The organism is Streptomyces sp. NPDC001941, assembly GCF_040296945.1.
GTDB lineage: Bacteria > Actinomycetota > Actinomycetes > Streptomycetales > Streptomycetaceae > Streptomyces.
Genome location: NZ_JBEOYE010000028.1, coordinates 55,723 through 103,243, shown reverse-complemented (window position 1 = coordinate 103,243; position 47,521 = coordinate 55,723). Strand labels below are relative to the sequence as shown.

The 47,521-nt window shown below is 72.7% G+C and carries 47 protein-coding genes and 1 riboswitch (1 of these 48 cut by a window edge); of the genes, 18 read left to right on the top strand and 29 right to left on the bottom strand.

Translation table 11 applies throughout. The features are described from left to right. Window positions 1-79: 79 nt before the first annotated feature. The gene (gene metE, locus ABT160_RS20365) at window positions 80-2,404 is read right to left on the bottom strand and encodes a 5-methyltetrahydropteroyltriglutamate--homocysteine S-methyltransferase (protein ID WP_351649078.1); all 2,325 of its coding nucleotides are present in this window, start codon (window positions 2,402-2,404) and stop codon (window positions 80-82) included. Between the two features lie 163 nt (window positions 2,405-2,567). Continuing rightward, window positions 2,568-2,787: riboswitch (cobalamin riboswitch) on the bottom strand. A gap of 170 nt (window positions 2,788-2,957) precedes the next feature. On the opposite strand from metE, the gene ABT160_RS20360 reads away from it, so the two are divergent. The 3 genes from ABT160_RS20360 to ABT160_RS20350 all read left to right on the top strand — a co-directional run bounded on the left by ABT160_RS20360 (window position 2,958) and on the right by ABT160_RS20350 (window position 5,643). Then, window positions 2,958-4,415, top strand: coding sequence for an MFS transporter (locus tag ABT160_RS20360; protein ID WP_351649077.1), 1,458 nt, complete (start codon window positions 2,958-2,960; stop codon window positions 4,413-4,415). Between the two features lie 69 nt (window positions 4,416-4,484). Further along, window positions 4,485-5,012, top strand: a complete 528-nt coding sequence (locus ABT160_RS20355; RefSeq protein WP_351649076.1) for a MarR family winged helix-turn-helix transcriptional regulator — start codon at window positions 4,485-4,487, stop codon at window positions 5,010-5,012. Between the two features lie 103 nt (window positions 5,013-5,115). Continuing rightward, window positions 5,116-5,643: a GNAT family N-acetyltransferase gene (locus ABT160_RS20350; protein ID WP_351649075.1), complete on the top strand. Its 528-nt coding sequence runs from the start codon at window positions 5,116-5,118 to the stop codon at window positions 5,641-5,643. Between the two features lie 68 nt (window positions 5,644-5,711). Here the strand turns inward: ABT160_RS20350 and ABT160_RS20345 are convergent, their stop codons facing one another. Further along, window positions 5,712-6,185, bottom strand: a complete 474-nt coding sequence (locus tag ABT160_RS20345; protein ID WP_351649074.1) for an ATP-binding protein — start codon at window positions 6,183-6,185, stop codon at window positions 5,712-5,714. 144 nt (window positions 6,186-6,329) lie between these two features. Next, the gene (locus ABT160_RS20340) at window positions 6,330-7,724 is read right to left on the bottom strand and encodes a DUF4331 domain-containing protein (RefSeq protein ID WP_351649073.1); all 1,395 of its coding nucleotides are present in this window, start codon (window positions 7,722-7,724) and stop codon (window positions 6,330-6,332) included. A 288-nt stretch (window positions 7,725-8,012) separates the two neighbouring features. On the opposite strand from ABT160_RS20340, the gene ABT160_RS20335 reads away from it, so the two are divergent. From ABT160_RS20335 to ABT160_RS20320, 4 genes are all read left to right on the top strand, one after another. Beyond that, on the top strand, window positions 8,013-9,584 hold the full coding sequence (locus ABT160_RS20335; RefSeq protein ID WP_351649072.1) for an amino acid adenylation domain-containing protein: 1,572 nt from the start codon (window positions 8,013-8,015) through the stop codon (window positions 9,582-9,584). After that, window positions 9,584-10,912, top strand: coding sequence for an FNR domain-containing protein (locus ABT160_RS20330; RefSeq protein ID WP_502984270.1), 1,329 nt, complete (start codon window positions 9,584-9,586; stop codon window positions 10,910-10,912). The genes ABT160_RS20335 and ABT160_RS20330 overlap by 1 nt, the downstream gene beginning before the upstream one ends. Next, entirely contained in the window at window positions 10,900-11,667 is a 768-nt protein-coding gene (locus ABT160_RS20325; protein ID WP_351649070.1) for an enoyl-CoA hydratase-related protein, read from the top strand. Before ABT160_RS20330 ends, ABT160_RS20325 begins: the two co-directional genes overlap by 13 nt. 132 nt (window positions 11,668-11,799) lie before the next feature. After that, complete coding sequence (locus ABT160_RS20320; RefSeq protein ID WP_351649069.1) at window positions 11,800-12,177, top strand: ASCH domain-containing protein; 378 nt, start codon at window positions 11,800-11,802, stop codon at window positions 12,175-12,177. Between the two features lie 125 nt (window positions 12,178-12,302). On the opposite strand, the gene ABT160_RS20315 is transcribed toward ABT160_RS20320, so the two are convergent. The 6 genes from ABT160_RS20315 to ABT160_RS20290 form a co-directional block, all read right to left on the bottom strand. Then, window positions 12,303-14,000, bottom strand: a complete 1,698-nt coding sequence (locus ABT160_RS20315) for an RICIN domain-containing protein (RefSeq protein WP_351649068.1) — start codon at window positions 13,998-14,000, stop codon at window positions 12,303-12,305. Between the two features lie 36 nt (window positions 14,001-14,036). Then, window positions 14,037-14,513 carry a GNAT family N-acetyltransferase gene (locus ABT160_RS20310; protein ID WP_351649067.1) on the bottom strand — a complete coding sequence of 159 codons (477 nt, stop codon included), beginning with the start codon at window positions 14,511-14,513 and terminating at the stop codon, window positions 14,037-14,039. An 86-nt stretch (window positions 14,514-14,599) separates the two neighbouring features. Continuing rightward, window positions 14,600-15,670 carry an iron-siderophore ABC transporter substrate-binding protein gene (locus ABT160_RS20305; RefSeq protein WP_351649066.1) on the bottom strand — a complete coding sequence of 357 codons (1,071 nt, stop codon included), beginning with the start codon at window positions 15,668-15,670 and terminating at the stop codon, window positions 14,600-14,602. A 59-nt stretch (window positions 15,671-15,729) separates the two neighbouring features. Then, complete coding sequence (locus ABT160_RS20300; protein WP_351649085.1) at window positions 15,730-16,545, bottom strand: ABC transporter ATP-binding protein; 816 nt, start codon at window positions 16,543-16,545, stop codon at window positions 15,730-15,732. A gap of 56 nt (window positions 16,546-16,601) precedes the next feature. Further along, on the bottom strand, window positions 16,602-17,702 hold the full coding sequence (locus tag ABT160_RS20295; protein WP_502984269.1) for a FecCD family ABC transporter permease: 1,101 nt from the start codon (window positions 17,700-17,702) through the stop codon (window positions 16,602-16,604). Beyond that, window positions 17,699-18,793, bottom strand: coding sequence for a FecCD family ABC transporter permease (locus ABT160_RS20290; protein WP_351649065.1), 1,095 nt, complete (start codon window positions 18,791-18,793; stop codon window positions 17,699-17,701). Before ABT160_RS20290 ends, ABT160_RS20295 begins: the two co-directional genes overlap by 4 nt. 144 nt (window positions 18,794-18,937) lie before the next feature. Between ABT160_RS20290 and ABT160_RS20285 the strand changes: the two genes are divergently transcribed. After that, window positions 18,938-19,558 (top strand): MSMEG_1061 family FMN-dependent PPOX-type flavoprotein, encoded by a 621-nt coding sequence (locus ABT160_RS20285; protein WP_351649064.1) that lies wholly within the window; start codon window positions 18,938-18,940, stop codon window positions 19,556-19,558. 86 nt (window positions 19,559-19,644) lie between these two features. On the opposite strand, the gene ABT160_RS20280 is transcribed toward ABT160_RS20285, so the two are convergent. After that, window positions 19,645-20,274 (bottom strand): TetR/AcrR family transcriptional regulator, encoded by a 630-nt coding sequence (locus ABT160_RS20280; protein WP_351649063.1) that lies wholly within the window; start codon window positions 20,272-20,274, stop codon window positions 19,645-19,647. Between the two features lie 110 nt (window positions 20,275-20,384). Between ABT160_RS20280 and ABT160_RS20275 the strand changes: the two genes are divergently transcribed. Further along, the gene (locus ABT160_RS20275; protein ID WP_351649062.1) at window positions 20,385-20,801 is read left to right on the top strand and encodes a DUF4345 domain-containing protein; all 417 of its coding nucleotides are present in this window, start codon (window positions 20,385-20,387) and stop codon (window positions 20,799-20,801) included. A 114-nt stretch (window positions 20,802-20,915) separates the two neighbouring features. On the opposite strand, the gene ABT160_RS20270 is transcribed toward ABT160_RS20275, so the two are convergent. Beyond that, on the bottom strand, window positions 20,916-21,296 hold the full coding sequence (locus ABT160_RS20270; protein WP_351649061.1) for a winged helix-turn-helix transcriptional regulator: 381 nt from the start codon (window positions 21,294-21,296) through the stop codon (window positions 20,916-20,918). A 143-nt stretch (window positions 21,297-21,439) separates the two neighbouring features. Between ABT160_RS20270 and ABT160_RS20265 the strand changes: the two genes are divergently transcribed. From ABT160_RS20265 to ABT160_RS20255, 3 genes are all read left to right on the top strand, one after another. Next, on the top strand, window positions 21,440-22,279 hold the full coding sequence (locus tag ABT160_RS20265; RefSeq protein WP_351649060.1) for an NAD(P)H-binding protein: 840 nt from the start codon (window positions 21,440-21,442) through the stop codon (window positions 22,277-22,279). Between the two features lie 130 nt (window positions 22,280-22,409). Then, a complete protein-coding gene (locus ABT160_RS20260; RefSeq protein ID WP_351649059.1) occupies window positions 22,410-24,371 on the top strand; it encodes a HEAT repeat domain-containing protein in 1,962 nt (653 codons plus the stop codon). 74 nt (window positions 24,372-24,445) lie between these two features. Then, window positions 24,446-24,949 (top strand): GNAT family N-acetyltransferase, encoded by a 504-nt coding sequence (locus ABT160_RS20255; RefSeq protein ID WP_351649058.1) that lies wholly within the window; start codon window positions 24,446-24,448, stop codon window positions 24,947-24,949. Here the strand turns inward: ABT160_RS20255 and ABT160_RS20250 are convergent. The 7 genes from ABT160_RS20250 to ABT160_RS20220 form a co-directional block, all read right to left on the bottom strand. Further along, window positions 24,930-25,256, bottom strand: coding sequence for a hypothetical protein (locus ABT160_RS20250; protein ID WP_351649057.1), 327 nt, complete (start codon window positions 25,254-25,256; stop codon window positions 24,930-24,932). The genes ABT160_RS20255 and ABT160_RS20250 overlap by 20 nt on opposite strands. A gap of 38 nt (window positions 25,257-25,294) precedes the next feature. Continuing rightward, on the bottom strand, window positions 25,295-25,768 hold the full coding sequence (locus tag ABT160_RS20245; RefSeq protein WP_351649056.1) for a hypothetical protein: 474 nt from the start codon (window positions 25,766-25,768) through the stop codon (window positions 25,295-25,297). 6 nt (window positions 25,769-25,774) lie between these two features. Beyond that, entirely contained in the window at window positions 25,775-27,172 is a 1,398-nt protein-coding gene (locus ABT160_RS20240; RefSeq protein WP_351649055.1) for a Hint domain-containing protein, read from the bottom strand. A gap of 195 nt (window positions 27,173-27,367) precedes the next feature. Further along, window positions 27,368-27,871, bottom strand: coding sequence for a hypothetical protein (locus ABT160_RS20235; RefSeq protein ID WP_351649054.1), 504 nt, complete (start codon window positions 27,869-27,871; stop codon window positions 27,368-27,370). 217 nt (window positions 27,872-28,088) lie between these two features. After that, entirely contained in the window at window positions 28,089-28,859 is a 771-nt protein-coding gene (locus tag ABT160_RS20230) for a hypothetical protein (RefSeq protein ID WP_351649053.1), read from the bottom strand. Between the two features lie 82 nt (window positions 28,860-28,941). Continuing rightward, entirely contained in the window at window positions 28,942-29,847 is a 906-nt protein-coding gene (locus ABT160_RS20225) for an NAD-dependent protein deacetylase (protein ID WP_351649052.1), read from the bottom strand. Window positions 29,848-30,000: 153 nt separating this feature from the next. After that, window positions 30,001-31,215 (bottom strand): FAD-dependent monooxygenase, encoded by a 1,215-nt coding sequence (locus ABT160_RS20220; protein ID WP_351649051.1) that lies wholly within the window; start codon window positions 31,213-31,215, stop codon window positions 30,001-30,003. 204 nt (window positions 31,216-31,419) lie between these two features. Between ABT160_RS20220 and ABT160_RS20215 the strand changes: the two genes are divergently transcribed. The 3 genes from ABT160_RS20215 to ABT160_RS20205 all read left to right on the top strand — a co-directional run bounded on the left by ABT160_RS20215 (window position 31,420) and on the right by ABT160_RS20205 (window position 34,788). Continuing rightward, window positions 31,420-32,088: a TetR/AcrR family transcriptional regulator gene (locus ABT160_RS20215; protein ID WP_351649050.1), complete on the top strand. Its 669-nt coding sequence runs from the start codon at window positions 31,420-31,422 to the stop codon at window positions 32,086-32,088. A 73-nt stretch (window positions 32,089-32,161) separates the two neighbouring features. Beyond that, on the top strand, window positions 32,162-32,533 hold the full coding sequence (locus tag ABT160_RS20210) for a DUF6234 family protein (RefSeq protein ID WP_351649049.1): 372 nt from the start codon (window positions 32,162-32,164) through the stop codon (window positions 32,531-32,533). Between the two features lie 173 nt (window positions 32,534-32,706). Next, complete coding sequence (locus tag ABT160_RS20205) at window positions 32,707-34,788, top strand: glycosyl hydrolase family 28-related protein (RefSeq protein WP_351649048.1); 2,082 nt, start codon at window positions 32,707-32,709, stop codon at window positions 34,786-34,788. A gap of 108 nt (window positions 34,789-34,896) precedes the next feature. Here the strand turns inward: ABT160_RS20205 and ABT160_RS20200 are convergent, their stop codons facing one another. From ABT160_RS20200 to ABT160_RS20180, 5 genes are all read right to left on the bottom strand, one after another. After that, complete coding sequence (locus tag ABT160_RS20200; RefSeq protein WP_351649047.1) at window positions 34,897-35,934, bottom strand: hypothetical protein; 1,038 nt, start codon at window positions 35,932-35,934, stop codon at window positions 34,897-34,899. Further along, window positions 35,931-37,397 (bottom strand): phenylacetate--CoA ligase family protein, encoded by a 1,467-nt coding sequence (locus ABT160_RS20195; protein ID WP_351649046.1) that lies wholly within the window; start codon window positions 37,395-37,397, stop codon window positions 35,931-35,933. Before ABT160_RS20195 ends, ABT160_RS20200 begins: the two co-directional genes overlap by 4 nt. 311 nt (window positions 37,398-37,708) lie before the next feature. Then, the gene (locus tag ABT160_RS20190; RefSeq protein WP_351649045.1) at window positions 37,709-39,166 is read right to left on the bottom strand and encodes an insecticidal delta-endotoxin domain-containing protein; all 1,458 of its coding nucleotides are present in this window, start codon (window positions 39,164-39,166) and stop codon (window positions 37,709-37,711) included. A gap of 297 nt (window positions 39,167-39,463) precedes the next feature. Continuing rightward, complete coding sequence (locus ABT160_RS20185) at window positions 39,464-40,483, bottom strand: trypsin-like serine peptidase (protein ID WP_351649044.1); 1,020 nt, start codon at window positions 40,481-40,483, stop codon at window positions 39,464-39,466. A gap of 118 nt (window positions 40,484-40,601) precedes the next feature. Further along, window positions 40,602-41,258: a pyridoxamine 5'-phosphate oxidase family protein gene (locus tag ABT160_RS20180; protein WP_351649043.1), complete on the bottom strand. Its 657-nt coding sequence runs from the start codon at window positions 41,256-41,258 to the stop codon at window positions 40,602-40,604. A 189-nt stretch (window positions 41,259-41,447) separates the two neighbouring features. Here ABT160_RS20180 and ABT160_RS20175 point away from each other — a divergent pair, with 189 nt between their 5' ends. Continuing rightward, complete coding sequence (locus tag ABT160_RS20175; RefSeq protein ID WP_351649042.1) at window positions 41,448-42,077, top strand: TetR/AcrR family transcriptional regulator; 630 nt, start codon at window positions 41,448-41,450, stop codon at window positions 42,075-42,077. Window positions 42,078-42,257: 180 nt separating this feature from the next. Next, window positions 42,258-43,805 carry an MDR family MFS transporter gene (locus tag ABT160_RS20170; RefSeq protein ID WP_502984271.1) on the top strand — a complete coding sequence of 516 codons (1,548 nt, stop codon included), beginning with the start codon at window positions 42,258-42,260 and terminating at the stop codon, window positions 43,803-43,805. 222 nt (window positions 43,806-44,027) lie between these two features. On the opposite strand, the gene ABT160_RS20165 is transcribed toward ABT160_RS20170, so the two are convergent. After that, window positions 44,028-44,444 (bottom strand): VOC family protein, encoded by a 417-nt coding sequence (locus ABT160_RS20165; protein WP_351649040.1) that lies wholly within the window; start codon window positions 44,442-44,444, stop codon window positions 44,028-44,030. Window positions 44,445-44,537: 93 nt separating this feature from the next. Between ABT160_RS20165 and ABT160_RS20160 the strand changes: the two genes are divergently transcribed. After that, window positions 44,538-45,110: a GNAT family N-acetyltransferase gene (locus ABT160_RS20160; protein WP_351649039.1), complete on the top strand. Its 573-nt coding sequence runs from the start codon at window positions 44,538-44,540 to the stop codon at window positions 45,108-45,110. Window positions 45,111-45,138: 28 nt separating this feature from the next. Here the strand turns inward: ABT160_RS20160 and ABT160_RS20155 are convergent, their stop codons facing one another. The 5 genes from ABT160_RS20155 to ABT160_RS20135 form a co-directional block, all read right to left on the bottom strand. Further along, complete coding sequence (locus ABT160_RS20155; protein WP_351649038.1) at window positions 45,139-45,396, bottom strand: SGM_3592 family protein; 258 nt, start codon at window positions 45,394-45,396, stop codon at window positions 45,139-45,141. A 117-nt stretch (window positions 45,397-45,513) separates the two neighbouring features. After that, window positions 45,514-46,521 carry an SDR family NAD(P)-dependent oxidoreductase gene (locus ABT160_RS20150; RefSeq protein WP_502984268.1) on the bottom strand — a complete coding sequence of 336 codons (1,008 nt, stop codon included), beginning with the start codon at window positions 46,519-46,521 and terminating at the stop codon, window positions 45,514-45,516. Between the two features lie 59 nt (window positions 46,522-46,580). Beyond that, entirely contained in the window at window positions 46,581-46,802 is a 222-nt protein-coding gene (locus ABT160_RS20145) for a helix-turn-helix domain-containing protein (protein WP_351649037.1), read from the bottom strand. Next, window positions 46,802-47,293, bottom strand: a complete 492-nt coding sequence (locus ABT160_RS20140; RefSeq protein ID WP_351649036.1) for a DUF2975 domain-containing protein — start codon at window positions 47,291-47,293, stop codon at window positions 46,802-46,804. Before ABT160_RS20140 ends, ABT160_RS20145 begins: the two co-directional genes overlap by 1 nt. Window positions 47,294-47,442: 149 nt before the next feature. Beyond that, a protein-coding gene (locus tag ABT160_RS20135) for a methyltransferase (RefSeq protein ID WP_351649035.1) crosses the window boundary here: on the bottom strand, window positions 47,443-47,521 show its 3' end. It continues 923 nt past the right edge of the window; 79 of the gene's 1,002 nt are visible here — the last part of the coding sequence; the start codon falls outside the window, past its right edge; the stop codon is at window positions 47,443-47,445.

Sequence of the window (47,521 nt, the reverse complement as noted above, 5' to 3'; positions counted from 1 at the left end):
CGGGGGGGGGGGGGGTGGGCGCCGGCGGCGGGGCGCCCGCCCCCCCCCCCCCCCCGCGCCGCTCACCGGACCGGCCGGGTCAGGCCGTCGCCCCGCCGAGCTCGCCGCGCACCGTACGGGCGGCCGTGACCAGGTTCTCCAGCGAGGCCCGCGTCTCGGGCCAGCCGCGGGTCTTCAGGCCGCAGTCCGGGTTGACCCAGAGCCGCTCGGCGGGGATCGCCTCAAGGCCGGTGCGCAGCAGCGCGGCGGCCTCCTCGGCGCCGGGGACGCGCGGCGAGTGGATGTCGTACACGCCGGGGCCCGCCTCACGCGGGTAGCCGTGCGCCGCCAGCTCCCGGGCCACCTGCATGTGCGAGCGCGCCGCCTCCAGGCTGATCACGTCCGCGTCCAGGTCGTCGATGGCCTGCACGACGTCCCCGAACTCGGCGTAGCACATGTGGGTGTGGACCTGGGTCTCCGGCCGCACCCCGCTGGTGCTCAGGCGGAACGCCTCGGTGGCCCAGGCCAGGTACGCGGGGTGGTCGGCGGCGCGCAGCGGCAGGGTTTCGCGCAGCGCGGGCTCGTCTACCTGGATCACCGAAGTGCCGCTCTCCTCCAGGTCGTTCACCTCGTCGCGCAGCGCGAGCGCGACCTGGCGCGCCGTCTCGGCGAGCGGCTGGTCGTCGCGGACGAAGGACCAGGCGAGCATGGTGACCGGACCGGTCAGCATGCCCTTGACCGGCCGGTCGGAGAGGGACTGGGCGTACGAGGTCCAGCGCACCGTCATCGGCTCGGGGCGGGAGATGTCCCCGGCCAGCACCGGCGGGCGCACGTAGCGGGTGCCGTAGGACTGGACCCAGCCGTGCTGGGTGGCCAGGTAGCCGGTCAGCCGCTCGGCGAAGTACTGCACCATGTCGTTGCGTTCGGGCTCGCCGTGCACCAGGACGTCGATGCCGGTCTTCTCCTGGAAGGCGATGACCTCCTTGATCTCCGCCTCGATGCGCTCCTCGTACCCGGCCGTGTCGATCCGCCCGGCGCGCAGGTCGGCCCGGGCGACGCGCAGTTCGTCGGTCTGCGGGAAGGAGCCGATCGTCGTGGTGGGCAGCAGCGGCAGGCCCAGGTGGGCGCGCTGGGCGGCGGCCCGCTCGGGGTACGGCTGCGGTCGGCGGGCGTCCGCGTCGGTGACGGCGGCGGCGCGGGCCCGCACGGCCGGGTCGCGGGTGATGGGCGAGCCCGCGCGGGAGGCCAGGTCGGCCCGGTTGGAGGCCAGTTCGGGGGCGATCGCGTCGGTGCCGCTGCGCAGGCCCTTGGCGAGCGTGACGATCTCGTCCGTCTTCTGCCGGGCGAAGGACAGCCACCGCACGATCTGCGGGTCGATGTCCCGCTCCAGCGCCGCGTCCAGCGGCACGTGCAGCAGGGAGCAGGAGGCGGAGACGTCGACCCGGTCGGCGAGGCCGAGCAGCGTGCCGAGGGTGGCCAGGGACTTCTCCAGGTCGTTGACCCAGATGTTGCGGCCGTTGACCACGCCGGCGACCAGGCGCTTGCCGGGCAGGCCGCCGGCGGCCGCGAGCGCCGCGAGGTTGGCGCGCGCGGCGCCGGTGAAGTCCAGGGCCAGGCCCTCCACCGGAGCCTTGGCGAGGACCGGCAGAGCCTCCCCGAGCCGGTCGAAGTACGACGCCACGAGCAGCTTCGGCCGGTCGGTGGCGGCGGACAGGTCCCGCAACGCCCGCTCGGCGAAGCCCAGTTCGGCGCGGGTGCGGTCCTGGACGAGCGCGGGCTCGTCGAGCTGGACCCACTCCGCGCCCGCCGCGCGCAGATCGGCGAGCACCTCCGCGTACACCGGCAGCAGCCGGTCCAGGAGGGTCAGCGGCTCGAAGTCGGCCGGGACGCCGGGGGCGGGCTTGGCGAGCAGCAGGTAGGTGACCGGCCCGACCAGGACGGGCCGTGCCGCGAGCCCGAGAGCGAGCGCTTCCTTGAGCTCGGCGACCTGCTTCGAGGAGTCGGCCGTGAAGACGGTGTCGGGCCCCAGCTCCGGCACCAGGTAGTGGTAGTTGGTGTCGAACCACTTGGTCATCTCCAGCGGCGCGACGTCCTGGGTGCCGCGGGCCATCGCGAAGTAGCCGTCTAGCGCGTCGGCTTCGACGGCGGCGCGGTGCCGGTCCGGGACCGCGCCGACCATCACGGTGGTGTCGAGCACGTGGTCGTAGTACGAGAAGTCCCCGGTCGGGACCTCGCCGATGCCGGCCTCGGCGAGCCTGGTCCAGTTCGCGCGGCGCAGCCCGGCGGCGGTCGCGCGCAGCGCGTCGGCGGTGACGCGGCCCTTCCAGTAGCCCTCGATCGCCTTCTTGAGCTCGCGGTCGGCGCCCTGGCGGGGGTAGCCGTACACGGTGGCGCGTGCTGCCGCGGCTGCGGTCCTGCTGGTCACGGAGATCTCCTTCGAGAGACGTATCCCTGGGATCCCGGGGACGGCCGCGGGTGCGAAGGAGTGACGAGAGGGGGGCGGTACGGCGCGCGTCGAGGCGCTGTCGTCCACCCGCTCTTCACGCCGACCCGCCCACGAGGTCACCGGGATGTCCGCACGCGCGGGGAGCGCGTCCGGGCAGGTGGCAGGTCTTCGGACTCGCGGGCACGCCCTCAAGGAGGACACCTACTGGCCGTCGCTTCCCAGGCCCCTGTCTCGGGGTCCAGTGCGTATGACGGCGGTCGTTCCCGCTCACCGCTGCGGGGCAGTCCCGGATTCCCACCGGGTTCCCTCTTGCGACGCATCCCGCCTGGCGGACGGGGCGAACCAGCTGCGTGGATCACCCTACGTGCCCGCGCTCAAGGAACGCCAGAGCGTCCGGGCGCCCGAGCGCCCGTACGAGCTCCGACGTTTCGTTTGACATTCGAGATATCTGCCCACAGTCTTGAAGTAGCTCGACTGTCAAGTAAGCCGAAAGTCGAGCTGTATGGAAACCGAGAGACATCCGGGAGATCACATGTCCACGTCCAGCAGAACCGCCGCAGGGGCGCCGTCCCCCACCGCCCCCGCGCCAGGGGCCCACCCCAAGCGCTGGGCCGCCGCGGTCGTCATGATCATCGCCGCGCTGATGGACATGATCGACGGCTCGATCGTCAACACCGCGCTGCCCTCGATCGGCCGCGGCCTGGGTGCCGGTGCCGCCCAGCTGCAGTGGACCGTCTCGGCCTACATGCTCGGCTTCGCCTCCGCGCTGATCATCGCCGGGCACCTGGGGGACCGGTACGGCCGCAAGCCCGTGTTCCTGACCGGCGTCGGTCTCTTCGCCCTGGCCAGCCTCGCCAGCGCCACGGCCCCCGGCCCCGGGACGCTGATCGCGGCCCGCGCCCTCCAGGGCGTCGCCGCGGCCGTGCTGCTGCCGCAGGTCCTGGCCTCGTTCCGGACGCTGTTCGACGAGAAGGAGCGCGGCAAGGTCTTCGCCGTCTACGGGGCCATGGCGGGCCTCGCGGTCGCGGCGGGCGTGCTCCTGGGCGGCGTGCTGACCGACTGGAACCTGTTCGGCTGGGGGTGGCGCACCATCTTCGCCGTCAACGTCCCGGTCGCTCTCGTCGTCCTCGCGCTCGGCACCGCCTGGATCCCCGGCGGACAGGAGCGCGCCCGCGGCCGGATCGACCTGGTCGGCAACCTCGTCCTGGCCGCCTCGCTCGTCGCCATCGTCCTGCCGCTCGTCCAGGGGCGCGACAACGGATGGCCGCTGTGGGGCTGGCTGCTGCTCGCCGCCGGCGTCCTGGCGCTCGTCGCCCTGAGCGTCCTGGAGGCCCGGCGCGGCGTCGCGCACCCGCTGCTGCCCGTGGCCCTGTTCCGCAAGGCCGCCTTCAGCGCCGGACTCCTGGTCCAACTGGTCTTCTACGGCGGCATGTCCGGCTTCATGCTCGCCTTCACCATCTGGCTCCAGAACGGCCAGGGGTACACCCCCGTCCAGGCCGGCGTCCTCATGGTCGCCTTCTCCGGCGGCACGATCCTGTCCGCCCCGATGGTCGACGACCTGGTGGGCAGGCTCGGGCGTACGGTCCTGGTGCTCGGCGGCCTGGTCATGGCGGGCGGCTTCGCCTGGGTCCACCACGCCACCCAGCACGCCGGCGCGCAGCACACCGGCGCCTGGCCCCTGGTGCCCGGCCTCGTGGTCGCGGGCATCGGCCTGGGCCTGCTGATCATCCCGCTGGTCAACATCGTGCTCTCCGCCGTCCCCGACGGCCTGGCCGGCGGCGCGTCGGGCATCTTCTCCACCGCCCAGCAGTTCGGCGGAGCGCTCGGCGTCGCCGTCATCGGCAACGTCTTCTTCTCCCGCGCGGGCCACGGCCTGACCGACGCCATCAGCCACGCCGCGCTCTGGGCGATCGGCGCCTACCTGCTCTGCGCCGTGCTGTGCTTCGCGCTGCCCCGCAGGGCAGTCGGGGACCGCACCTCCGGAGCGTGACCGGACGTCCCACCCCTCTGGGGTAACTTGATGGTCGAGCCACAGGACTGTGAAGGGACCACGGGAGCCATGACCGCCGCCAGCCAGCAACCGCCCCAGCACCGGCTCGGCGAGGCCACCCGCGCCTACCAGGCCGCCGTCGACGACTTCGACCGCGAGCTCGCCCGTCACCTCGGCGTCAACGAGACGGACCTGCGCTGCCTGGAGATCCTCCTCCAGGAACTGCCCGAGGCCAGCCCCAGCCAGCTCGCCGACCGCCTCGGCCTGACCACCGGAAGCACCACGGCCCTCCTGGACCGCCTGGAGAAGGCCGGCTACCTGGCCCGCCAGGCGCACCCCACGGACCGGCGCAAGAGCGTCATCCGCGCCACCCCCGAGTTCCAGAAGACCGCGTACGCGCTGATGGCCCCGCTGGTCGACGAGGGCCAGCAGATGATCGCCGCGGAGTTCACCCCGGACCAGGTCGCCGTCATCGCCGACTTCATGGACCGGGCCGCGGGGCTCCAGCGGCGCCACATCGAACAGCTCAGGGCGATGCCCCGGGCGCGCACGGGCGGCAAGGCCGGCGGCAAGGTCGCCGGCCAGACCGCTCCGTAGGGCACCCCCCGCTCAGACCGCGCGCCCCGTCAGTCAGTACGCGGCGTCCCGGTACACCTAGGCTGGCACGTCCCGACCGCTCCACCACGACGAGGACCAGCACATGCAGCACAGCACCAGGATCCGCCTGATAGAGCCCGCCGACGCCGCCGTGATCGCCGCGCACCGGGTGCGGGACGCCGAGGCGTTCCGGCGGTGGGAGGCGGCCCAGCCCGAGGCGTTCTTCACCCCGGAGGGCCAGGAGGAGCGGATCGAGGGCCTGCTGGCAGGGCACAAGGCCGGCACGGTCTGGCCGGGCGTGGTGCTCGCCGACGACCAGGTGGTCGGGCAGGTCACCGTCGGCGGGATCCTGCCCCAGCCGCACCTGCGCCGGGCCTCGGTCGGCTACTGGGTCGCGACCACGGTCCAGGGCCGGGGTCACGCCGGGCGCGCCGTCGGCCTCGTCCTCCGGCTCATGGAGGAGGAGCTCGGCCTCCACCGCGCCGAGGCGGCCACCGACCTGGAGAACCTGGCGTCGCAACACGTGCTGCGGCGCAACGGGTTCAGCCCGTACGGCGTCTCGCACTCCTCGATCGTGCTCGACGGGAGCTGGCGGGACGCGCTGCTGTGGGAGCGGATCCTCGGCGACTGACCGGCGGCGCGATCCCCGTCACTCCGTACTCCTGATGGCTCGTCACCCCGGCGGCGAAGGGCGGGTGTTCAGGCCGCCGAGGGCCCGGCCGTGAGCGGGAACTCGCACCAGGCGGTGACGCCGCCGTCGTAGTGGCCCCAGGCGCCGCCCAGTTCGCGTACGAAGGCGTTGACCAGGAACAGGCCGCGGCCGGACTCGGCGAGCAGGGGTGCGGTGCGCGCCCGCGGGACGCGCTCCCGGGTGGGGTCGTCGATCTCGATGCGCAGCAGCCCGGCGCCGGTGCTCCAGGCGCGGCAGGCGAGCGTGGGGCCGGTGCCGTGGCGGACGGTGTTCCCGGCGAGCTCGGAGATGAGCAGCAGCACCGCGTCCGCCCGGTCCTCCGGCATCAGGCAGACGCGGTGCAGCCAGACCCGGACCGTGGTGCGCAGGGTGCGGACGTGTTCGGGGAGGCGTTCGGCGGACATGGCGAGTGCGGACCACGCGGGACCGCAGGGGCCGTCGTCGCCGTCGTCGGGCGGGGGGTTCGCGGGGAAAGGGCGCATGGCTGCTCCGTCGGGGGAGAGGGGGAGGGGCCGTGGCGGGGGAGGGGCCGGTTCACCGGGAGAGAGTCTTCACAGGGTGGCAGCGGGCCCGCAAAGGGCGCGTAAAGACCAGAACGCATCAAAGCGGCCAAGGCGTGTGGCTGGTCAGTGGGGCAGGGCGCGGTACGGGAACGTGCGCGTCGGCGCCTTGGCGGGCTTGTTGACCAGGCTCGGCGGGGTCAGCTTCTCGGTGGGGACGCCCCGCAGGCCGCCCATGATGATCCGCAGGTTGACCGCCTCGATGTCGTCTTCGAAGCGCCGGCCGTTGGGGAACCCCTGGGGGTCGCCGGCGAACATCGTGTACGGCGCGGGCTTCGCGGCGACCGGTGTCGACATGTTCAGCCGCAGCATCTCGGCCGGCCTGAGCCCCGCCGGTGCCGCGTCCTTGTTGAGGCTGTGGGCGTTGACCCCGGCCACGCCCCTGAAGACGTACGCGAAGAGGTCGTCGCGCGGTTCGGCCGGGGCCTTCGTGCCCGTCGACAGCTGTACGTTGCGCGCGGCGAAGGGCCTGCGGACCAGGTCGGTCAGGGTCGCCCAGTCCCCGTCGTCGTACGGCACGCGCGCCTGGTACTGGTCGGCAGTGCCCCCGGGGACGCCGATGACCGGGAGGCTGTCGGGCGCCATCGTCTCGACGAAGTGCGGCATGCCCATCCGGGACACCTGCACGTACGGGTCCGCGTCCGGGTCGTCGAGCCTGATCGAGCGGCGCGACGCCGTGGCCCAGATGCCGACCACTGGGTTGCGCGCCGGGTCCCCGCGCAGGGCGAGGGCCTTCTTGGGGACCTGGAGCGTCATCGTGCCCGCGTTGAACACGGCCGTGGGGTTGATCGACGGCGCGAACGGGATCGCGAGGCGCATCTTCACGTACAGCGCCGGATCGAAGAAGAACGAGTCCGCGATCTGCCCCACGTAGGTGCGGCCGCCGCCCGGGAGCGCCGCCGTGGCGTCCTTGCGCAGGGCGTCGTAGTCGGGCATCAGGCGTGCTCCCGCGTACGACGGCGCCACCGCGCCGCCGCCGACCAGGGTGCGCGGCGCCCGGCCGGGGCGCAGCTCCTGCAGCGTGTAGCGCTGGCGGAACACGACCGCCGGGTCCTCCAGCGAGCGCACGGGGCCCGTCACCGCGGCGACGGTCCCCTTGGGCCGGCGGTCCTCGGTGGTGAAGGTGTAGCGGTACGTGACGTCAGGGCGCCCGTCGCCGCTGGAGTCGGCGTGGATCTCGAAGCGGGTGTCCACGGCGTGCGGGTACAGCGCGAACGGGCTGCCCGGGAGCTGCAGGGCGTGGTAGTCGGTCGCGATCGTCACCATGGACGGGTCGTCGGGGCTGGTGAACGCGTACAGGTCGCTGCCGTCGATGGGCAGGTCCGCCGCCGTGGAGGGGGCGTCGACGTGGCTCGCGGCCCCCGCGCCGCCGGTCACCGGGCCCGCCAGCCAGCCCGCCGTCAGCACCGCCACCGCCAGCGCCGCCCGGCCCACCGGCCGCACGAAACGATCAGCCCTCACCCGACAACCCTTTCCCGAGCCTCCCGGGACCAGTGCCGGGATTTCAAGGAACACTGCACGTCACCGGCGTGATCACCGCCATTCCGGATAGGCCGTACGGACACCCGGAGCATCCCTCGGCGGCCCGTGCGGAGGGCCTTGCCGACCCATGGCGGAGGGCCTTACCGATCTATGACGTACGGCCGGTTTTCCTGTCTTTTTGACCTTTTCCTGGCTTTTCTTGTGCGCAACGCCACTTCGGCACAAGCGCCCGGAAAGGTGCCCGCCATGACCGGAAGGGTCCCCGCCATGACACGCAACGCCTTCGCCACCGCGCCCCTGAACCACCTCGCGCCGCACGACCGAGAACGGTTCCGGCGCTTCGGCCGCGGCCCCGCCGCCGCACCCGGGTTCCCGCTGGTCCACCAGGCCTTCGAGCACTGGGCGAGGAAACAGCCCCACGCGCCCGCGGCCGAGCACGCGGGCCGGGTCCTCAGCTACGCGGAGCTCGACCGCCGGGCCGAGCACCTGGCACGGCTGCTCGCCGCGGCCGGCGTCCGCCCCGGCGACCGCGTGGGCCTCTTCCTCCACCGCTCGCTCCCCATGGTGGTCGGCATCCTGGCCACCCTGAAGGCCGGCGCTGCGTACGTCCCCCAGGACGCCCGCATCGCGCCGCCCAGGCAACTGCGGCACGTCGTGGACACCGCCGGCATACGCGTCGCCCTCACCACGGCCGACCACCGCGACGCGCTCGCCCCGCTGGGCGTGCCCCTGCTGCTCGACGTCGAGGACGTCATGGCGACGACCCCACCGGGAGCGGCACCGTCCGCCCGCACCGCACCCGCCCCCTCGCCCGACACGGGCTGCTACGTGCTGTTCACCTCGGGCACCACCGGCACCCCGAACGGCGTCGAGGTCACCCACCGCAACGTCGCCAACCTGCTCCTCACCAGCCCCGGCGACCTCGGCATCCGGCCCGGCCACCGGGTCGCGCAGATCCTCAACATCGCCTTCGACATGGCCGCCTGGGAGATCCTGGGGACACTGGCCAACGGCGGCACCCTGGTACTGCGCGGCCCCGACATCGCCGAGTCGGTCCGCGACTGCCACGTCATCATCGCGACCCCGACCATCCTCGCCGGGATCGACCCCGACCGGACCCCGCGCGTGGAGGTCGTCGCCGTCGCGGGCGAGCGCTGCCCCGAGGCGCTCGCGGACCGGTGGGCGGCGCGGGCGGCCTTCTGGAACGGCTGCGGGCCCACCGAGGTCACCATCGTCAACACGCTCCACCTCCACCTGCCCGGCCGCCCGCTCACCATCGGCACCCCGACGCCCAACAACACCGTCTACGTCCTCGACCGCTTCCGACGCCCCTGCGCGATCGGCGAAGTGGGGGAGATGTGGGCGGGCGGCGACTGCGTCTCCACCGGCTACCTCGGCAACCCGCGGCTGACGGACGAGCGCTACGCGCCCGACCCGTTCCTCGGCGGCGGCCGCCGGATGTTCCGCACCAGGGACCTCGGCCGCTGGACCGAGGACGGCCGCCTCGAACCCCTCGGCCGCACGGACGACCAGGTCAAGGTCCGCGGCTTCCGCGTCGAACTCGACTCGGTCTCCGCCGTCCTCGAAACCGTGCCCGGCGTCGAGAGCGCCGCCACCGTCAAGGTCGGCGACCGCGACCTCGTCGCCTTCCTCACCGGTACGGACGTCGACCTGGCCCTGGCCCGACAGGCCCTGGGCCACTCCCTGCCGTACTACGCCATCCCCCGCGAACTGCGGCTCCTCGACCGGCTGCCCCTCACCGACCGCGGCAAGACCGACAAGGCGGCCCTGCTCCGGATGACCGCGGCGCCTCACCGCGCGCCCGCGCGGGCCGCCTGATGAGCGGCCTCGTGGCGACCCGTCCGGAACCCGCCGCACCGGTGGCCCTGGACGAGGTGCGCCTGCCGGAGAGGTCGGCGTGGTGGCGCCGGGTCGGCAAGCACCCCCGGGCGATGCACTACAACCGCCTGATCGCCCTCGTGTTCCTCGCGAACGCCCTCGTCCTGTGGCGGCACCTGCCGGACGCACCGACCCCGCGCACGCTCTCGCTCATCGCGCTGGTCAACTTCACCGTCGGCATCGTCATCCGCCAGCAGCACGTCGTGAACCTGCTCTTCCGGCTGGCCACGGCCGCGCCCGCCACCTGGCCGCTGCCGGTGCGCTGGACGCTCGCGAAGGTCTACCACTTCGGTGGCCTGCACGTCGGCGCCACGGTCGCGGGCACCCTCTGGTACCTCGCGTACGTCGTGACCGCCGCGCGCTCGGCGTCCGCACCCCTCCTGGCGATCACCTGGGGGACCTGCCTGTTCCTGGTCGGGATCATCGTGACCGCGCTCCCGCCGGTGCGTGCCCGGTTCCACGACCTGTTCGAGCGGACGCACCGGTTCGCGGGCTGGACCGTCCTCGCGGCGTTCTGGGCGCAGACCCTGGTGCTCGCGACCGCCGAGGCGGACGGCACCGGCTTGGGGGCCCGGCTGGCCGGCGACCCGGCCGTGTGGCTGATGCTCGTGATCACCCTGAGCGTCGCCCACCCCTGGACCCGCCTGCGCCGCGTCCCCGTGGATGTCGAACGGCCCTCCTCGCACGTGGCGGTGGTCCGCTTCGGACACCACACGCCCTTCCCTGGGTCCTCGACCGCGGTCAGCCGGTCCCCGCTGAGCGAGTGGCACTCCTTCGCCAACATCCCGGCGCCCGAGGAGGACGGCTTCCGCCTCGCGGTCTCCCGCGCCGGCGACTGGACGGGCCGGATGATCGACGAACCGCCGACCCACCTGTGGGTGAAGGGGATCACCACCGCCGGAGTGGCCAACGTGGAAGTCCTGTTCAAGCGCGTGGTGTACGTCGCGACCGGCAGCGGCATCGGCCCCTGCCTGCCCCACCTGCTGGCCCGCGAGGTGCCCTCGACCCTCGTCTGGTCGGCGCGCGACCCCCGCGGCACCTACGGCGACGCGCTCGTGGACGAGATCCTCGACGCGCAGCCGGCCGCGATCGTGTGGGACACCGCGGTCCACGGCAAGCCGGACATGGTCAGGCTCGCCTACCAGGCGTACCGCACCAGCGGCGCCGAAGCCGTCATCTGCATCTCCAACAAGAAGCTCACCTGGCAGGTCGTCCACGGCCTGGAGACCCGCGGCATACCCGCGTGCGGAGCGATATGGGACTCGTGAACATCCACCGGTACGACCGCGTCGCCCTGGTGACCCTGAACCGGCCCGAGGCGCTCAACGCCCTGAGCACCGCCCTCCTCGACGAACTCCTCGCCAGGACCCACCCCCTGGACCGCGATCCCGCGATCGGCTGCCTGGTGATCACCGGCAGCGACCGCGCCTTCTCCGCCGGGGCCGACATCAAGGAGATGGCGGACAAGACCTACGAACAGGTGGTGGCCGAGGACTACTTCGGCGGCTGGGACGAGTTCGCCGCCCTGCGCACCCCGAAGATCGCGGCGGTCGCCGGGCACGCGCTGGGCGGCGGCTGCGAGCTGGCGCTGCTGTGCGACACCGTCTTCGCCGCCGACAACGCCCGCTTCGGCCAGCCCGAGGTGACCATCGGGGCGATCCCCGGGATCGGCGGCACGCAACGGCTCACCCGCGCCGTCGGCAAGGCCAAGGCCATGGACCTCGTCCTCACCGGCCGCACCATGGACGCCGCCGAGGCCGAGCGCTGCGGGCTCGTCTCCCGGGTGCTGCCCCCGGACCGCCTCCTGCCGGAGGCGCTCGAAGCGGCCCGGGCCATCGCCTCGTACAGCGACCCCGTCGTCGCGACCGCGCGGGAGATGGTCGAGTACGCCCAGGAGGCGCCACTGGCCGCCGGTGTCCGCTACGAACGCCGCGCGTTCCACGAGCTGTTCCGGCTGCCGGACCGGGAGGAGGGCATGCGCGCGTACGTGGAGAAGCGCGCACCGCGCTACGAACGTGGCTGAAACCCCCCTGAACTGGCGGGAGGCGGGGACGGCCGTGCCGCCCCCCGGATCCCCTATCCTCACCGGAGGGCGACCCGCCGGCCGAAGGCGCCCGCGAGGGGATGATGACCGGTGTGGCCCAGGGTTGACGGCATGCGTTCGATGGAACTCGGCACGCCGGACGGGATCAGGACCCGGCTCAACTCCCTGGTCCTCGCGGGCCGCAAGACGACCACGACGGGTCTGATGGAGGAGTACGTCAAGGAGGCCGAGGGCCTGGAGTACCCCGGCGAACGGATGGCCCTCCTGGACGACCGGGGACAACCGGTCGCCGTCATCGAGATCACGGCCGTCGCGGTGACCTGCTTCGGCGAGGTCACCTGGGAGCACGCGCGGGCCGAGGGCGAGGGCGACACCACCCTGGAGGACTGGCGCACGGGCCACCGCCGCTACTGGGGCCGCCTGGGCACCGCGGTGGAGGACCACACCCCGGTGGTCTGCCTGGGGTTCCGGCTGGTCGAGGGGGAGTGACGGCGGCCGCGGCCCGCATGGGCCGCGGCCACCGTCACCGGGTGTCCCGAGGACCCGGCCCTGTTGAGAACGCCCGTGATCAGTACGAGTAGAACCCGCGTTGACGAGGCTCGTGATCGATACGCCTAGAAGCCGCGCACCACCCACTCCTGGACGTCGGCGCTCGGGTCCGCCTTCGACCACAGGGTGAGCCACACCCCGCTGGCCAGCGAGTTGCCCTTGGGCGTGATCGCCTTGCCGTGACCGTTGCTGATGGTGCCGCCGCTCGCGGCGAACTTCTGCACGTCGCTCGCCGGGTTGCAGGTCCACAGGGTCAGGACCGTGCCGTCCACGTCGGAGGCGTTGCCCTTGGGCGTCAGGCACTTGCCGCTCGCCTTGTGCACGATCAGCCCGTTGTCGAAGCGCCAGCGCTGGCTCTCCGATCCGGAGCACGGCCAGACGGTGACCGGCGTGCCGTTGTCCACGGCGTCGCCCTGGGGCGTGGCGCAGACGAAGCCGGGGCGGTTGTTGTTCGACATCCAGCCCCAGCCCCCGGCCTCCCTCCCCGCGTCGGGGTTGACGGAGAACACCACGCGCCGGCCCGACCCGCCTCCGTCGAGCGCCTCGTTGAGCCCCCAGAGGCGGTTCGCGTGGGGGTCCCACGAGAGGCCCTGCGTCAGGAACGGCGACTGGGTCAGCACGTGCGGCGCCTCACCCGGCTTCGCCACGTGGACGCAGGAGTAGAGCTTGTCGCCCCCGGGCCAGGTCGCCGGGCAGCTGCCGCTCATGAAGTACCGGACGCCGTCCGTGGCCGTGCCCTGCACGCCCCAGACGGGAGTGGTGTACCCGGTGGGGCGCGCGGCCACCTGGGCCGGCGTCCCCGTGGCCAGCGACGCGAGCGGCCAGTGGACGATGCGGGCGCCCGCGCCCGTCCGGTTCTCCACGGACACCAGGCTCGGCGAGGAGCCGGAGCGGTCGACGCTCAGACTGCTCAGGCACAGCTCGTTGTTGGACGGGCCGCAGGCCCGCGGGTTGCCGCCGGGGAACGCGGTGGCCGGTGTGTCGGTGACGGCCGTGCTGTTGGTGCTGTAGCGGGCGACGAGGGGCAGCGCCCAGCGGTGGTATCGCGCCGAACTCCGGCCGTCCACGCGGCCCGTGCCCGCGCGGGTGGTGTCGTCCATCCGCCAGATGTGCGAGAGGTCGTACACCTGGAGCTCGACGCCGTTGGCGACGAACAGCCGGTTGCCGTACCAGGCGACGCCGTCGGCGTGCGACAGGTACGACAGCGGCTTGAAGTTGCCGTTCACCGGTTCGACCAGGGCGATGTGCCCGTACGTGACCTTGTCACCGGTCGACTGCGCGAGCGAGACCCGCGTGTACTCCTCGTTGGGTCCGTTGTCGTACTTGCCGAAGTACCAGGAGGCCGCGTACAGGTGCTTGCCCTCGTACAGGCCGTCGGCGGTCGCCGCGTGGGCCCCGGCGAAGCCCTGGGGCATCCAGCCGCCGCTCGCGTCGTCGTACCCGGTCAGGTCGTCGTCCTGGTCCCAGCAGAAGCCGTCGGGGGCGAGGGCCCCGTTCAGCCCGGTCCCGTGGCACAGGCCCGGGCGGCCGGTGCGCCCGCCGAGGACCTCCGTCACGGAAGCCCTGGCGACTCCGGCCGCCTCGACGGAGGCGATCAGGCTCGACTTGTCGCCGTCGATGCGCGTGAGCTTCGCGTTGGTGCTGAAGGGGTCGAGGCCGGCGGCGGCCTGGGCGGGCTGGGCGGGCAACAGGACGGTGGCCGCCACCGTCGCGCCGAGCGCGAACCGGAGGAGGCGTCGTGTTCGTTCGAAGATCAGTTCCACCGACGCAGGATAGGCAGGCCTCGCCGAAGGCACTCGCTAGAGCTCCTTTCCGTACCAGACCTCCATGTACGGGCCCGTGCAGTACGCAGGGATCTCGGCGTACCCGTGCCGGGCGTAGAGCGCCCGCGCCTCCACCAGGTCCAGGCGGGTGTTCAGCACCATGCGGCGCGCCCCCAGCTCGCGCGCCCCGTCCTCGACCGCCCGCAGCAGCGGCCCCGCGCCGCCCCTGCCCCGGTGGCCGTGGCGCAGGAAGACCCGGGTCAGCTCGGCCCGGTCCCCGTCCAGCATCAGGAACCCGCCGCAGCCGACCGCCTCGCCCCCGAGCCGGGCCACCACGAACCCGCCCGTCGGCGGGACCAGCAGCTCCACCCCGTCGCCCGCGAGCCCCTCGTCGACCTCCGCCCCGGTCGCGGGCCGGCCCCAGTAGCGGCCGGCCACGTCCGCGTAGTAGTCGCGGCGCAGCGCCAGGGATTCGGGGGCGTCGACGGGCTCGGGGAGGAAAGTCCAGGTCATGCGGCCATTGTTGGGACCGCCCGCGACGGGCGCACGTGATTATCGCGGCGCCCGGGCCGGGCGTACGGGAGTCGGGGCCGGGCGGGTTACTTCAGTACCTTGGCGATCTCCGGGACGACCTTGTCCAGGGCGTACGAGACCGACAGCACCGAGTCCGTGGCGAAGGCGGTGCTCAGGTCCGACTTCGGGTCGAACACGAGGTCGTGCCCGGCCTTCACCGCGGGGATCTCCTTGTACAGGGCGTCGTCCTTGACCTTGGAGGCGGGCACGCCGATGGGGCCCACGACCAGCAGGTCGGCGTCGAGCAGGTCGAGGTCCTCGCGGGAGACCTCGATGAAGAAGGACTTCCCGGCCTTGGCGTCCACCTTGGGGTTGTTCGTGAAGCCGAGGCGCTGGAGGAAGTCGACGCGCCCGCTGCCCTTCACGTAGGCGCCGTAGCCGACGCTGGTGAGGGAGCCGGTGGTGGCGGTCTTGCCCTTGAACTCGGGGTGCGCGGCCGACGCGGTCTTGAACTTCTCCTCGACCTCGGTGATCAGCTGCTCGCCCTTGTCGTGCAGGCCCAGGGCGTCGGCGACCATCGTGGTCTGCGTCTCCCAGTTGGTCAGGTACTGGTCCCCGCCCTTCGGCACCCCGATGGTGGGCGCGATCTTGCTGAGGGTGTCGTAGCGCTTCTGGTCGCCGCTGGACTTGGTGTCGAGGATCAGGTCGGGCTTGAGCGCCGCGATCTTCTCGAACTCCGGCTCCAGCGTGCCGATCTTCTGCGGGCCCTTGGAGTACAGGCCCTTGGCCCACGGGCCGACGCCGTCCCCGCCGAAGGCCAGCCAGTCGCTCGCGCCCACCGGCTGCACGCCCAGGGCCAGCGCGGTCTCCGCGTCGCCCCAGCCGAGGGCGACCACGCGCTGCGGCTTCTTGTCGCCCTTGATGTCACCGAACTTGGTGGCGACCTTCACCGGGAAGCCGCTGCCGCCGCCGTTGTCGCCCGGGGAGTCGGACGCGGTGTCCTTGCCGCCGGTGGAGCAGGCGCCGAGGACGGAGGCCAGGGCCAGCGCGGAGACGAGGGCGACGGCGGCCTTCCCCCGGGAGCGGCGGGCGCGCGGCGTGGTGGTCTGCTGCGACTGGTGGGGCTGCTGGGGCGTGAGCGGGCTGATGGGAGCCATGGGGAAGCGGTACCTCGCGGTTCGTACGGTGCGGTGCTGGGCGGTATGGGTCGAACGGGTCAGTGCGTGCGGTCGCCCGTGCGGTGACGGCCGATGGGGACGATCAGGGGCGTGCCCGAGACCGGGTCGGTGATCAGGGTCGAGCTCATCCCGAAGGCGTGGGCGACCAGTTCCTCGGTGACCACCTCGGCGGGCGGCCCCTCGGCGATGACCTCGCCGTCGCGCATCGCGACGATGTGGTCGGCGTACCGGCAGGCGAGGTTCAGGTCGTGCAGGACCACGGCGATGGTGGTGCCGTGCTCCTGGTTGAGGTCGACCAGGAGGTCGAGGACGTCGAGCTGGTGGCTCACGTCCAGGTAGGTGGTGGGCTCGTCGAGCAGCAGGATGCCGGTGCGCTGGGCCAGCGCCATCGCGATCCAGACGCGCTGGCGCTGGCCTCCGGAGAGCTCGTCGACCGGGCGGTCGGCGAGGTCGAGCACGTCCGTGGCCAGCAGCGCGTCGGCGACGGCGGCGTCGTCCTCGGGCGTCCAGCGGTGCAGCCAGCCCTGGTGCGGGTAGCGGCCCCGGCCGACCAGGTCGGCGACGGTGATGCCGTCGGGGGCGACCGGGGTCTGCGGCAGGATGCCGAGCCGGGCGGCGATCTCGCGGGTGGGCGTGCGGTGGATGTCGCGGCCGTCCAGGAGCACGCTGCCCGACAGGGGGGTCAGCAGCCGGGCCATGGAGCGCAGCAGCGTGGACTTCCCGCAGGCGTTGGGGCCGACGATCATGGTGATGCGGCCGGGCGGTACGTCGAGCGTCAGGCCGCGCACGATCTCCCGCCCGTCGTACCCCAGTCGCAGGTCACGGGTGCCCAGGGTGGGGGTGCCTGAGGGCATGTCGGCGTCCTTGTCGTGCGGGTGCGTAGCGGGCGAGGGGGTCTGCTTCTCGTACGTCATCCGGTGCGTCCGCTCTTGTTCGTACGGGCGAGCAGCCACAGCAGGTAGGGCGCGCCGATCAGGCTGGTGACGACGCCGACGGGCATCTGGCCCGACCACATCAGGTGCTGGGCCGCGAAGTCGGCGCACAGGACGAGCAGCGCCCCGGTGAGGGCGGAGGGGACGAGCGCCGCGCCCGAGCGGGGCGCCAGGCGGCGCGCGATCGGCGCGGAGACGAACGCGACGAACGCGACCGGCCCGGCGGCCGCCGTGGCCACTCCGGCGAGCGCCACCGCGCAGGCGAGCAGCAGCGCACGGCCGCGCCCCACGGCGGCCCCGAGCCCGGCGGCGGTGTCCTCGCCCAGGCGCAGCGGCTCCAGGTCGCGCGAGGCGAGCGCGGTGAGCGGAAGCAGCACCAGCAGACAGCCGAGCAGCGGCCAGACCTGGGCGAGGCCGCTGCCGTTGAGGCTGCCGGTGAGCCACACCAGGGCGTTCTGCGCCTCCGCCACCTGCGACCGGGTCAGCAGGTAGGAGGTGATGCTCGACAGGGCGGCGCCGATGCCGATGCCGACGAGCACGAAGCGGGCGCCGGAGACGTGGCCCCGGCGGGCGAGGGCGTGGATGCCGGCGGCGGTGAGCAGGGCTCCGGCCAGGGCCGCCGCGGACAGCGGGACGCCGCTGAGGGCGAAGCCGAGCGAGCCCAGTACGGCGGCGGCGCTCGCGCCCTGGGTGATGCCGATGACGTCGGGGCTGGCCAGGGGGTTGCGCAGCAGCGCCTGGAAGAGCGCGCCGGCCAGGCCGAAGGCCGTACCCACGAGCAGGGCGAGCAGGGCGCGGGGCAGCCGGAGCTCGACCACGATGAAGTGCGTGCCGGGGTCGGCCGCGCCGGTGAGGGCGGTGACGACGTCGCGCAGCGGCACGTCGAGGTCGCCGACGCTCAGCGACACGCAGAAGACGGCGATGACGGCCACCGCCAGGACGAGCGGCACGAGGACGATCCGGGTGCGGCGCGTACGGCGCAGGGCGCGCAGGACGGCGACCGCTTCGGCGCGCGCGGCGGGGGAAGTGGCTTGGGCGCGCGTGGGGGCGCCGGTCGGGTGCGTACGGTTCTCGGTCACAGGCCGGCCGTCTTCCGGCGGCGTACGAGGACGACGAACGGGACGGCGCCGATGGCGGCGGTCACGATCCCGGCCTGGATCTCGCCGGGACGGGCGACCACCCGGCCGACGATGTCCGCCGTCAGGAGCAGCACGGGCGCCATCACCGCGCTGTACGGCAGCACCCAGCGGTGGTCGGGGCCCGTGCACAGCCGGGCGGCGTGCGGGACGACCAGGCCCAGGAAGGCGATGGGACCCGCGACGACGGTCGCCGCCCCGCACAGCAGGACCACCGCGACCGCGCACGCGGCGCGCGCCGGTCCGACCCGCTGGCCGAGCGCGCGGGCGAGGTCGTCGCCGAGCGCCAGGGCGTTCAGGTGAGGTCCGAGGAGCAGGGCGAGCAGGACGCCCACGACGATGAACGGCAGGGCCTGCCACAGGACCGCGGGATCGCGCCCGGTGAGCGAGCCGACCTGCCAGAACCGGTACTGGTCGAAGGACCTGGAGTCGGTGAGCAGCATCGAGGTGGTCAGGGACAGCAGCGCGGCGCTGGTGGCGGCCCCGGCGAGGGCCAGCTTGACCGGTGTCGCGCCGTCGCGGCCCATGGAACCGACGGCGAAGACCACGACGGACGCCACGAGCGCGCCGAGGAACCCGAACCAGATGTAGTGGGAGGGGTCGGTCATGCCCAGGACGCTCAGGGCGAAGACCACGGCGGCGGAGGCGCCCGCGTTGACGCCGAGGATGCCCGGGTCGGCCAGCGGGTTGCGGGCCACGCCCTGCATGACCGTACCGGCGAGGCCCAGTGCGACACCGGCGAGGAGTCCGGCGGCGGTGCGCGGGACACGGACCTCGCGCAGGATCAGCTGCGCCTTGTCCGTCGGGTCGGGGTGGAACAGCGCGGGCAGCACGTCCGCGGCCGCGACCCGTCCGGAGCCGACCATCAGGCTCGCCCACACGACGAGGGCGAGGACGACGAGGAGGCCGGCCAGACCGAGGGCGCGGACGCCCGCGGAGCGGGCGGCGGGGCGGCGGACGGGTGCCTCCGCGATGGGTACGGGGGCCGGGGGCGTCCCGGGGACCACGCTCCGGGCGTGGCGTTGTCCGGGCATCCACCTGCTCCTTTGCGGGGGCAGGCGGCAGCCGCCCCGTGCCGTTCGAATAGAGTAAGGCGACCCTAACAACGGCTTCCGGCCCAACTGGCGGGCTTTCGTCCCCACCTTGGGGACCTTGGACCCGACCGTGAGAGAGCGCTGATGTACGACACTCACCCGCCCGTCACGTCCCTGCCCTCCGCCCCCGCACCGGCTCCCGTCACCCCCGCACCGGCCCGTGCCACCTCCGGCGGTCCGTGGCGGGAAGTGCGGGACGAGGACGAGCTGGCGGCGCTCCTCGGCGAGCCGCACCCGATCGTCATCGACAAGGTGCACGGCGAGCTGACCGAGGGCGACCTCGACATCCTGGCGCGCTCCCCGCTGTGCGTCGTCTCCACCTCGGACGCCGACGGCAACTGCGACGCCTCGCCCCGCGGGGACGACGCCGGGTTCGTACGGGCACTGGGCCCGCGCACCCTCGTCCTGCCGGAACGCCCGGGCAACCGGCGCGGCGACAGCCTGCGCAACATCCTGTCCAACCCGCACGTCGGCCTGCTCCACCTCGTCCCCGGCAGCCCCGAGGTCCTGCGCGTGAACGGCCGTGCCCGGGTGGTCTCCGACGCGCCGTTCTTCGACGACCTCGCCGCCGACGGCAAGCGCCCGGCCCTCGCGGTCGTCGTCGAGATCGACGAGATATTCCTGCACTGCTCGCAGTCGCTGCGCCGCGCGGACCTGGGCTGGACCCGCACGCCGAAGGCGCGCGCGGGAAGCGCGGAGAACTGACGGGACGCCCTCGACCAGGGGGCAGGTCCTTGTGTTTTGCAGGGGAGGGTCAGGCCCTTACGCCTGTTTTGCAGGGGGGCAGGCCCTTACGCCCCCTCGCCGATCCCGTGCGGCGGCCAGTCGGGGGCCGGGTCCTCGGCGAGGAGGGGGCGGAGCGCGCCGAGCACCGCGCCGACGCAGGCGTCGCGGAGCTCGGTGCGGGTGCAGGTCTCGTGGGCGAGCCAGTCCACGCAGAGGACCTGGACGAAGACCAGCCAGCTCTTCAGCACGCCCGACACCGCGTCGCGGGTGCGGGGGTCGGCGAGGGGGAGCACGGCCAGCAGGCGTGTACGGAGCTGGTCCAGCTCGTTCGTCATGATCGTCTGGACCACGGGGTCGCCGACGAGCGTCCTGTTCGCGGCGAGGACGGCGTGGCGGTTGGCCGTGAAGTAGTCGAGGTGGACGTCCATGCCCTTGACGAGTTGCTCCACCAGCGAGTCGGCGGGGTCGAGCACGGACGCGTCGAGCAGCGCGTCCGCGGCCTGCTGGTACACGGCCGCGAACAGGTCGTGCTTGCTGGAGAAGTGCCGGTACAGCAGGGCGCGCGAGATGCCCGCCTCCTCGGCGATCTGCTCCATCAGGATGTCGTCGTAGGGGCGCGCGGCGAAGAGCCGCGCTCCGACGGCGAGCAGCTGGGCGCGGCGGTCGGCGGGGCTGAGGCGTCGGCGAGGAGGCACGGGCGCAGACTAGTTGACATGTGTCTACTAACGCACCCACTCTGGTGGACACAGAGGGACACGGGTCGACACGCACCGATCAGGCACCGCCGGGACAGCTCGGAGGGATCATGGCAAGGACTCTGCGCGTACTCGCACAGCTGACGGGATGGGCGTGCGTCGCGATCGGCCTGTCCCATGTCGCCCTGGGCAACGCCGCGATCCCGGGGGCCGGTTCGGCCGGGGCGACCGTCGACAGCTGGGGCCGGTTCATGGGAGCCGCCTTCGCCGGATACGGAATCGCCTGGCTGTGGGCCGCGCGTCAGCGGCCGGTCCCGGCACGTGCCGTGCAACTCCTGGCGGCGGTCTTCCTGTTGGGCGGCGTCGGACGGCTGATCTCGCTCGCCGTGCACGGCTGGCCGCACTGGTTCCAGGTCGCGCTCACCGTCCTCGAACTGGTCCTGCCCCCGGTCTTCTTCTGGCTGGCCCACGCCGAGGAGCGCGCGGTCGCGCGTACGGTCACGGCTCCCGCGACCCCGGCCGCCTGACCCGTACCGCTGAGCCGGCCGCCGACTGGTCGCTGAGTCCGAGTCCGAGTCCGAGTCCGAGTTCGAGTCCGAGTCCGAGACCGAGTTCGAGTACGAGACCGTGCCGAAGCTCGGTCAAGCGTCGGCCTCCACGTCGCGCGCGGCCAGGCGCTCGGTGATCCGGTCGAAGAGCAGCGTCAGCGGCTCGCTGACGTGCCGCCCGAACTCGGTCAGTCCGTACGTCACTTGAGGGGGCGTCGTCGGCTCGACCCGCCGCCAGACGAGGTCGTCCTCGACCAGTGCGCGCAGCGTCTGGGACAGCATCTTCTCGCTGATGCCCCGGATGCTCTCGCGGAGTTCGTAGAACCTCAGGTCGGTGCTCCGCAACGAGATCAGCACCCACACGCCCCAGCGGCTCGTCACATGGTCGACCACGTCGCGCGCGGGGCAGTCCGTGTGGAACACGTCATACCGCTGCTCGCCCTCGGCCCTCTTGAAGTGCATGCCTCCCGCCATGTCATGAACTTACCCCGAGGTATGGACTTACCAGAAGTGAGTCCGGCTTCCTACCTTCAAGTCCGCACCAGCGCACGGCGCGCAGTGCGCAACCCACAGCGCACGACGCACGCCACCCAGCGCATTCGGACAAGGAGCTGATCATGATTGTGGTGACCGGAGCGACCGGGAACACGGGCCGACCCCTGACGCGGGCCCTGGCTGCGGCGGGGCAGCAGGTGACCGCGGTGTCGCGGCACGCGGCCCCCGTACCGGCAGGCGTCCGCCACCTGGTGGCCGACCTGGCCGAGCCCACCACACTCGCCCCCGCGCTCGAAGGGGCGAAGGCGCTCTTCCTTTTGCTGTCCGGCGACTTGCACGCCGCCGGAGCCACCCCCGCTGACCTCATAGCCCAGGCCTCGGCCGCAGGCGTCGCGCGCATCGTCCTGCTCTCCACCCAGGGCGTGGCCACCAGGCCCTTCGGCCGCACCCGGATCGCGATGCGGGCCCTGGAGGACGAACTCAAGGCCTCCGGCCTCGAATGGGCCGTCCTGCGACCCGGCGGCTTCGCCTCCAACGCCCTGTGGTGGGCCGAGTCCATCCGTACGAACAGGACGGTGGCCGCACCCTTCGGGGACGTCGGAGTACCGGTCGTCGACCCGGTGGACATCGCGGAGGTCGCCGCGGCCTGCCTGCTGGAGGACCGCCACACCGGCAGCGTGTACACCCTCACCGGCCCCCGGGTGATCACCCCGCGCGAGCAGGCGGACGCCCTGTCCGCCGCCCTGGACACACCCGTACGCTTCCAGGAACTGACCCGTCAGGAAGCCAGGAACGCCATGGCCCGCACCATGCCCGCCGAACTCGCCGACGACACCCTGGACATCCTCGGCGCCCCGAGCCCGGACGAGGTCCGCGTCAGCCCGGACGTGCAGCGGGTCCTGGGCCGTCCTCCGCACTCCTTCGCCGACTGGGCCGCCCGCAACACGGCGGCGTTCCGCTGACGTCGGCGGGCCCGCGCGTTGCCGCACCGCCAAATTCGAGCGACAGGACGAGCGCCTTCCCGGATGATGACGCCCGGTGGCGGGACGGGCCGGTGAGGGCGGGGCGGAACGGGTGGGACGGGGCGGAGCGATGACTGCGGGACTGTCGTGGGAGGCCGTGGACTCCATCGCCTGGCGCGAGCTGGCGGGGTCGGTCCCGTACGAGGACGCCGCAGCGGTGCCACGGGCACTGCACCGACTCGCCCGTGCCGGGGCGCGAGCGACCGAGCGGGACTGCCAACCGCTCCACTGCCTCATTCCGTTCGGGAGCCGTAGCGCACCGGGCCTCGCGGCGGCCGCCCTGCCCTTCGTCGTGGCGCTGGCCTCCGACCCCGCCATGGGCGCACGCGCCCATCTGACCTGGTTGCTCGCGGATCTACGGGTCCCCGAGCTGGCGGGCGAGGACTGGACGGGAGCGCGGGAGTTGCTCGCGGACGCCGACCCGGCCGTACGACGGGCGGCGATACCGCTCGTCGACGGGATCCCCGGACTGCTGGAGCGGTGGCGGGCCGAAGAGGACCTGTCCGTCCGCATCCCCTTGCTGCTCGCGCTCGGCGAGCTGGTGGCCGAGGAGACGGAAGCGGGCAGGGCCGGTGGCGCCGTGGCCGAGGCGCGGGCGGTCCTGGACGGGGTCCTGGCCGGGGACGATCCGGTGCTGTGGGCCGTGGCCGTGGACGCCTGTACGAAGCTCGACCCGGACCTCGTGGCGCGGGAGCTGGACCGGCTGGTCGACGTGCTCGCCGACCCCGGGCTGAAGTCGCGGATCGAGGACAACTGGTACGAGACGGAGTTCGACGACCCGCACTCCGTCGGACTGCTGCTGTGGGGGTTCTACTGGAGCCTGGCATCCGATCCCGGCACCCAGCTCTCCCTCGTCTCCCGGCTGCTCGACGCCGCACGCACCACCCGGGACGTGACGCTGTACCGGGTGGCCCTGGACCTCGCCTGGTGCGCGATGCGCGATCACGCCTCGGCGGAAGCGGCCGTGCTGCCGATGGCCGGAGCACTCGTCACCCACCCCGACTGCACGGTTCGGCAGCGGGCGGCGAACATCCTCGCCGTGCTGGGCCCGAGGTCCGCCCCGTACGCGGACGAGCTGGCCGCGCTGCTCGACGACGACTCGGAGGACCCCCTCCTCGACGGGTCGGTGCGCGAGTTCGCCCGCTGGGCTCTTACGCGCATCGGCGACCCGCGTGCCATGCCGGGGCTGGTCGCTCAGCTCTTGGCCCAGACGGAGGAGCAGGGCCGGGGTTACGGCATGGGGGATCCCAGGCGGCCCGAGGTGGTGGAGGTCCTGGTGCCCCTGCGCGCGCACGCGGAAGACCTGCTGCCCGAGTTGCGCGCGGCCATGGCGCAGGGCCGGGGCGTCGACGCGGTCCTGGAGGCGCTGACCGCATGGGGCGACGAGGCCCTGCCGGCCCTGCCGGAGCTCGTCGCCCTGCTCTCCGAGGACGAACGGACGGGCACCGTCGCCGCCGCTGCCCGCGCGATCGGGGCGCTGGGCCCGGCGGCGGCCTCCGCGCTGCCGGCGCTGAGCGCCCGCGAGCGACGGGAGGACGGCTGGCCCGCGTACGAGATCGCCGCTGCCCGCGTCCGCGTGGGCGGGGACCGCGAGGCAGCGGTCCGGTTCTTCGGCGAGGCGCTCCGCGCGCCCGACGGGTCCCGGGTAGGGGCGGTGGCCGCGCTCGCCGACCTCGGTCCCGACGCCGCGCCCTACGCGGCAGAGGTCCGCGGCGTCATGGACACCAGCACGGGCTGGTCCCGGCTCGAAGCGGCCGGCGCCCTGTGGTCGATCACGGGACGGGCCGAGCCCGGCCTGCGCGTGCTGGAGGAGTGCGTGCTGTCGATCGCCGAAGGCGATGACAGCTACGGGCTGTTCCGCGAAGCACTCCGCGCCCTCATCCGCGGGGGAACCCTCAGCCCCGCGATCCGGACCGCACTGGAGACGGTGCGGCAGTCGGACCGACGCCTGTCCGACGTGGGCGGCTACCCGATGGTCATCGACGACCGGGACATCCGCGCCCTCGTCGACCAGGCGCTCGCCTGTCCGTGATCCAGGCCGTCGCCCGTACATCACCACCGACCCCCGGTGCGAACAGATGGTCGACCCTGGGGCAGAGTGGGCCCATGGCTACGTACGAGACGATGGCGTATCACCTCGAGACCGAGCGGCTGGTGCTCCGCCCCTGGGCCGATGCGGACGCCGCCGAGTTCAGCGCCCTCCTCGGTGAGCGCGGCAAGGGCACGCCCACGGTCGAGCGGACCCGCAACTCCATCGCCGAGCTGCTCGCCGCGACGGAGACGACGGGCATCGCCCTGCTGCCCATCCAGCGCCGTGACGAAGGCGACTTCATCGGCTACTGCGGACTCATCATCGGCCGCTCCACGCTGGAAGAGCCCGAGATCGCGTACGAACTCTTCCAGCGCGCGCACGGGAACGGCTACGCCACCGAGGCCGCCGCAGCGGTGGTGCGGGCCGCCGCCGCGACTGGGCGTGAGCGGCTCTGGTCGACGGTCGGCACGTGGAACACCCCCTCGCTCCGGGTCCTCGAAAAGCTCGGCTTCGAGCACGACCACCTCTCCATGGAGGAGAACGGCGAAGTGGCCTGGCTCACCCGGGCGCTGCCCTGACCTGTCCCTGTACCGGTAGCTCTACTTCCTCCGTGGTGAAGCACAGGCCCGGCTCCCGTGCGCTCGGTCCCGCGTCGTACGGGGTGATCACTCCCGTGACCGCACGGCCTGTGGCCTCCAGGTGGCCGACCGCTTCGAAGTCCTGGAGGGCTGGGACCCCTGCTCCCCGACCGCCCAGGACCACCCGCGACACCGTGGCGATCAGCGTGCCCGCCACGGCGTCGCGCAGTTCGAAGCAGAAGGCGGGCGGTACGAAGCTGCGCAGTCCGTTGTCCACGACCCGTACCGGACGGTCGACCCGCGTCACTGCTTCACTCCCTTACGTCCTCACTTCACCCCTTCGCTTCACTCCTTCCAGCGCCCGTCCGGGCACTCCTCCGTCGCCAGCCGCGACTTGCGGTCCACGTCGCAGCCGCACAGTCCGCAGACCCCGGCGCCCCGACCGGCGCCGGTGAACCGGTGGGCGGCGCCGGGGTCTGCTGCCGTCAGGTGCGGACAGCCCCGGCACACCGAGAGCCGCTCGTCCCTGACGGCGTCCGTGGCGCGGGCGAAGCCGGAGCGGGCCCAGCGTGCGAGCGCCACCCCCGCCCGCGCCACCAGCTCGGCGTTCCCGAACGTGCGCTCCCCGGGCCCCCTCCCGGGCCCGAGGAGCAGCTCCAGCATCGCCGGATCGTCCTTGCAGGACTGGAGGTGGTGCAGGAAGAGCGGGTCCTCCGCGACGGAACGAAGGAGACCTTCGGTCACGAACTCCTCGGGAATCCCCAGCCGCCCCGCCCACGCGCCCGCGTCCCGCTCCTCGGCCTCGGCCGTCCGGCTCATCTCCGGCTACCCCGCACAGCCCGGCTTGCCCCGCAGGTCCAGGGCCGCGTAGTACGTCGCGACGCGGCAGGCCCCCTCGGGGTGGTTGCAGCCTGCGTTGCCGCCCGGCGCGGTGGGGCTGTCGGCGACCCCGAAGAACGCCGCCATCTGCGCGATCGCGGCGACGGCCGTGTTCACGTACGCCTCGCCGAACCACACCCGGCGCATCACGTTCCGCACGCCGAAGAAGTCCGCCTGCCCTTCGCAGGACAGGCCCCCGGGGAAGGTGGGCGGGCCGCCGTAGTGGTGGGACAGCTCGTGCGCGAGCACCAGCGAGATGCCCTCCAGTTCCAGTGCCAGGTCGCGCACCAGACCGCCCTTGATGTCCACGCGCCGCACCCCGTTCTCCACCCAGGCGTACGCGTTGACCTCGTTGCTCGCCCAGTCGAGGCTGTACGTCACCTCCGGGTAGAACGGCCGGTGCTGGCTGATCAGCGACTCGGTCCATTCGCGGGCCAGCGGGTCGTTGAAGGCCCGCTTGGGCGCCGACTGGCGGGCCCGGGCGACGTCGGGCGGCAGGAACGCGCAGGCGTGCGGCGGCACCTGGATCCGGGTGGCCTCCGCCGGTACGAAGGTGCCCGCGGCCACCGTCTCACCGGGCACGTCCACCGGTGCCGTGCGCACCGCGACCGAGCCGTCGAAGGTGGCGGGCAGGTCGGGAGCGGCCAGGCAGTCGCCCCCGTACCGCTCGACGTACTCCGGCGACCCCACGACCGGGAGCCGGTCGTGCGCCGAGCCGCTGAAGCCGGCGACGTCGGCCGTGCGCGCGTACAACTGCACCGTGTAGTCCGCGCTCACCACCCCGTTGGTGTTCAGCAGGTGCCCGGTGAGGTCCTCGCCCACGGGCTCCTTCGACGTGGCGGCGATGTGGTGGAAGCCCGCGATGAAGTCGCCGATGTGCACGCCCGTGACCGCGACCGGCGCGCCGTCCCGGCCCACCAGCCGGTCGCCGACCGCCAACCGGTCGGCGCGCTTGAGCGGCGAGCCCTCGTCGGCGAGGAGGAACAGGTGGTCGCTGGTCACCACGAGCACCGTCTCCGCGTACCGCACGAGGACCGCGAACTTCTGCCGCGACGGGCCGTCCGTACCGCCGCTGTAGACGACGGGGCTGGCCGTCCACGCCAGGTCGGCGCCCGCGGTCATGACCTCGTCCCCGACCACGTACGCCTCGATGGCCTTCGGTTGGCCGCCGCCGTCCTCCACGGGCGTGCCGAAGGCGAGGCAGGAGCAGGTACACACACAGGCGCCCTGGGCGTCCCGGGTCAGCACCGGGTGGCCGACGGGCCACCCCTCCTGCTTGCAGATCTCGTTGAGTTGCGCGTCCGCACCAGAACAGTGTGCGGAGTCGCACTGACGCAATGCCATGTCCGTCCCCCTTGCCGGAGCGCGCCCGGCACCCCCTCGTAGCCCCGGGTCGTCGCTCTGAGTAACGACATTAGGGCGGGGGAAGCCCCCGTGGGCGTTTCTGGCATCCACACGTCAGGCTCTGTCGAGAGCACGCCGCACGGCCCTGCATCCGGCCTGGTGGGTCGCGCCTCCGCACCCGGTGCGCTGCGTCGTTCAGGCAGCCGCGCCCCGCGCCCTGCGCAGCGTACGCAGGATGAGCCACTGGTCGCCCCAGGCCATGGCGGCGGCGATCACGGCCATGAGGAGGCCGACGGCCACCTGCCCGGTGGCCGCACCGAGTGCGAGCCCGGCGACACCGAGGCCGTAGCGGATGGCGAAGCGCACCACGAGCAGGCCGAGGGCCAGCAGACGCGTGCGCTTGTTCTTCCAGAGCGCCTTCATCAGACGGAAGCGGGCCTTGAGGACCGTGAGGGCGAGGACGGCCTGTACGACGGCGAGGACCGGGATCACGGCGTAGAGGACGGGGTAGGCGTGCGCGATGTCGAAGATGCCGGCGAAGAGCCCCGCGATCGGGAAGTACCAGGTGGGCAGCCCCTTCAACTCGACCTCCTCAGAGCTGACTTGGGTGCCCGGCGTTCCGCCCTCGGTGGCTTGCGCCTCCCGCTGGACCGGCGGCTTGCTCTGGACCGGCAGCTCACTCGCGGCCATGGCACCCATGACGTTCCCCTTACCTGTCTGCCTCGCGGCCGTCGGCCCCTGCCGACGTGACCGATACTCCCGTCAGGGCCGACTTCCGCGGCAGAGCGATCAATCCCCGAACGCCCGTGACAAATGTCCCGTCGTCAGGAGCACGCAGCGTCAGGGGCCACATAGCCGCCGGGGCGCCAGGCGGTGCGCCAACACCCCTCCGCAGGGCGCCAGTCGGCCCGCGCACTCACACCCGCCGGGCGGCCTCCGCGCGCTTGCGGTGTTCGCCGCGCAGCACCAGCGAGGGCCACTCGTCCCCGTACGCCCCGCACGCGCAGACCGACCACAACGACCACTGCTGCGGCACCGCGTAGTACGGCACGAGCACCTTCGCCGTACGCAGTCGTGAGCGCTTCACCGGGACCAGCGCGGGCAGTACGTCCGGCGCCTGGCCTGCCAGGATCGCGCGGCGGCAGGACGTGCAGGCGGGGCGCCGGTCGGCCGCGGCCTCGCGCGGGCCCGTACGGCGGCGGGCCCGGTCGCGGTGCTGTTTGCGCACGGGGGAGTGGGCGCCCTCGGCCGCCGCGTGGAGCGGGTTGTAGAAGCAGCGCCTGGCGGCCGTGGGCACCGCCTCTCCGGCGGCCCGTGCGTGCACCGTCGCGAACCGTTCCAGCGCCCGGTCGGCGAGGACCGCCGCGGCCGCCAGGTCGGGCAGGTCCGCCGCCTCGTCGAGGAGTTTGCCCGCGGCCTGGAAGGCGTCGAAGGCCCAGGCGCAGTCCGCCTGTGCCTGCGGATCGGAGCCGGCGGGGGCCAACGAGGAGGCGGTGAGCGGTAGTTCGGCGACGCGCAGCACCTCGCCCACCGCCGTCACCCGTGCCGAGACCAGGCGTTCCAGCCGCTCGCGGGCCGTCGCCCACTCGTCGAGCACCAACTGCTGCTGTTCCTTGGAGAGATCCATGGACCGCTGCCCGGGCACGGCCGGGCGGACCCGCTCCATGAACCACCAACGCCTCAGCACTCTGCCTCCCCTCGCCCTGACCAGCGTAGAGGCTTCCCGAACACGCCGGGGCGGCCGGGCCTTGTCGGTCGCCCAGGGTGCGTCAGACCGAAGTCGGCCCGTCCGCCTCCACCGTGATCCCGAGCCGCTCCGCCAGCGCCGTCAGGGTCGGCCCGAGGGGGAGCGCGAGCCGGGTCACGGCGTGCACGTCGCCGCGCGTCGGGTCCTGGTTGACGATGAAGACCGGCTTCCCGGCGCGCGCCGCCTGCCGTACGAACCTCAGGCCCGACATCACCGTCAGCGACGAGCCCAGGACCAGCAGCGTGTCCGCCGCGTCGACCAGTGCGCGGCACTCCTCCACTCGGGCCGCGGGGACCGTCTCGCCGAAGAAGACGACGTCGGGCTTGAGGAGGCCCCCGCAGCGCTCGCAGTCCACCACCCGGAAGTCCGCCGCCTGCTCGTCGGTGAGGTCCGCGTCGCCGTCCGGGTTCAGCCCGGCGGCGACCGGCGCGAAGCCGGGGTTGGCCGCCTCCAGGCGCTCGGCGAGCGCGCGGCGCGCGGTGAGGGTGCCGCAGGACAGGCACACGACCCGGTCCAGCGCGCCGTGCAGCTCGACCACGGCGCGGCTGCCCGCCGCCTGGTGGAGCCCGTCGACGTTCTGGGTGATGGTCCCGCGCAGCAGGCCGTGCCGCTCGAACGCCGCCACGGCCAGGTGACCGGCGTTGGGCCTGGCCCGTCCGAACGTGCGCCACCCCAGGTGGCTGCGCGCCCAGTAGCGCCGCCGCGCCCGCGCGCTGGAGGTGAACTCCTCGTAGGTCATCGGGGTGTGCCGCTTCAGGCTGCCCTCCCGGCCCCGGTAGTCCGGGATACCCGACTCCGTGGACAGGCCGGCCCCGCTCAGGACCAGCGTGCCGCCGGCCGCGAGGGCCCGGAACACCGGCTCCGGATCGGTGGTGCCGGGCCGCTGCTCCCCGTCCGGCGTCCAGCTCAGTGTGGGTCGCGTGCGCATGCGGCCAGGGTACGAGAGGAAGTGTCCCGGACCGGGGAGGGGCCCTCCGGCATGGAGAGGACCCGCCTGGACCGAGGGGGCCCTCCGGCATGGAGCGGGCCTGCCCGGACCGGGGCGGGGGCCCCACCCGGTACCCCCGACCCGTTCCCGCGGTCAGACGGCGGCGATGTCGATCGACTTCTCCCGGAACTGCCGAGCGGCCACGGCCTTCAGCACCCGCTTGCCCGTCCCGTTGCCGAGCAGGTTCTGCGTGACCGTGCGCAGTGCCTTGTCCCTGCGGGTCTGCGGGACGAACATCGTCAGCCCCTGCGTACGCCCGCTGCGCTGCTGGAGGGTCATGAACGGGCGCAGCCGCTGGTCCCACTCGCGCAGGGCCCGTGCGGTGCTGCCGGGGTTGCGCTGGAGCAGGGTGCCGAGCAGGTCGGCGCCCGCCATGGCCGAGGAGGCGCCCATGCCGGAGTAGAGGGTCGGGCACCAGGCCGAGTCGCCGAGCAGGACCACGCGGTCGGTGTGCCAGGTCGGCATCTCCACCTGGTGCACGGAGTCGAAGAGGTGGTCCTCGGCCTGCTCGAACTGGTCGAGGAGGTGCCCGAGCAGGGGGCCCGTCGGCTCGGGGCCGAAGGCGCGGCGCAGCGACTCGATGGCCGGGCGGCGGAACTCGGCGTCCTCGTCGTCGGTGCGGTAGCTGAAGAGCAGCCCGGGCGGGCGGTCGCCGAAGGGGAACGTCCACACCGACCTCCCGGGCTCGGCCAGGACGACGCCGTCGTGCGGCCGGTACCCCGGGATGGGCCGCGCGAGGATGGTGGCGCCGATGACGTGGCCGAGGGGCCGCAGGAAGCGTCGGTCCGGCCCGAAGACCAGCCTGCGCACGGTGGAGCGCAGGCCGTCGGCCCCCACCACGAGGTCGAAGCGTTCGACGGTGTCCGTGACGGAGTCGCCCGAGGCGGTACGGAGGGTGACCGCCACGCCGTCGGGGTCCTCCGCGATCCCCACCGGGCCCGTCCCGTAACGGACGCGGGTGTGGGGGACGACCCTGTCGTGGAGCGCGGCCTCGATGTCACCGCGCAGGATCAGGCGCGGGCCTCCCGGCAGGTCGCCGTAGCCCAGGCCGGGCCTGCGGCGGCGTCCGGCGCGGTCGATGTCGTACGTGACGCTGTCCGGCCCGGCCCGGTTGCCGATGGCGTCGAGCACGCCCATCCGCTGGGCCGTGGCGCGGCCGGTCTCGAAGAGTCCGATGAAGTACCCGGCGGGGCGCCGCTCGGGGGCGCGCTCGACCAGGACCGGCTCCCAGCCGACCTCGCGCAGGCGCAGGGCGGCCGCCAGGCCGCCGATGCCCGTGCCGACGACCAGGGCGCGTGGGGTGTTCACGGTGATCGTGCCTCTTTCCTCGCGGGGAGCTGAGGGATGCGGTGGTTGCCGCCGGACGGCGTGCCCGCAACGTCCGGACGACGTGCGAGCGATGCGCGTACGGCGTGCGTACGACCATCAAGCGGAGATCGGATCTCCATTTCGCGCATCACCGTACCACCCAAGTGGAGATCGGATCTCCGTATTTCTGGGTACAGTGGGGCCATGAGCCCAACCAGCCCCGCCGCCGCGACCGAGGACTCCCCGCGCCGCCGTCCCCTGCGCGCGGACGCCGAGCGCAACCGGCAGCGGATCCTCGCCGCCGCGCGGGAGGTCTTCGCCGAACGGGGGCTCGACGTGACCCTGGACGACATCGCCCGGCACGCGGGCGTCGGCGTCGGCACCGCCTACCGACGGTTCGCCAACCGCGAGGAGCTCATCGACGCCGTCTTCGACGACGGCGCGCGGGAGTTGGTCGAGATCGCCGAGCAGGCCCTCGCCCGGGAGGACCCCTGGGACGGGCTGACCGACCTCTTCACCGCCGCCGGCCAGCACCTCGCCGACAACCGGGGCCTGCGGCAGATCCTCCTCGAACGGGGACAGGGCGCGTCGCGGTCGGACGGCCTGCGCGAACGGCTGACGCCCGCCGTCAGTGCGGTCATGGAGAGGGCCCAGCGCTCGGGCCAGCTGCGTGACGACATGGAGGTGACCGACTTCCCGCTCATCCAGCTGATGCTGGGGACCGTCACCCTGCACAGTCACGCCGTCGACCCACAGCTGTGGCGGCGCTACCTCACCGTGGTCCTGGACGGCCTGCGCCACGACCGGGACCGCCCGACACCGCTGCCCCGACCGGCCCTCGGAGAGCGGGAGTTCGACCGCGCGATGCGCTGACCCGGCCCGACCTAGTCCCAGGTGAGTACGCGTGCTCATGACGCCGCCCCTCCGTCCGGGCGATCGTCTCCTGGTGAGTACCGAACCCGAGCGCCGCGGCCGTGGCGCCGCCGTGGCCCTGGCCGCCGTCGAGCTGCTGGCCCTCGCCCTGATCGCGCTGTCCTGGGCCGCGTCGTACTGGTCCTGGGACCCCCAGAGCTACGGCGACCCGCCCGGCCCCTACCTGCGCAAGGCCGTCTTCGTCGTGGCCGCCGCCGTGCTCGCCGCCGTGGTGGCCGGGGTCCGCCGGGCGCGTACGGCCGCCGTCAGCCAACTCGTCCTGGCCCTTGCCCTCTGCGGGGTCCTGGTCGCGGTGAAGGCCCCGGCCGAGCACGTATACGAGTCGTCCTACCGGGACGCCTGCTTCGCGGGCCTGGGCTGCGGCGAACCGGCCCCCGCGCCCTGAGGCGCATGCGCAAGAAACCAACCCCATCCCGCAAATTCACATCGCACAACCGGAAAACTCGTACGACTCTCTTGTGGAATCAGGCCAAGTCGCCCTACTGTCGCCGCACTTGACCCCCGTCGGCGCACCCGTCCACCCGCGCGCCCACGCGACACGAGAGAATCGAGCCCCCGATGTCGTGGTACTCCGCCCGTCCGGACGCGGCCGACCGCCGCGTCCCGCGCCGAAGACCAGCCCGCCTGGTCGCCGCCCTGACCGCCGTCGCGGCCGGGGCCTCCCTCGCCGTCGTCCAGCCGGCCCTCGCCTCCAGCGGTCCGGCCGCCGGCGGGTCCGGTGCCGGTGCCACCCCCGTGACCCGCGCGGCGCTCGACCCCGCGCTCGTCGAGGGCCGGGGCGCCGACGTGCCCTTCGTCGAGCAGGAGGCGGAGAAGGCGCGGACGAACGGCGAGGTCATCGGGCCGGACCGGACGGCGTACACCCTGCCCTCGGAGGCGTCCGGGCGCTCGGCGGTGAAGCTGAAGCCCGGCCAGTACGTCGAGTTCACCCTGCCCCGCGCGGCCAACGCCCTCACCGTGCGCTACAGCATCCCGGACGCCCCCGCGGGCGGCGGCATCACGGCCCCGCTGGACCTCACGGTCGACGGCAAGCGACAGGCCCCCCTGACGCTGACCTCGCAGTACTCCTGGCTCTACAACCAGTACCCGTTCAGCAACGACCCGGCCGCCGACCTCCTGCACCCCGACTGGTGGATCACCGAGTGCGGCTGCGTGCCCAGCGCCACCATCCCGGCGCCGGTCATCGACAAGCCGTTCAGGCCCAGCCACTTCTACGACGAGCAGCGCGTCCGGCTGGCGAGGACCTACCGCGCGGGCGACACCGTACGGCTCACCGCGCCCGCCGGCACCAAGGCCGCCTGGACCGTGATCGACCTGCTCGACTCGGAACTGGTCGGCGCGCCGCACGTCAACCTGCGTGCGGTCAACCCGCTGCTGTACGGCGCCGATCCGACCGGCCGACGAGACTCCGCCGACGCCATCGACAAGGCGATCGCCGCCGCCAAGCGCCTGCGCTTGAAGGTCTACCTGCCCCCGGGCACGTACCAGGTGAACCGGCACATCATCGTCGACGACGTAACGATCGAGGGCGCCGGGAACTGGTACACCACCGTCAAGGGCCGCCAGGTCACCCTGGACACGCCCGCCCCGGACGGCTCCGTGCACACGGGCGTCGGCTTCTACGGCAAGGACGCGGCCGACGGCGGCAGCCGCAACGTGCACCTGTCCGGGTTCGCGGTCGAGGGCGACGTACGCGAACGCGTCGACACCGACCAGGTGAACGCCGTCGGCGGCGCGATGAGCGACTCCACGATCGACGGCCTGTACCTGCACCACACCAAGGTCGGCCTGTGGTTCGACGGTCCCATGAAGAACGTCAAGGTCACCCGGAACGTCATCGTCGACCAGATCGCCGACGGCCTCAACTTCCGCCGGGGCGTGACCGATTCACTGGTCTCGCAGAACTTCGTGCGCAACACGGGTGACGACGCGCTGGCCATGTGGTCGGACAAGGAGCAGGACGCCCGCAACACCTTCTCGCGCAACACGGTCCAGTCCCCGGTCCTCGCCAACGGCATCGCCCTGTACGGCGGTTCGGACAACACGGTGAGCGGCAACCTGATCGCGGACCCGGTCCGCGAGGGCAGCGCCCTGCAGATCGGCTCCCGCTTCGGCGCCGAGCCGTTCACCGGACGGCTCCTGATCGCCGACAACACGACCGTGCGCGCGGGGGCGTTCGAGCTGAACTGGAAGATCGGCCTCGGGGCGATCTGGCTCTACGCCCTGGAGCGCGACATCGACGCCGACGTCCAGATCACCGGCGACCACTTCCTGGACAACACCTACAACGCGATCATGCTCGTCTCCGACTACGGGGTGAAGGACAAGTACAAGATCACCAACGTCCACTTCAAGGACATCCGGGTGGACGGCACCGGCACCTCCGTCCTCAGCGCCCGCTCGGCAGGCTCGGCCTCCTTCGAGAACGTGGACGCCCGCAACGTCGGAGCGGTCGGCATCAACAACTGCGGCTCGTTCAACTTCCCCGCCACCGGTTCGGAGTTCACGGTCGAGGACCGGGGCGGCAACGACGGCGGCGGGACGACGGGACCCTGGCTCGCGCCCTGGGAACTGCCCAACACCATCACCTGCGACGACCGTCCGCCGGTCGTGGCCCCGCCCGCGCCGGGCGCGTGGTGAGGTGACGCGCCGGCGCCCCGGGGCTCCTGCCGCCCTGGGGCGCCGACGGCCGTTCACGGCCGGTACGCGTCGCGGCGCCCTACGACCGCCGGTACGCGTCGTGTCGCCCTACGCCGGGCCGGACTGCCGTACCACCGGCACCCCCTCGTGCCCCCGCAGCCGTGCATCGCGACGGGCGCGGCCCGGCGACGCGCCCGACCCGACCACCCGGCCGTCGGCGAGCGCCTCCCAATCCCCTTGCGCAGGATTCGAGTTCGATGTCCGCAACGCCTGGAGGAGTACGGGGTCGGGGGCGACGTCCCCGGTCGCCGACGCCGCCCGGGGCGCACCCGCCCGCCACTCCGCGCTCGTCCGCTCCGCACCGCGCGCCCGCTTCCACAGCAGGTGCTGGAGCACGATCAGCGGCCCCAGCGCGGTCAGCAGCGGGAACGCGCCCGTCAGCACGCCCAGGCCGAACAGGAGGCTCACGGTGCCCGACACCGCCACGCCCACCGTCGCGGCCACCACGCCCGCCGCCCGGCCGAAGGCCTTCGTTGCCGTCAGCGGGAACAGCACCAGGAGCAGCAGGTCGCCCAGGCCCAGCGCCACCGGCGGATCGCCCTGGTCCACGGCGAGCAACGGGGCGAACGGCAGGCCCGTCACCTGCGCGGCGAAGCGCTCCATGACCGAGGTCAGGCCCGTCGCCACCAGGTCGTAACAGGCCAGCGCGCCCGCGAAGAAGGCGGTGTGCGACGAGCGCATGCCGCTCTGGGCCCACATGTTGGCGACCCCCACCACGGCAGCGGCCAGCAGCACGTCCGTCAGGACCGTCACCGCGACCGGGAGGTCCGCGAACGCGCAGACGGCGGTGGCCCCCACGGCCAGGACGGACACCAGCCAGGCACGCCCGCCACCCGTCAGCGGCGCCAGCGTGAACTGCAAGGCCGCGCACAGCACCAGCGCGAAGACCACGGCCACGGCGGTGCGGGGGAGCGCCAGGTAGGCCAGCGGCGCCGCGACGACGACCACGAACATGACGGCCACGTCCGGGAGTTCGTACCGGCCGACCGGAGGGCGCGGCATCCGGACGCGCGCGAAGTAGGCGGAGCCGACCGCTGTGATGGCGGCGACGACACAGGTGAGGCCCACCAGGGCGGGGGCGTTCACGCCGGGCTCGCCAGGCGTACGGGGGCGGGGTGCGCCGCCTCGAAGGTGTGCTCGCGCAGGTCCGCGCGGACCGGCCCGGTCGTCGGCATGGTGGCCGGGTCGTCGTGCGGCACGATGCCGACGAGCGCCAGGCCGAGGGCGGTGGCGCGTTCCTCCAGGCGCCCGCGCAGCGCGGTGGCGGGCAGCCGCCGCACGAGCACGTGCAGGAGCGGGCCGCCGGGTCTCTCCTCGATCGCGTACCGCGCGGGCTGCGGCACGTCCCGCTCCGCGTCGAGCAGGGTCAGCAGCGAACGGGTCGGCGTCTCGACGCTCCGGGGGCCCGACCAGCGGCCGAGGACCGGCGAGGTCGCGGGCAGGTGCGCCATCGCGCAGGCCGGCTCGGCCTCGGGGCGGCGCACCAGGTCGCCGGTGGCGTACCGCAGCAGCAGGGTGCAGTCGCGGTAGGGGACGTACGGTGTCTGGACGATGATCCCGGTTCCGCCCGGTGGCGTCGGTGCGTGCGTCACGGGGTCGACCACCTCCAGGTGCCCGAACTCGGCCGTGTGGTGCAGATGCCCTTCGTCGCACGACGTGCCGCCCGAGGGGACGGCCTCCGTCATCATGTACGACGTCGACACCCGTGCGCCCAGGGCGCGTTCGGCCCGTTCCCGCAACGGGTCGGAGAGGACTTCGCCGCCCACGCCGATCGACGCCAGCCCGAAGTCCGCCGCGTCCCAGCCCCGCTGCTCGGCCTCCTCGACCAGGGCGGCGAGGTACGAGGCCGAGGTGGTCAGGTGCGTGATCTGCGGCGCCTTGCCGCGCAGGCCGAGCGGGGCGGCCAGCCGGTCCAGCGCCACCGCCGGGTCCACGGTGCCGATCTGCACGAAGGCGGCGCCGATCCGCGTCACCGACTCCTCCACGTTGACCAACGGCAGCGTGGCCCGTGAACAGCCCGCGTACGCGAGGACGTGGTGCGGCCGCAGGCCCATGCCGAGCACCGCCGAGACGGTGCTCATGGCGATGGAGACCTCCACCTCGGCGCGCGAGAACCACACGGTGGTGGGAGTGCCGCTGGTCCCCGTGGTCAGCGCCATCAGCGCAGGTGCGGAGGCGGCCGAGACGAAGGCGGCGGGCAGGGCCCGCAGGGCCGACTTGGGGGTGACCGGGACGCGGTCCCAGGTCTCGGGGGTGAGGGTGCCGGGGTCGAGCCCCAGCTCGTCGAACGTCCGTCGGTAGTACGCGGTGTGGCGGGCGGCGGCCCGCGCGGTGGCGCGCAGGCTCCGCTCGGTGACGGTCCGGCGCACGGCCGGGTCGACCGCGCCGGCCTGCCCGGGGAGCAGGGCGGAGTCCGCCCCCGGCTCGCCGAACTCGGCCAGGGTCGCGACGAGGTCGCGGGAGATGCGCTCCAGGTCCCGCGGGCGGATCCGCCCGTTGCGCAGGACGGCCATGCCGTAGCGGAGCTGGCTGAGGGCGGTGCCGAACAAGGGGCCTCCTGGTGCCTGGACCGGGCTGTCCTCCCGGTCCAGGCCGGGGACCTGTCGTCAGACCATGCTGGCGAACATGGCGGCGGTCAGGGTGCTGAAGGCGTACTTGATGTAGTGCTTGACCATGGGGGATCTCCCTCTTCCGCGCCGTCCCGGGGGACGGCTGGGCTCCTTGGTGGTGCACTCCCGACCGGGAACGGTCGTTCGGTGAACGAGACCATAGAGCAGGAGAGTTGATCGCTCAACGGTATCTCCCGGATCACTCGGATCACTCGGATCACTCCGATCACTCGGCGAGCGGCGACCGGGTCTCAGCCGGTGAGCAGCGACCGGAAGCCGAGGACGATGCCCTCCGTACCCGGCGGCTGGGTCTCGCTGGACTGGGTGATCCGGATGCTGGAGAGGGCCTGGGCGGCGGGTGCGAGGTCCAGTGACTGGGCCGGGTAGTCGTGCCCGTCGGCGTACTTCCCGTTCCCGTTGGCCAGTGTCCTCCCCTTGTTGGTGGTGAATTCCAGACTCCCGATCTTCTGGCCGTACTGCGCTTTCACCTTGGTGATGTACTCGTCCTTGTCGAGGGCGATTTCCTTGAGTTCGCCACCGTCGTCACCCATCTTCTCGCCCCAGGTGTCGCCGTATTTGACCTGGACCGCGTCCACGGAGTCGTACCCCCAGATGCGGACGGCCGTGATCGGGGCGCCGCGCTTCTCGGTGGGGGCCTGTGCGGAGGCGCTCCAGGGGGCACCGTCCGTTCCCCGCCCGTAAGGCCCGTAGAAGGATTCCCTGTCCAGGCCGGCCTTGGCGGAGTCGGGCATCTTGTCGGCCAGGTAGGGCCACAGCTTGGCATAGTCGAGGACGTTGAAGCGCATGGCGTTGTCGTAGTCCGCGTACGCCTTGAGTTCGTTGGCTTCCTTGCCGCCGGAGTCGTTGATGATGCCCTGAGAAGGCTTGACCTTCTTGCGGCCTTCCTCGTACGTCTTGTTCGCCCAGTCCACGTAGTTTTCCTTGTCCGTGGAACCGGCTTCTTCCTTTCCCTTCGCCAGCTTCTCGGCGGCGCTCTTCCAGTCCGCGACCACCTCCTTGGGGACGTTGAGTTCCGAGGCCTTTCCGATCGCTTCGTCCAGCGCCTTCTTCTTCTCGGAGGTACGTTCCTTGCCACCTTCCGAGGGCGCACCCGGGGTCGTCATCCTCTTCAGGTCCGCGCGCATGCCGGCGATGGTGCCGCTGTCGTAGCCCCACTTCGCGCCCTGCTTGACCCCGTCGGACAGCAGCATCAGGTGCGCGTTCGCCGCCGCGGCGAACATCGGCAGCGAAGCCACCGCGAAGGAGTCCTTCTGGAACTCGGGGACGGCCCCCTCGATCGAGATGAGCGCCGCGGTCTGCACGTCGCGCAGGTGCTCGGCCGCCTGCTTCTTCTCCTGCGCGCTCGCCTTCTCGTAGTTCTTCACGGCGTCGCTGTAGGTGTTGAGCTGCCTGCTGACCCCGTCCAGTTTCGCCCGGAGGGTCTCGGCGTCGTAGTCGGCAATCTTCTGGTCCACCAGAGCGCCGATGCGGTCGTTGAGCTTCTTCCACAGGGCGTCCGTCGACTGTCCCGACGAAGGGAAGAGCACCGAACTCAGCAAGTTCGTGAAGGCGCTCAATGCCGGTCCGACGTACGGCAGGTATCCCACGCCCACCGAAAGGAGCGACATCACGTACTGCGCTATCGCGTTCTCGTCCTTGAGGTCGACCTTACTGCCGTCCTGATATGCCTTGAGGAGCTGGGCGATCAATTTGCTGGCCTGGTCGGGCGACAGGGTCTGCTTTCCCGGTAGCGAGGCGGGAGCTTGACGGCCCTCCGCCTCCCTTGCCCAGGAGACTGCCGGGGCCAGTGTCACCGAAGACACCGACAGTGCCACGGTGACGGCCAGAGACCGAAGGGTGAATCCTCGTGTGGTCCGCACGTTTCTCTCCGATGGTCATTGCGACGGGTGCGGACGACGCTATGTGCCGAAGGAAAGGGCCTCCAGGGACGAAAGACCATAAAGACGGAAACAGAATTGTGCCGAGCTCCGCCCCGGCGTCAGCCCTCAGCCCTCAGCACCAGCGCGGCGCCGGGCGTCCTGATCCGCGCCGCGGATCAGGACGCCGAACGTCTTGGGCAGTAGCCGGGCCGCGACGGAGTTGCCGTTCTTCACCTTGTAGTCGGAGCTCGTGCTGGTGACCCCGATGATCTCCCAAGGGCCCTTCCCGGTGCGGTGGATCCAGGGCCCGCCGCTGTTGCCCCCGTACAGGTGACAGTTGTCCGTCACGAGGGTGGAGTCCGGACGTCGGGGGAACTGCGGCTCGGCGTTGCCCAGGCAGTGCATCAGGCGTTCGCCGTCGTACGGCGCGTCGGCCGGGTAGCCCAGGCTGTGGAAGCCCTTGAAGCGGACGCTGCTGTTCGTCGTACGAGGGGTGAAGGCGCCCACGACGTCCTGCACGTGCCGCCCGCGGCGGCCCTCGGCGACGGTCAGCACCGCCACGTCGTACTCCGACGGGCCCTTGTCCATGTAGAGCCGAGGCACCGCCGCCACGGTGACCGGCCAGATGCCGTAGGGCCGGCGGGAGCGCCGGTCATCGGCGCCCGGGATGAACGCCAGGTTCCGCGACCAGGTCCGCTGCTCCGGGTCCCAGGCGCAGTGCGCGGCGGTCACCACGAGCGAGCGGCTGCGCGAGCGCACCACCGAGGCGCTGCACTGGGTGTCGTCCGTGCCGCTGGTGAACACCAGCTTCCCGGAGATGCGGGACCGGGCGTCACGCTTGTAGGGCTGGGGCCAGGGTGCGTAGCCGTTGGCGTCGGCGCGCGGCGTGAGGCGCTTGGCGCGGGGGACCGACCGGTCGGTGCCGGGGGAGTGGTCGGCGCCGGGGGCGGACAGGTGCTCCGGCTTGGCGTGCGTGATCCGCGCGTTCGTCCAGTAGCTGCTGACGCCCTGCGGCGAGTAGACCTGCTGCACCACGTCCGGCGGCGGCTCGCTCACGGGAGCTGCCGGGGCGCCGGGGGCGGACGCGGCGGTGCCGGCGGCGGCCAGCACCAGGGCCAGGGCCAGCGTGGGGGCGATTCTGCGCACGGAACGTGTCTCCTCCGGGTGGTGCCCCCCTGACTGTCCGTCGCAAGGTAGCCGCCGACCCGGCGCGACGACCGCCGCACCGCCGCGTCACGCTCGTGTGTCCCCCGAACTGCCCCTCCTAGAGCGCGCCTTCCCCCATCGCCGCGATGTGCGGCGGCAGCGCGATCCCCGCCGCCAGGTCCGGTGCCGGGACCGGGGTGCCCGTGACCGTGCGCATCGGTACGTTGCCCGCCCACAGGCCGAGCTCCGCGTCGGGTCCCTCCCCGTCGTCCGGGGGGCCGGTGGAGATCTTCACCGACGCCTCGGTGAGGTCGAGGGCCATCACGGTGGTGGCGGCCAGTTCCTTGCGGCTGGGGCGGCGGGCATAGTCCCACTGTCCGGGGGCGCACTGCTCGGTCAGGACGCGCAGGCCGGTCAGCTTCTCGTCGCCGGTGAGGACGCGCGGGGTCCCGTACACCATCGCGGAGCGGTAGTTGACGCCGTGCTCGAAGACGGACCGCGCCAAGATCAGCCCGTCCACGTGGGTCACCGTGACGCACACCTCGGCCGCCGGGTCGGCCCGCAGGCTGCGGCTGGCCACCGAGCCGTGGAAGTAGAGGGCGTCGCGCGTGGCGCCGTAGCACGTCGGTACGACCATGGGCGTGCCGTCGACGACGACTCCGAGGTGGCAGACGAAACCGGCGGCGAGGACCGCGTCCAGGTCGGCGCGGTCATGGCTGCCGTTCTCCCGGAAGCGCCGGTGCCGCGTGCGCTCCGTCGTGCCGATCTCGTCCATCCCGTTCCCTTCCGAGAGCGGATTTCGTGCCGTGGAGGTTCCCACGCCGCGAAATCCGCGCATGCCTGTGACCGCAACCTAGATCACGCCGGGCGGGGCGGGCAATGGCCGCGGAGGGTGACCGGGGGTGGCCGGAACCCGGTCCCAAAATTTTGCAGTGCTCTGCATTTTTGCGCTAACCTGCAAAATATGGTGAGCGAGGAGCGCCCCGAGGGGTTGAGGGAGCGCAAGAAGAGGGCGACCCGGCACGCGCTGTTCGAGGCGGCCGTCCGGCTCGCCGCGGAGCACGGCATCGACCAGGTCACGGTCGAGATGATCAGTGAGCGGGCCGGTGTCTCGGCGCGCACCTTCTTCAACTACTTCAAGAACCGCGACGAGGTCTTCGTCATGTCCGACCCCGACGTCGGCGAGCGCATCCGCGCCGCCGTCGTCGCGGCCCCCGGGGACCAGTCGCTCCTGGACGTCCTGCGGGAGGCCATCGTCCACGAGCTGCGCGACATCGTGCTCAACAAGGACGTCGGCCCGCTCGTCGCCCAGGTGTTCGCCAGCTCACCGGAATTGACGTCCCGCGTGCTCTCGCTCCAGGCCCGCGAGGAGGAGCGGTTCGCCGCCGTCTTCGCCGAGCGGCTCGGGGCCCAGGGAAGGAGCGGCCCCCGTGTCGAGATCTACGCCCGCCTGCTCGCTGCCGTCACCGGCACCGCCGCGCGCGTCGCCGTGACCCACTGGCAGGAGAACGACACCGCCGTTCCCCTCGCCGACACCTTCACCCTGGTCTACGACCAGCTCGCCGCCGGGCTCTCCGGACCACTCGACGACTGAGCGGCCGGACCCCGTCGACCCGCCCGACCCCGGCGGCCGTCGTGGCGGCCGTGGCCCAACGGCCGGTCCGCCCGCGCCCGTTGCCGCCTGCCCCGTGCGGGCCCCATGCACAGACCCGTACCACCACACCCGTACAACAGGAGTGCTCACGTGAGTACTGATACCGCCGGATCGCCGTCGGTGCAGAACCGCCAGATACTGCAGGCGATGTCCGGCCTGATGGCCGGCATGTTCGTCGCCATCCTCGCCGGAACGATCGTCTCCAACGCGCTGCCCCGGATCATCGCCGACCTCGGCGCCAGCCAGTCCTCCTACACCTGGGTGGTCACCGCCGAACTCCTGGCCATGACCGCCACGGTGCCGCTGTGGGGCAAGCTCTCCGACCTGTTCAACCAGAAGCTGCTGCTCCAGACCTCCCTGGCGCTGTTCGTCGTCGGCTCGCTGGTCGCCGGCTTCTCGCAGGGCATCGGCATGCTCATCGTCAGCCGGATCATCCAGGGCATCGGCGCCGGCGGCCTGACCGCGCTCGCCCAGGTCGTCATGGCCGCCGTGATCCCGCCGCGCGAACTCGGCCGCTACAGCGGCATCTTCGGCGCTGTCTTCGCCGTCGGCACGGTCGCGGGACCCCTGGTCGGCGGCGTCCTGGTGGACACCGACTGGCTCGGCTGGCGCTGGTGCTTCTTCATCGGCGTGCCGTTCGCGCTCGCCGCCATCGCCGTCCTGCAGCGGTCCCTGAAGCTGCCGACCGTGCGCCGCGAGGTGCGCATCGACTGGCTCGGCGCGTTCCTCATCGTCTCCGGCGTCTGCGCCCTGCTGATCTGGACCTCCCTCGCGGGCAACAGCTTCGACTGGGCCTCCTGGCAGACCGCCGCGCTCACCGGAACCGGTGTGGTGCTGCTCGCCCTCGCCGTCCTGGTGGAGTCGAAGGTCGCCGAGCCGATCATCCCGCTGACCGTCTTCCGCAACCGCACCGTCACCCTGGCCACCGTCGCGAGCTTCTTCGTCGGCGTCGCGATGTTCGCCGGGTCGGTCTTCCTCGCCCAGTTCTTCCAGATCTCGCTGGGCAAGTCGCCGACGGCCGCCGGCCTGATGAGCCTGCCGATGATCGGCGGCCTGCTGGTGTCGTCCACCGTGGCCGGCCAGATCATCACCCGTACCGGACGCTGGAAGGCGTTCCTGGTGGCGGGCGGCATCGTCATGACGGCCGGTCTCGGCATGCTCTCCACCATCGGCGCGGACACCGGCTTCGGCGTCCTCTCCCTCTACATGGCCGTCCTGGGCCTCGGCGTCGGCATGCTGATGCAGAACCTGGTGCTGGCCGCGCAGAACGACGCCTCCGCGCACGAGATCGGCGCCGCCACCTCGACGCTGTCGTTCTTCCGCAGCCTCGGCGGCACGGTCGGCACCAGCGTCCTGGGCGCGATCCTCGCCAACCGGGTCGCCGACGAGATGGCCAAGGGCCTCAAGGCGCTCCCTGGCACCGGCGCCGCCGTGGCCGACGGCGGCGGCAGCGCGGTGCCGGACATGAGCACGCTGCCCGAGCCGGTCAAGGGGATCGTGGAGCACGCCTACGGCGTCGCGACCGGCGACCTCTTCCTGATGGCCGTGCCGTTCGCGGTGGTCGCGCTGATCGCGGTCCTCTTCATCAAGGAGAAGCCGCTCAAGACCACCACGGCCACCGAGCGCCGCGCGCAGGAGGAGAAGGAGGCGGCCCTCGCCGAGCACTGATCCGGCGTACGAGGACCGGTGTAAGCGGATCCGGCGTACGAGGATCGGGCGTACGCAACCCCTCCCGGGCCCGGCACCGCAGCCCCCTGCGGTGCCGGGCCCGCCCGGCGCCGGCGCGGTTCCTTCGCGGCACGAAGCCGGTCCCCGGTCCTCTCGTACGAGGGCCGGGGACCGGCTTTCGCGCTACAGCGGGGGACCGGGCCGGCGCTCGCCCGGCACCGCTCAGGCCTCCTTGTGGACGGCCTCGATGTTGTTGCCGTCCGGGTCGCTGACGAACGCGCAGTACGCGCGGTACTCGGGCCACGCGCGCGGCGCGTGCCGCGAGGTGCCCCCGGCCGCGACCGCCGCCGCGTGGAAGGCGTCCACCGCGTCCCGGCCGTCCGCAGCGAACGCGATGTGCACGCCCCGGGTGACCCCCTGCTGAGTGCTCCCCTGGGTGGCCTCCGTCCCGCCCGGCGCGCGCTCCAGGGAGAGCGACGGCGTGTCCTGGCGGGGACTCCAGTACTCGGCGACGCCCTCGTCCCGGTGGCCGACGCCGATGCCCAGGGCCGCCAGGGAGGCGGTGTAGAAGCGCTCGCTGGCCTCGAAGTCCGAGGCGAACACCCCGAGGTGATGGACGAAGGACGTCATGGTCTCCATGCCGCCCGAGCCTACGGAGCGCACCGGGAGGCGCCCTTCGACGCGCGAGCCGCTCCCGAAACTCACGCGACACGGGTCCGCGCACGGAGAAGAATGCCCGGGTACCGGTCCGTCACCACCGCCCCGGAGGCATCGATGTCCCTGCCCGCCGAAGCCGTACGACTGACCGGTGAGGGAATCGTGCTGCGCGAGTGGGAGAGCGCGGACCTCCCGGTCATGGTCGAACTCTTCGACACGCCGGACGTCGCGGCCCGCACCCCGCTCCGGTCGCCCTTCGACCTGGCCGCGGCGCGGGAGTACTTCGCGATGATCGAGCGGACCCGGGCGGAGGGGCGGCGCCTCCACCTCGCGATCACTGCCGACGGCGGCTCACCGCTCGGCGAGGTGCTGATCAGCACCTCCCAGGGGACCATGGGGTACGCCGTGGGCCCCGCGCACCGCGGCCGGGGCCTGGCCCAGCGGGCCGGGCGGCTCCTCGTCGACTACGCGCATCGGGTCCTGGGGCTGTCCCCGGTGCGGCTGGAGATCGAGCGGGACAACGCCGCCAGCATCGCCGTCGCGCGGGCCATGGACTTCCGCGAGACGGGCGAGGCGCCGACACCGGTGTACGAGAAGGGGCGGTCCTTCTCGCTGTACTCCTGGAGCCATGACGCACCGCTCCAGTGAGCGGGGGCGGCGCGTGTGATCAGGAATGTCAGGAGCGGCGGCGGCGCCAGCGGCGGCGTGCGCGGCTGAAGAACCAGCCCGCCGGAGGCTCGTCCGCCCGCCAGGGCTGCGGCTCGGGAGGCTGGTCGCGCCAGCGCGCCGCCAGCATGCGGCTGCGCGCCGAGGGCTCCTTCACGGTGGCGCCCCTGACGAAGTCCTCGTCCAGCTCGCGGGAGAGATCGGTGTCGGCGTCGGGCCCTTCGGACGATCCCCTGCGGGCTCCGTCGTACTGCCGGTCCTCGTTCATGGCGGGATCACCTCCTGTCCGTAAAAACGCCGGCGGCGCGCGCACCGTTCCTGACCAGCAGGGTTTCTCATGGAGCTCTCATGTGTCGCTGCCCCCCGTCGGGCCCGCCCGGCCCCGTCAGCGGCGCGTGAGCGGTCCTGCGCCGGTCGCCGCGACGGAGAGGTCCCACAGCCGGGCGGCCGCCTCGGGGTCGACGGCGTAGGCGCGGACGCCGCCGTCGTCCATGGGCGTGCCGGGCGGGATGACGCGTGCGACCTCGCAGTCCTCCAGGTAGAGCCCGCCGCGCTCGTCGAGCAGTGCGGAGGTGGCGGCCCACAGACCGGTGGCGGCGCCTTGGGAGGGCGTCTTGAAGCCTTCGCCGACGACGTTGCCGTGCTCGTCGATCCAGCCCCGGTCGATCTGCTCCCGGAGCGTCATCTCCCGCTGGAGGCCGGTGATGATCTTCCCGGGGTGGAGCGCGAAGGCCCGTACGCCGTCGCCGCGCCCGAGCGCGTCGAGCCCCACCGCGAAGAGGCTGTTGGCCGTCTTGGCCTGGCCGTACGCCAGCCACTTGTCGTACCCGGAGCGGAAGTGCGGGTCGTGCCAGCGGATGTCGGTCAGGGTGTGCCCGGCGGAGCTGTTCACGACGACCCGGGCGCCCCCGGCGGCGAGGAGCGGGTAGAGCGCGTGGGCGAGGGCGAAGTGGCCGAGGTGGTTGACGGCGAACTGGCCCTCCCAGCCGGGTCCCACGCGGAGTTCGGGGGTGGCCATGACCCCGGCGGCGGCCACGAAGAGGTCGATCCGGTCGAGGCCGTCGCCGAGGTGCGTGGCGGCGGTACGCACGCTGTCCAGGTCCGCCAGGTCCATGGGGACCACGTCGCACCCCGCCACGTCGGCGAGGACGGTGCGCGCGGCGTCGGGGCGGCGGGCCGGGACGAGCACCCGGGCCCCGGCCGAGGCCAGCGCGCGGGTGGTGGCGAGGCCGAGGCCGGAACCGCCCCCGGTCACGACGGCGGTCGTTCCTGAGAGGTCGAGGCCGGCCAGGACGTCCTCGGCGGTACTGGCGGCGGAGAAGGGGGAGTTGAGCGGTCGCTGAGTGGTGGGGGGCACGTCGGTGGCGCCGGGAAGCCGATCGGTGGTGGTCATGCCCGCGACCCTAGGAATTGGAGTGCGCTCCAGAGCAAGTACGGGCCCGGGGAGGGCGGTCAGGAGTCCGCGCCGCCCTCCGACTCCCAGCGCAGCAGGTCGCCGGGCTGGCACTCCAGCACCTCGCAGAGCGCGGCGAGCGTCGCGAAGCGCACCGCCTTGGCGCGGCCGTTCTTGAGCACCGCCAGGTTGGCGGGCGTGATCCCGACGCGGTCGGCGAGCTCGCCCACGGACATCTTCCGCTTGGCGAGCATCACGTCGATGTCGACGGCGATCGGCATCAGATCACCTCGTCCAACTCGGCCCGCATGCGCGACGCTTCGACGTCACGGGCCACCGCCTGCACGAGCAGCATCCGCAGGACGAGGACGATGAGCGCGACGCCCAGGACGGCCAGTCCGATCCCGGCCATGATGACGGTGACACCGGGGTCCTCGCGCTGTCCCGGCGCGTTGACGGCGGTGACCGTGAACCACAGCAGGGCGGCGGCCACGATCGCTCCGATCACCCCGTCCACGTACCGGAAGGCGGCGTGCGAGAACACGGTCCCGCGCCGCACCATCGCCACCAGCCGCCACACGCAGACGAGGGCGACCTGCGCCGTCATCATGCCGAGGACGACGATCACGCGCATCGCCGTCAGCGGCATCGTCGTGTCCTCGTCGTCGGCGCCGGAGACCAGCGTCCACACCATGCCCGCCTGCACCAGCACGGTGCCGAGGAGCACCACCGCGAGGACGGCGCGCAGCGCTCGTACCGTCAGCTTTCCCATGACTCACCCTTCCATCGATTTACGATGGGAATCTATCGAAAATCGATAGATGAAGGCAAGGGGCCGTCGAAGAGGGGGCGGAGGCGGTGCGGGGGCGCGGGCGGTGCGGGGGCGCGGGCGGTGTCGCTCCGCGCCCGACCCGTCCCGCCTCAGGAGGCGGGCTTGCGGGCCACGATGGCCGCGTTCGCGCCCGCGGCGTCCATCGGCAGTGCCGTCACCCCGGTGAAC

Coding starts and splice junctions, on each gene's coding strand:
- ABT160_RS20245 (WP_351649056.1), bottom strand. CDS start 25,768: ATGAGCCGGACGGCCGAGGCCGAGGAGCGGGACGCGGGCGCGTGGGCG.
- ABT160_RS20325 (WP_351649070.1), top strand. CDS start 10,900: ATGGGACTCGTGAACATCCACCGGTACGACCGCGTCGCCCTGGTGACC.
- ABT160_RS20145 (WP_351649037.1), bottom strand. CDS start 46,802: ATGCCGATCGCCGTCGACATCGACGTGATGCTCGCCAAGCGGAAGATG.
- ABT160_RS20290 (WP_351649065.1), bottom strand. CDS start 18,793: ATGCCCGGACAACGCCACGCCCGGAGCGTGGTCCCCGGGACGCCCCCG.
- ABT160_RS20240 (WP_351649055.1), bottom strand. CDS start 27,172: ATGGCATTGCGTCAGTGCGACTCCGCACACTGTTCTGGTGCGGACGCG.
- ABT160_RS20270 (WP_351649061.1), bottom strand. CDS start 21,296: ATGGCGGGAGGCATGCACTTCAAGAGGGCCGAGGGCGAGCAGCGGTAT.
- ABT160_RS20335 (WP_351649072.1), top strand. CDS start 8,013: ATGACACGCAACGCCTTCGCCACCGCGCCCCTGAACCACCTCGCGCCG.
- ABT160_RS20300 (WP_351649085.1), bottom strand. CDS start 16,545: ATGCCCTCAGGCACCCCCACCCTGGGCACCCGTGACCTGCGACTGGGG.
- ABT160_RS20205 (WP_351649048.1), top strand. CDS start 32,707: ATGTCGTGGTACTCCGCCCGTCCGGACGCGGCCGACCGCCGCGTCCCG.
- ABT160_RS20255 (WP_351649058.1), top strand. CDS start 24,446: ATGGCTACGTACGAGACGATGGCGTATCACCTCGAGACCGAGCGGCTG.
- ABT160_RS20360 (WP_351649077.1), top strand. CDS start 2,958: ATGTCCACGTCCAGCAGAACCGCCGCAGGGGCGCCGTCCCCCACCGCC.
- ABT160_RS20275 (WP_351649062.1), top strand. CDS start 20,385: ATGGCAAGGACTCTGCGCGTACTCGCACAGCTGACGGGATGGGCGTGC.
- ABT160_RS20350 (WP_351649075.1), top strand. CDS start 5,116: ATGCAGCACAGCACCAGGATCCGCCTGATAGAGCCCGCCGACGCCGCC.
- ABT160_RS20285 (WP_351649064.1), top strand. CDS start 18,938: ATGTACGACACTCACCCGCCCGTCACGTCCCTGCCCTCCGCCCCCGCA.
- ABT160_RS20225 (WP_351649052.1), bottom strand. CDS start 29,847: ATGCGCACGCGACCCACACTGAGCTGGACGCCGGACGGGGAGCAGCGG.
- ABT160_RS20310 (WP_351649067.1), bottom strand. CDS start 14,513: ATGACCTGGACTTTCCTCCCCGAGCCCGTCGACGCCCCCGAATCCCTG.
- ABT160_RS20165 (WP_351649040.1), bottom strand. CDS start 44,444: ATGGAGACCATGACGTCCTTCGTCCATCACCTCGGGGTGTTCGCCTCG.
- ABT160_RS20235 (WP_351649054.1), bottom strand. CDS start 27,871: ATGGGTGCCATGGCCGCGAGTGAGCTGCCGGTCCAGAGCAAGCCGCCG.
- ABT160_RS20140 (WP_351649036.1), bottom strand. CDS start 47,293: ATGGGAAAGCTGACGGTACGAGCGCTGCGCGCCGTCCTCGCGGTGGTG.
- ABT160_RS20305 (WP_351649066.1), bottom strand. CDS start 15,670: ATGGCTCCCATCAGCCCGCTCACGCCCCAGCAGCCCCACCAGTCGCAG.
- ABT160_RS20175 (WP_351649042.1), top strand. CDS start 41,448: ATGGTGAGCGAGGAGCGCCCCGAGGGGTTGAGGGAGCGCAAGAAGAGG.
- ABT160_RS20265 (WP_351649060.1), top strand. CDS start 21,440: ATGATTGTGGTGACCGGAGCGACCGGGAACACGGGCCGACCCCTGACG.
- ABT160_RS20355 (WP_351649076.1), top strand. CDS start 4,485: ATGACCGCCGCCAGCCAGCAACCGCCCCAGCACCGGCTCGGCGAGGCC.
- ABT160_RS20330 (WP_502984270.1), top strand. CDS start 9,584: ATGAGCGGCCTCGTGGCGACCCGTCCGGAACCCGCCGCACCGGTGGCC.
- ABT160_RS20320 (WP_351649069.1), top strand. CDS start 11,800: ATGCGTTCGATGGAACTCGGCACGCCGGACGGGATCAGGACCCGGCTC.
- ABT160_RS20180 (WP_351649043.1), bottom strand. CDS start 41,258: ATGGACGAGATCGGCACGACGGAGCGCACGCGGCACCGGCGCTTCCGG.
- ABT160_RS20345 (WP_351649074.1), bottom strand. CDS start 6,185: ATGCGCCCTTTCCCCGCGAACCCCCCGCCCGACGACGGCGACGACGGC.
- ABT160_RS20260 (WP_351649059.1), top strand. CDS start 22,410: ATGACTGCGGGACTGTCGTGGGAGGCCGTGGACTCCATCGCCTGGCGC.
- ABT160_RS20150 (WP_502984268.1), bottom strand. CDS start 46,521: ATGACCACCACCGATCGGCTTCCCGGCGCCACCGACGTGCCCCCCACC.
- ABT160_RS20215 (WP_351649050.1), top strand. CDS start 31,420: ATGAGCCCAACCAGCCCCGCCGCCGCGACCGAGGACTCCCCGCGCCGC.
- ABT160_RS20160 (WP_351649039.1), top strand. CDS start 44,538: ATGCCCGGGTACCGGTCCGTCACCACCGCCCCGGAGGCATCGATGTCC.
- ABT160_RS20155 (WP_351649038.1), bottom strand. CDS start 45,396: ATGAACGAGGACCGGCAGTACGACGGAGCCCGCAGGGGATCGTCCGAA.